This is a genomic window from Methylobacterium sp. DB0501 (genome assembly GCF_011043735.1).
Lineage (GTDB): Bacteria > Pseudomonadota > Alphaproteobacteria > Rhizobiales > Beijerinckiaceae > Methylobacterium > Methylobacterium alsaeris.
In genome coordinates this window covers 56341-100058 of record NZ_JAAKGV010000026.1, presented here as the reverse complement: position 1 = coordinate 100058, position 43718 = coordinate 56341, and the positions used below count along the sequence as shown (strand labels likewise).

General features: G+C 68.4%; 44 protein-coding genes and 1 pseudogene (1 of these 45 running past the window's edge). 28 read left to right on the top strand and 17 right to left on the bottom strand.

Features of this window, described 5'->3' with window-relative positions:
* Positions 1-257: 257 nt before the first annotated feature.
* The 3 genes from G4G93_RS29965 to G4G93_RS29955 form a co-directional block, all read right to left on the bottom strand.
* Positions 258-2141 carry a conjugal transfer protein TraG gene (locus tag G4G93_RS29965; protein WP_246737107.1) on the bottom strand — a complete coding sequence of 628 codons (1884 nt, stop codon included), beginning with the start codon at positions 2139-2141 and terminating at the stop codon, positions 258-260.
* A gap of 113 nt (positions 2142-2254) precedes the next feature.
* On the bottom strand, positions 2255-2452 hold the full coding sequence (locus G4G93_RS29960; RefSeq protein WP_165090301.1) for a conjugal transfer protein TraD: 198 nt from the start codon (positions 2450-2452) through the stop codon (positions 2255-2257).
* The gene (locus G4G93_RS29955; protein WP_165090298.1) at positions 2436-2714 is read right to left on the bottom strand and encodes a TraC family protein; all 279 of its coding nucleotides are present in this window, start codon (positions 2712-2714) and stop codon (positions 2436-2438) included. Before G4G93_RS29955 ends, G4G93_RS29960 begins: the two co-directional genes overlap by 17 nt.
* A 455-nt stretch (positions 2715-3169) precedes the next feature.
* Here G4G93_RS29955 and traA point away from each other — a divergent pair, with 455 nt between their 5' ends.
* The 4 genes from traA (at position 3170) to G4G93_RS29935 (ending at position 9558) form a co-directional block, all read left to right on the top strand.
* Entirely contained in the window at positions 3170-6895 is a 3726-nt protein-coding gene (gene traA / locus G4G93_RS29950) for a Ti-type conjugative transfer relaxase TraA (RefSeq protein WP_165090295.1), read from the top strand.
* Between the two features lie 148 nt (positions 6896-7043).
* Positions 7044-7331: a hypothetical protein gene (locus G4G93_RS29945; RefSeq protein WP_165090292.1), complete on the top strand. Its 288-nt coding sequence runs from the start codon at positions 7044-7046 to the stop codon at positions 7329-7331.
* Positions 7328-8632 (top strand): Fic family protein, encoded by a 1305-nt coding sequence (locus G4G93_RS29940; protein ID WP_165090290.1) that lies wholly within the window; start codon positions 7328-7330, stop codon positions 8630-8632. The genes G4G93_RS29945 and G4G93_RS29940 overlap by 4 nt, the downstream gene beginning before the upstream one ends.
* Before the next feature lie 5 nt (positions 8633-8637).
* On the top strand, positions 8638-9558 hold the full coding sequence (locus G4G93_RS29935; RefSeq protein WP_165090287.1) for a hypothetical protein: 921 nt from the start codon (positions 8638-8640) through the stop codon (positions 9556-9558).
* 100 nt (positions 9559-9658) lie between these two features.
* Here G4G93_RS29935 and G4G93_RS29930 read toward each other — a convergent pair whose 3' ends face one another.
* The 9 genes from G4G93_RS29930 to G4G93_RS36235 all read right to left on the bottom strand — a co-directional run bounded on the left by G4G93_RS29930 (position 9659) and on the right by G4G93_RS36235 (position 17652).
* The gene (locus G4G93_RS29930; protein ID WP_264051533.1) at positions 9659-10054 is read right to left on the bottom strand and encodes a hypothetical protein; all 396 of its coding nucleotides are present in this window, start codon (positions 10052-10054) and stop codon (positions 9659-9661) included.
* Positions 10055-10068: 14 nt separating this feature from the next.
* Positions 10069-13056 (bottom strand): hypothetical protein, encoded by a 2988-nt coding sequence (locus G4G93_RS29925; RefSeq protein WP_165090281.1) that lies wholly within the window; start codon positions 13054-13056, stop codon positions 10069-10071.
* Entirely contained in the window at positions 13053-13538 is a 486-nt protein-coding gene (locus G4G93_RS29920) for a hypothetical protein (RefSeq protein WP_165090278.1), read from the bottom strand. Before G4G93_RS29920 ends, G4G93_RS29925 begins: the two co-directional genes overlap by 4 nt.
* 8 nt (positions 13539-13546) lie before the next feature.
* Positions 13547-13801: a hypothetical protein gene (locus G4G93_RS29915; protein ID WP_165090252.1), complete on the bottom strand. Its 255-nt coding sequence runs from the start codon at positions 13799-13801 to the stop codon at positions 13547-13549.
* On the bottom strand, positions 13798-15090 hold the full coding sequence (locus G4G93_RS29910; RefSeq protein WP_165090249.1) for a DotG/IcmE/VirB10 family protein: 1293 nt from the start codon (positions 15088-15090) through the stop codon (positions 13798-13800). Before G4G93_RS29910 ends, G4G93_RS29915 begins: the two co-directional genes overlap by 4 nt.
* A gap of 9 nt (positions 15091-15099) precedes the next feature.
* The gene (locus G4G93_RS29905; protein ID WP_246737106.1) at positions 15100-15966 is read right to left on the bottom strand and encodes a DotH/IcmK family type IV secretion protein; all 867 of its coding nucleotides are present in this window, start codon (positions 15964-15966) and stop codon (positions 15100-15102) included.
* Positions 15967-16241: 275 nt separating this feature from the next.
* Positions 16242-16898, bottom strand: coding sequence for a DotI/IcmL family type IV secretion protein (locus tag G4G93_RS29900; RefSeq protein ID WP_165090244.1), 657 nt, complete (start codon positions 16896-16898; stop codon positions 16242-16244).
* The gene (locus G4G93_RS29895; protein ID WP_165090242.1) at positions 16895-17182 is read right to left on the bottom strand and encodes a hypothetical protein; all 288 of its coding nucleotides are present in this window, start codon (positions 17180-17182) and stop codon (positions 16895-16897) included. Before G4G93_RS29895 ends, G4G93_RS29900 begins: the two co-directional genes overlap by 4 nt.
* Before the next feature lie 2 nt (positions 17183-17184).
* The gene (locus G4G93_RS36235) at positions 17185-17652 is read right to left on the bottom strand and encodes a hypothetical protein (RefSeq protein ID WP_264051532.1); all 468 of its coding nucleotides are present in this window, start codon (positions 17650-17652) and stop codon (positions 17185-17187) included.
* A 571-nt stretch (positions 17653-18223) separates the two neighbouring features.
* Here G4G93_RS36235 and G4G93_RS29885 point away from each other — a divergent pair.
* Positions 18224-18541: a hypothetical protein gene (locus G4G93_RS29885; RefSeq protein ID WP_165090237.1), complete on the top strand. Its 318-nt coding sequence runs from the start codon at positions 18224-18226 to the stop codon at positions 18539-18541.
* Entirely contained in the window at positions 18541-19107 is a 567-nt protein-coding gene (locus G4G93_RS29880; protein ID WP_246737105.1) for a hypothetical protein, read from the top strand. Before G4G93_RS29885 ends, G4G93_RS29880 begins: the two co-directional genes overlap by 1 nt.
* Before the next feature lie 53 nt (positions 19108-19160).
* Here the strand turns inward: G4G93_RS29880 and G4G93_RS29875 are convergent, their stop codons facing one another.
* Positions 19161-19661 carry a hypothetical protein gene (locus G4G93_RS29875; protein WP_264051530.1) on the bottom strand — a complete coding sequence of 167 codons (501 nt, stop codon included), beginning with the start codon at positions 19659-19661 and terminating at the stop codon, positions 19161-19163.
* A 66-nt stretch (positions 19662-19727) separates the two neighbouring features.
* On the opposite strand from G4G93_RS29875, the gene G4G93_RS29870 reads away from it, so the two are divergent.
* The 17 genes from G4G93_RS29870 to repB all read left to right on the top strand — a co-directional run bounded on the left by G4G93_RS29870 (position 19728) and on the right by repB (position 36716).
* A complete protein-coding gene (locus tag G4G93_RS29870) occupies positions 19728-19919 on the top strand; it encodes a hypothetical protein (RefSeq protein WP_165090231.1) in 192 nt (63 codons plus the stop codon).
* A 4-nt stretch (positions 19920-19923) separates the two neighbouring features.
* Positions 19924-21060: a type IV secretory system conjugative DNA transfer family protein gene (locus tag G4G93_RS29865; RefSeq protein WP_165090228.1), complete on the top strand. Its 1137-nt coding sequence runs from the start codon at positions 19924-19926 to the stop codon at positions 21058-21060.
* A 3-nt stretch (positions 21061-21063) separates the two neighbouring features.
* Entirely contained in the window at positions 21064-22245 is a 1182-nt protein-coding gene (locus G4G93_RS29860) for a type IV pilus twitching motility protein PilT (RefSeq protein ID WP_165090225.1), read from the top strand.
* Positions 22226-22855 (top strand): YcbK family protein, encoded by a 630-nt coding sequence (locus tag G4G93_RS29855; protein ID WP_165090223.1) that lies wholly within the window; start codon positions 22226-22228, stop codon positions 22853-22855. The genes G4G93_RS29860 and G4G93_RS29855 overlap by 20 nt, the downstream gene beginning before the upstream one ends.
* Positions 22852-23097, top strand: coding sequence for a hypothetical protein (locus G4G93_RS29850; protein WP_165090220.1), 246 nt, complete (start codon positions 22852-22854; stop codon positions 23095-23097). Before G4G93_RS29855 ends, G4G93_RS29850 begins: the two co-directional genes overlap by 4 nt.
* Before the next feature lie 35 nt (positions 23098-23132).
* Positions 23133-23759 (top strand): hypothetical protein, encoded by a 627-nt coding sequence (locus tag G4G93_RS29845; RefSeq protein WP_246737104.1) that lies wholly within the window; start codon positions 23133-23135, stop codon positions 23757-23759.
* Entirely contained in the window at positions 23756-24151 is a 396-nt protein-coding gene (locus G4G93_RS29840) for a hypothetical protein (protein ID WP_165090215.1), read from the top strand. Before G4G93_RS29845 ends, G4G93_RS29840 begins: the two co-directional genes overlap by 4 nt.
* The gene (locus G4G93_RS29835; RefSeq protein WP_165090213.1) at positions 24148-25098 is read left to right on the top strand and encodes a M23 family metallopeptidase; all 951 of its coding nucleotides are present in this window, start codon (positions 24148-24150) and stop codon (positions 25096-25098) included. The genes G4G93_RS29840 and G4G93_RS29835 overlap by 4 nt, the downstream gene beginning before the upstream one ends.
* Complete coding sequence (locus G4G93_RS29830) at positions 25098-25862, top strand: hypothetical protein (protein WP_165090211.1); 765 nt, start codon at positions 25098-25100, stop codon at positions 25860-25862. The genes G4G93_RS29835 and G4G93_RS29830 overlap by 1 nt, the downstream gene beginning before the upstream one ends.
* Positions 25859-26881, top strand: coding sequence for a hypothetical protein (locus tag G4G93_RS29825; RefSeq protein WP_165090208.1), 1023 nt, complete (start codon positions 25859-25861; stop codon positions 26879-26881). The genes G4G93_RS29830 and G4G93_RS29825 overlap by 4 nt, the downstream gene beginning before the upstream one ends.
* The gene (locus G4G93_RS29820) at positions 26878-27876 is read left to right on the top strand and encodes a hypothetical protein (protein ID WP_165090206.1); all 999 of its coding nucleotides are present in this window, start codon (positions 26878-26880) and stop codon (positions 27874-27876) included. The genes G4G93_RS29825 and G4G93_RS29820 overlap by 4 nt, the downstream gene beginning before the upstream one ends.
* 8 nt (positions 27877-27884) lie before the next feature.
* The gene (locus G4G93_RS29815) at positions 27885-30176 is read left to right on the top strand and encodes a DotA/TraY family protein (RefSeq protein WP_165090204.1); all 2292 of its coding nucleotides are present in this window, start codon (positions 27885-27887) and stop codon (positions 30174-30176) included.
* Between the two features lie 3 nt (positions 30177-30179).
* Complete coding sequence (locus G4G93_RS29810) at positions 30180-31520, top strand: hypothetical protein (protein WP_165090201.1); 1341 nt, start codon at positions 30180-30182, stop codon at positions 31518-31520.
* 347 nt (positions 31521-31867) lie between these two features.
* Positions 31868-33145, top strand: a complete 1278-nt coding sequence (gene repC / locus G4G93_RS29805) for a plasmid replication protein RepC (protein WP_206290101.1) — start codon at positions 31868-31870, stop codon at positions 33143-33145.
* A 240-nt stretch (positions 33146-33385) separates the two neighbouring features.
* On the top strand, positions 33386-33637 hold the full coding sequence (locus tag G4G93_RS29800) for a hypothetical protein (RefSeq protein WP_165090199.1): 252 nt from the start codon (positions 33386-33388) through the stop codon (positions 33635-33637).
* An 878-nt stretch (positions 33638-34515) separates the two neighbouring features.
* Positions 34516-35679 carry a plasmid partitioning protein RepA gene (repA, locus tag G4G93_RS29795; protein ID WP_246737111.1) on the top strand — a complete coding sequence of 388 codons (1164 nt, stop codon included), beginning with the start codon at positions 34516-34518 and terminating at the stop codon, positions 35677-35679.
* Positions 35676-36716, top strand: coding sequence for a plasmid partitioning protein RepB (gene repB / locus G4G93_RS29790; RefSeq protein ID WP_165090196.1), 1041 nt, complete (start codon positions 35676-35678; stop codon positions 36714-36716). Before repA ends, repB begins: the two co-directional genes overlap by 4 nt.
* A gap of 375 nt (positions 36717-37091) precedes the next feature.
* Here the strand turns inward: repB and G4G93_RS29785 are convergent, their stop codons facing one another.
* On the bottom strand, positions 37092-37574 hold the full coding sequence (locus G4G93_RS29785; protein ID WP_165090194.1) for a hypothetical protein: 483 nt from the start codon (positions 37572-37574) through the stop codon (positions 37092-37094).
* 177 nt (positions 37575-37751) lie between these two features.
* Here G4G93_RS29785 and G4G93_RS29780 point away from each other — a divergent pair, with 177 nt between their 5' ends.
* The 3 genes from G4G93_RS29780 to G4G93_RS29770 all read left to right on the top strand — a co-directional run bounded on the left by G4G93_RS29780 (position 37752) and on the right by G4G93_RS29770 (position 39361).
* Positions 37752-38111, top strand: coding sequence for a hypothetical protein (locus tag G4G93_RS29780; protein ID WP_165090191.1), 360 nt, complete (start codon positions 37752-37754; stop codon positions 38109-38111).
* Between the two features lie 10 nt (positions 38112-38121).
* The gene (locus G4G93_RS29775) at positions 38122-38706 is read left to right on the top strand and encodes a hypothetical protein (RefSeq protein WP_246737103.1); all 585 of its coding nucleotides are present in this window, start codon (positions 38122-38124) and stop codon (positions 38704-38706) included.
* 166 nt (positions 38707-38872) lie between these two features.
* Positions 38873-39361, top strand: coding sequence for a hypothetical protein (locus tag G4G93_RS29770; RefSeq protein WP_165090189.1), 489 nt, complete (start codon positions 38873-38875; stop codon positions 39359-39361).
* A gap of 117 nt (positions 39362-39478) precedes the next feature.
* Here G4G93_RS29770 and G4G93_RS29765 read toward each other — a convergent pair whose 3' ends face one another.
* Genes G4G93_RS29765 through G4G93_RS29755 form a run of 3 tightly spaced genes read right to left on the bottom strand, consistent with a single transcriptional unit; the run spans position 39479 to position 40338 of the window.
* The gene (locus G4G93_RS29765; RefSeq protein ID WP_165090186.1) at positions 39479-39733 is read right to left on the bottom strand and encodes a hypothetical protein; all 255 of its coding nucleotides are present in this window, start codon (positions 39731-39733) and stop codon (positions 39479-39481) included.
* A 6-nt stretch (positions 39734-39739) separates the two neighbouring features.
* A complete protein-coding gene (locus G4G93_RS29760) occupies positions 39740-40129 on the bottom strand; it encodes a type II toxin-antitoxin system VapC family toxin (protein ID WP_165090184.1) in 390 nt (129 codons plus the stop codon).
* A complete protein-coding gene (locus tag G4G93_RS29755; protein WP_165090180.1) occupies positions 40126-40338 on the bottom strand; it encodes an AbrB/MazE/SpoVT family DNA-binding domain-containing protein in 213 nt (70 codons plus the stop codon). The genes G4G93_RS29760 and G4G93_RS29755 overlap by 4 nt, the downstream gene beginning before the upstream one ends.
* 310 nt (positions 40339-40648) lie before the next feature.
* Here G4G93_RS29755 and G4G93_RS29750 point away from each other — a divergent pair, with 310 nt between their 5' ends.
* Both G4G93_RS29750 and G4G93_RS29745 read left to right on the top strand, forming a co-directional pair.
* Positions 40649-41602 (top strand): hypothetical protein, encoded by a 954-nt coding sequence (locus G4G93_RS29750; RefSeq protein ID WP_165090177.1) that lies wholly within the window; start codon positions 40649-40651, stop codon positions 41600-41602.
* Positions 41603-41799: 197 nt separating this feature from the next.
* Positions 41800-43718: pseudogene (locus G4G93_RS29745) on the top strand (HWE histidine kinase domain-containing protein); it runs 628 nt beyond the window's last position.

Sequence of the window (43718 nt, the reverse complement as noted above, 5' to 3'; positions counted from 1 at the left end):
GCCGAGCTGAAGGCCGCCCAGGCCGAGGTCGCCAAGCTCTCCACGGAGGGCTGAGCCCCCTCCCCCAGGGCCGCCACCGGCGGTCCTCGATCCCGTCGATCGGGGCGGGGCATCACCCTGGTTCGTGCCGCGCGGCGCGACCTTCAATTCCAGGTTTCCCGATCGGTCTCCAGCCTGCGGCAACCACCCGTGCGGGCGGCCGCCGAACCTGCGCGACGGACGGGCTTCGCCGCAGCTCACGCGGCGGCGAGCGGCCGTCAGGCCGCCTCCCTTTCTTTCGCCCCGTCCTCGCTTTCGGCATCGGTTTCGTCCTGCGCGTCGCGCGTATGGAAGCGGTTCGCCCCGACCAGCTTCCTCATGTCGGCGCGACGGAAATAGATCGCCCGCCCGCAACGGATCGGCTCGACGCCACCGACCAGCAGGATCTGCTCGTCGCGGCGCATCGTGATGATCTCGTCGGGCATGATCAACGCGCGCCGCTGCAGGCTGGTCGAGGCCGACAGGCTCACCCCGCCCGAGCCCTTGCCCCCGGTACGGGCCTGCTGGCTATAGGAGATGAGTTCCTGCGTGTAGTACCCGCAGCGCTCGGACAGCCATTTGGCGGTATCGACGTCGGTGATCGCGGAGAAGCTCTGCCAAGCGGTCGACTCGAACCAAGCGGACACGGCGTCCTTGTCGCCGCCCCATTGCTGTCGCAGCTGACCGAGCGATTGGTACACCATCACGAGCGTGATGCCGTATTTGCGGCCGGCGTCGCGCGCGACCTCGATCAGGCTCATGTTGCCGAGCCGCGCCGCCTCGTCGAGGAGGAAGGCGACCCGATCCTTGATCTCGCCATTGGCGTGATAGAGCGCGTTCATCAGCCCGCCGATGATGACCCGCGCCAAGCCCGCAAAATTCTGCAGCGTCTGCAGATCGATCGCGATGAACACGTCGATATCGTCGTCGACGAGGTCGAGGCTGGAGAAGTCTCCCTCCGACACGATCGCGGCGTATTCCTTGAACGACAGCCAGTTGGTCAGGTCCGCGGCCGTAGCGTAGACGCCCGAGAACGTCTGCGGCGTCATGCTCTTGAACGGCCCGAGTGCGAGCTTGGCGAACGAGCCGTCGTCCTCGGCCCGCAGGATCTTGCTCAGCCGCTCCAGGAAGTCCGGCTCGGGCTCGGAGATCAGCTCGCGCAGGGTACGCAGGGTGCGCGGCTTCTCGTCGAACGACCGGTTGAGGCAGATGTAGGCGAGGACACCGCGCAGGAGCTGCAAGGCCGAGTTGCGGAAGAAGTCCTTCGGGTCGTCTCTCTTCACCGGTCCGGTGGCGATCCAGCCGACCACGGCCGAGATGTCATTCTCGGCGGAATTCTCGCCCCGGCCGATCCAGTCGAGCACGTTGAACCCGCTCATCGTGTTCTTCGGCGTGATGCAATGAACGCGGCGAATGACATCCGCTCCGCGGAGGTTTTCCCGATACTCCGCGAGCATCGGGTGCAACTCGGTCGAGGGGTCGAGCACCACCGCGTTGCCGGGCCAGGACAGCAGCATCGGGATCACCGTGCCGGTGGTCTTGAAGCCGCCTGATCCGCTGAACACCAGGCCGTGGGTCGAGCCGATATCGCAGTTGAAGCCCATCATCGGCATCCGGCCTCCCGAGCCCCAGGTCCTGGGATCGTTCGGCTTGAACACGCGCGAGGTGCTCTTCGAGTCGAGATCGGGGCGATACCGCTCGCCCAGCACCAGGGCACCATCCTCGGGAAACAGCTCGCCGGCGAGCTTCATCGTCGCCCATTCCGCGTCGCCATAGGCCGCGGACTTCGAGCGGATCGGCCTGTTGTAGCCGCGCGTGGTCCTCTTAACCCGGACAAGCGAAACCAGCGGCGTGATGAACGCCACGAAGCCCGCGAAACACACCGCGCAGAACAATGGAATGTCGGCCTGCCGCAGGAGCCGCTGCGCGTCGGCGCCAGGGTTCTGAGCGACCAGACGGGCGTACTCGTCCCGCACCGTCCAGGCGCACAGGCCGATCAGGAACAGGGATGCGCAGGCGGCGACCACACGGCCGCTGTCGCCCGGCCGCGTCAGGCCGGCGGCGGCAAACAGGACGAGAGCGGGCAACGCCACCGCGGCGACGCGCATGGCGTGGAGCATCATCGAGTGCCCCGGCTCCACGACGTAGACCGCCCCGACGAGCGGCGCGAGGAACAGGCCGATCCCGAGATGCAGCGCGAGCCCGATTGCGACGGTGAAGGCGCCGTAGACCCACTTCATGTCTTGAACTCCTTGTCCCCTCGCCGGGCGAACTGCTCGACGATGTCGGGGTCGCGCATGCGCTCGCGACCCTCGATCAGGAGGCCGAGCAGGACGTTGCTCGGCAGTTCGGCGAGGCCGGCCTTGATCACCAGGCCGCCGAGCTGGATCTTGCGGTAGGCGTCGGCGCGACGCTCCTCATGCCGCTTGGTCACCAGCTCTCTCTGCAGCTTGCCCAGCGCCTCGATGTCCCTTTGCCTTTGGCTCCGCCACCTCCGTCTTTGGCGCACGAAATCGGCCGACGATCGCCTCCAGCTCGCGGATCAGGTCCTCGTCCGAGATCTCGATCGAGCCGATGCCGGCCTTGATCGCGAGGTTTCCGATGCGTTCGGCCTCGGCCTTGTCATGGGCCTTCAGCTTGGATTGCAGAGCCTCGATCTCCTTGAGGATCGTCTCGCGCGACTTGGATCTCGCCATGGATACCGTCTTCCCTCTCCGTTGCGGTGGCGAGGGGTAACACCGGCACGCGGAGGAGAGAACGCCGCGTCAAGGTCGTAGCGCGCCGTTCGAGGACGGGAAGCCTCGTCCGTGGTTCTGGTGTCACACCCCCCGCTGCCGATCCCCGTGTCGGGTGAAGGTTGGTCCCTCCCCCACCAAGCTCTCCCTCCCGGCGTCGGCACCTCCCGGTCCACGGCCTCTCCCTCGGGCGGCGAAGCGCAGGTCCCGCCTCCACGCGGCATGGCGGGAATGCTGCTCGCGCTGGCCGGCTCACGCCGGGCGGAAGGATCAGCCCCGAAGGGGCCTTTTTGAGCCGGAGCTACGGCGCGCAGCGCCTCCGCAAAGTCGCCTGAGTTTCACGAAGGGGCGCACTTATGGGGAAATTGGCATTTCCCTGGAGTTCGTGCTAACGGCCAAGCTCGGGGTTCGCGCGCTTGGCCATCTACCACCTCTCCGCTCAAGTGATCAGCAGCGGCGCCGGCCAGAGCGCCGTCGCCTCGGCCGCCTATCGGCGCGCTACCACCATGACCCGGGAGAGCAATGGCAAGGTCATCTCCTACGAGGGCAAGCAGAATGTCACCCACACCGAACTGAGCCTTCCGCGTGAGGTCCCGGCCTGGTTCCGCACCGCCATCGACGGGCGCAGCGAGAACGGCGCCTCGGCGTATCTGTGGAACGCGGTCGAGCGGAAAGAGGGTCTGAAGGGCACCGGCTTCGCGATGGAGATGAACATCGCGCTGCCGGTCGAGCTGACGCCGGAGCAGAACGTGGCGCTCGCCCGCGACTGGGTCGAGGCCGCGATCACGGCCAACGGCATGGTCGCCGACTGGGCCCTGCACGATGCGCCGGGCAACCCGCACATCCACGTCATGGTCCCGCTGCGCAAGCTGACCGAGGACGGCTTCTCGGCCAAGTTCGACTTCGCCCGCGATCGTGACGGCAACATCCTGTACCGGGACGACGGCAAGCCCCGCTACGAGCGGCTCGCCGGGCCGATGAAGCACCTCGTGGACTGGCGCCGCTCGTGGGGCGAGACGGCGAACCTCCACCTCGCCGCGGCCGGGCTCGACCGTCGGATCGACCACCGCTCGCACGTCGAGGCCGGCATCCGCATCGAGCCGACCGAGCACATCGGCGTCCACGCCGTGAACATGGCCGCGCTCGGCAAGGTGTCCGACCGGGTCGAGGCGGAGAAGCAGAAGCGCATCCGGAATGCCCAAGCCATCATCGACGATCCCTCGACCCTGCTGCCGATCCTGACCCGCGAGAAGAGCGTGTTCGACGAGCGCGACATCGCCAAGGCGGTGTTCCGCTACATCGACGATCCGGTCGCCTTCGACGCGGTCCGTCTCAGGCTCGGCCAATCCCCGGATCTGGTCGCGGTCGCCGAGGAGGTGTTCGACCCGGAGAGCGGCCGGGTGGTGTCGCCGGCCCGCTGGACCACGCGAGCGCTGCTGCGGTCCGAAGTGGCGATGCAGGCCGCCACCGGCCGGCTCTATGCCGATGCAGGCCACCGTGTCCCGGAGCGCGCGATGGAGCGCGCCTTCGCGGCTCGGCCGGAACTGTCCGAGGAGCAGCGCGAGGCGGTCCGCCACGTCACGACGCCGGACCGGATCGCGGCCGTGGTCGGCTTCGCCGGTGCGGGCAAATCGACCATGCTCGGGGTGGCGCGGGCCGCCTGGGTCGGCGCCGGCCACCGCGTCGTCGGCGGAGCCCTGGCCGGCAAGGCGGCGGAGGGACTGGAGCGCAGCGCCGGCATTGCGAGCCGCACGCTGGCCTCGTGGGAACTGGCCTGGAAGAACGACCGCGATCTGCTGAAGCCCGGCGACGTCTTCGTGCTCGACGAGGCCGGCATGGTCGCCTCCGAGCAGCTCTCGCGGATCGTCCAGGAGGTCGAGCGGCGAGGCGCCAAATTGGTGTTGGTGGGCGACGCCATGCAGCTTCAGCCGATCGAGGCCGGCGCCGGCTTCCGGGCGATCACCGAGACGATCGGCTATGCCGAATTGTCCGAGATCTGGCGCCAAGCCAACCCGGCGATGCGGCGGGCAAGCGTGGCCTTAGCCCGCGGCGAGGTGGCAGTGGCGCTTGGGGTCTATCGCGAGGCCGACATGGTCCGCTTCGCCCCCGACCGCGAAGCGGCGCGCGCGGCGCTGATCGCGGCCTGGAAACCGGATTACCTTGGCCGGAAGCCGGACGGGCGGGCGACCGAGACGCTGATCCTGGCCCAGACCAACGCCGACGTTCTTGCCCTCAATGCCATGGCCCGGTCGGTCTTGCAGGCCGACGGGATGCTAGCCGACGAGGCTCGGTTCGTCACAGCCCGCGGCGAGCGGATGTTCGCCCCCGGGGACCGGGTGCTGTTCCTGGAGAACGACCGCTCGCTGGGCGTGAAGAACGGCATGCTGGCCACCGTCGAAGCGGCGTCCAGCGGCCGGCTCATGGTCAGGCTCGATCGGGATGGAGCTGCCGACGGCGAGCGGCTCGAGGTGCGGGCCGAGGCCTACCGCAACCTCGATCACGGCTACGCCGCGACCGTGCACAAAGCCCAAGGCGCGACCCTCGACCGGGTGCATGTTCTGGCCACGCCCGGGATGGACCGGCACCTCGCCTACGTGGCGATGACGCGCCACCGGCATACGGTGGTGCTGCACGGCGCGCACGCCGACTTCGTTCCGGACTGGCGCCGGGCGAAGCTCGGCGTTGCCCCGGCGTCGTCCGCGCTCGACACGGTTGCCCTGGAGGGCTTGGCGCGGCGCCTGTCGCGGGACGGGTCGAAAGCCTCGACGCTGGATCATGCCGGCGAGGCCGCATTCCGCGAGTCCGCGGTGTCGTTGACCCAGCCTCCGGAGGTGATGGACGGCGAGGCGATCCGGGATCGCGCGAGCGCGATGCCGTTGCTCGATGCCGGCCGAGCGGCGGTCGGGATCGCGGCTCTGGCGAACCGGCTCGAGGCTGAAACGTCGGCCAGTGAGACTTCGGGATACGCGGCCGAGCTCGACGAGTCGGCGAACGCGCCCACCATCGACGGGTCCGTATCCCCGGCCCTGGCAGCGATCGAGGCCGCCCTGACGCGGCTGGAACGGGCCGAGACCGAGATCGCCGACCGCGTGCGGCCGGCAGATTTGCGGGCGCTCGCCTCGGCCTTCGCCGAGCGGCGCGGCCTCAATGGTCACGCCGCCCTCGCCCCAGCGCTGGTGCGGCGTGCGCGGTCGATGATCCGCAAGGCGGAAGGTCGCTGGCGCCGGCTGTACGGCCTCGCGGCACGCCTCACCATGGCCTGGAAGACCCTGGCCGCGGCCCGTCCGGCCAGCGCCGTGAATGCCGCATCGGAGGCCACCGCCACCCCGGGCACACCGGCACCGCTCAAACCGTTCCTCGCCTCCGTCCCCCTCGACGAGAAGACCATCCGGCAAGCTCTCTACGACCGCGTCGATCCGAAGACGCATCTGAAGCTGATGCTGGATGCGCTGCGGCGCCGCCTGACGACGGCGGTCGTGAACCCTGGTCCGCTCTACAAGGCGATCTTCACCGAGCTGCGCCAGCCCTGGGAGGTCTATTCCGCGCGGGTCGAGGCCCTGCTGTCCGATCCCGAACCGCATGGGGGCTTGCGCGGGCGCAAGGGCTGGTTCGTCCCGAAGGCGGACAAGGATGAGCGGGCGAAAGCCGAGGCTGCCTTCGCGCAAGCCTTGACGGCGGCCAACAATCTTAAGGGCCAGTTCGAGACTTCGGCCGAGAAGGGCCGCGCGGCGGAGATGCAGTACCGCAAGCGCCTGCTGATCGAGGTGCCGGGCGTGTCCCCGATCGCCGCCGCCGCGCTGGCCAAGGTCGGCCGCATGCCGGCGACGAAAGCGCTCGACGACGCGGTCGTGGACGCCGTCGCGACCCCCGAGCTGCGGGCGGAAGTGCTCGCCTTCGCCGAGGCCGTCGGGCGCCGGTTCGGCGCGAATGGCGCGATCGGCCATTCGCCGGCCGAGGGCCTCGGCCCGGATCAGTGGCTCACGCCCGAGGAGCGCGAGATCCTGAGCGGCGGCGGGTACGTCGCCTCCTACGTCAAGGACGGCACCCTGGACGAACTCGTCCTTCGGGCGCAGCTCCAGCAGCAGACCCTGGACCAGCGCCAGGATCTCGACAGGGGGCAGGATCTCGGCCCCTCGCTGTGATGCGGACGCCACGGTGATCGTATTGGCGCCGCAGCGACGATGGGTAAGGGTAGGAGAGAGGACACCTTGGAGTTGGGCCGTCGCAGGACGGATCGAGAGGATTGCCCGGAGCCGGATGCGGCCGGGCTCATCAGAGGGGACGACACCCATGAGCTATCGCGACCTGCCGGCGCTCGTGACCCGGCGCGAGGAGGCCGTGACCCTGCTCGAGGCCATCGCCGCGGGCGTCGAGGAGAGCGAGTTCGCGCCCTTCGTCGGCGCGATGACGACCGTCGAGGCCGAGCAGGCGCTGGCGATCATGCGTGGATCCGGCAACGAGATGAGCCTGCGCACCCAGTTGGGCGCGTTGCTCGCCGAGGCCGGGCTGGTGACCAACGACGAGGTGTTCGCCGCGCTCGACGCGCGCCGGGCGCTTGGCCGGGGAGAGGCGGCATGAGCGCGGACCCTTACGTCTACGAGGACAGCGACGTCCTGAGGAACCGGGCGCACATCCGGGATCCGGAGGCCCTGGCCGAACGCGAGCAGATCGTCTCGTTCCGGGCGCTGGTCCAGATGCAGAAGGAGCCCGTGCTCGGCCAGTTCGACCAGGCGCACTTCGCCGCCGTGCACAAGCGGCTGTTCGGCCAGATCTACCCGTGGGCGGGCGAGACCCGCACCGTCGAGCTGTGGAAGCCGGAGATCGTCCTCAACGGCCGCAGCGTCGCCTACAGCCCGCCGACCGTGATCGAGCAGCATATGCGGACCGCCCTTGCCAGCCTGAAGCGGGAGGAGCCGGGAAACCTCAAGGAGAGCCGGCCCGCGATCCGTTTCGCCCAGACCATGGCGGCGCTCTGGCAGGCTCACCCGTTCCGGGGGGGCAACACCCGCACCCTTCTGGCGTTCATGGAGCAGTACGCCCGCCACCACAAACAGCCCCTCGACCAGGCCCTCATCAACCGGGTGCCGAGCGAGACCCGCGACGCCCTGGTGCTCGCCACCCGCGGCCAGATCCGGCCCCTCTCCGAGATGGTCCGCAATGCGAGGTACTCGGAGGAGCAGCGCGCCCACCCGGTGCTCGGGCGCCTCTCGGCCGAGGCGTTCGAGGCGACACGCCTGATGGGCGCTCCGCGCATCGTCCTGCCGGAGCCGGGAACCCAGGTCCGCGGGCAGGTGGTCGCGACGAGCTACCACCACGCCCTCGTGCGCGAGGCGCGTCAGATCTCGGCGGTGCCGCTGCACGCCTTCCACGCCATGCCGCAGAACAACCAGCGCGTCGACGTGCGCGTGCTGGCCGAGGGCGAGCGCCTCGATCGCAGTGGGCCGCGCGAGGAAGCGGTGCGCAGCCAGGTCACCGGGCGCGTCCTGATCCCGGCGACCTACCTGCTGCTCGCCGGCCAGGGACCGGAGGATGCGGCGCGCAACCGGATCGAGATCCCCGGTCCGAGCGAGGCCCTGGCCGAAGCCCTGCAGACCCGTGCGCCCAGGGAGATCGCCGCCGAGCCACGGCTGGTCGCCGAGGTGCGCCGGATCGACCAGAGCCTGATCGAGCGGTTCGGCCACCAGGGCTCCGCCCTGCTGGTCGAGGGCAGTGCCGGTGAGGCCAGGACCCTGCTGCCCCCCAACCAGAACCTGGAGGAGATCCGCGCCGTGCTCAAACCGCTGTTCAAGGCGGTGGTCGCGGACGACCGGCTGCAGACGGCGCTCGCCCAGCAGCAGACGCTCGGCCGGGACGAGCCGCAGCTCGGACGCTCGGTATGACCGCTATGACCGCGCTGCATCGCAGGCCGGCCGCGACAGGGAACGCCGGCAAGATCGTCGGCGCCGGCGTGCTCGGCTTCGCCACGCTGGCCATGCTCGGCCTCGTCTGGTGGAGCCTCTCGCCGATCCTCGGGCAGGTCTATGCCGGAATCCGTCTCGCCGAGACCGCCACCCTGTGGCGGTTCACGGGATGGGGCAACTACTTCACCACCATGCCGGCCGGGCAGCCCTTCGCGTTCGTGTCGGTCTACAAATCGAGCGTCGGCTTCGGCCTGGTGGCCACCCTGTTCACGGCGCTCCTCGGCACTCTCGCCTGGCGCAAGCGCAGCCGGGAGCACATCGAGGTCATCATCACCGCGCCACGCGATGGTTTCGCACACGACGCGATCGGCCGGCAGTTCGTCCCGGCTGATCGCCTGGTCAGGCCGCCGGTCACGGAACAGGACCAGCTCAACTCGGTCCTCGCGCCGGCGGCCAATCCGTTCACGGCGCTGCGCGACCTGCGCGACGCCCGCGCGGTGGAGACGGTCGTCGATGACGTCCGCTGGCATCTGGCTGCCGCTCTCTTCCTGACGGTCGACGCGGCGGCGCCACTCAGGGACCGCAAAGCCCGTGATGCCGTCCTCAAGGCCGCCAGGACCGCGGCTGACGGCCATGCCGGAGATCCGGAAGCCGCGATGCCGGCCAGCCTCGTGTCGGTCTTCTCCAGCCACATGCTGGTCGCGCTCACCGATCAGGCCGGACGGGACATGCAGGCGCTCGATCAGGTCCACGGAGTGCTCGGCAGCAAGGAAGATCTGCGGGACGCCATCGAGGCACTGGGCGCCATGGCGCTTGCCGCGAACCGCCTGTTCTTCCCGGACTATGCCTGGCTTCGCCACATCGACCCGAACCTGCAGTCACGGATCACCAGCTACGGGGGATGAGAGAGGTGCGACGAGAGATCTGCGAATAGCTGAGTGCTTCACCAGGGACGCCGAGCGGAGTCTTCGCGATGAAGCCTCCGCTCGGCGCCGGTACTTCGTGTCAGGCATTACCGGTCATGTACGTGGTCACGACCCCGATGATGACACCCAGGATGGTGATGCCCGAGCCGACGATCAGCCCGACCAGCGACCGGCCGGCATCCTCGCGGGCATTGTCGTCCTGCGAGCTCTTGTAGAGCTTCACGCCCGAGATCCCGGCGAGACCGATGCCGACCACCGCGAACAGGATCGTGATGACGATGCCGGCGTTGTTGCCGCCGGTCGCGATGCTCGACGCGTTGAGCTGCGAGCTCTGCGCCTTCTGGCGCGCGGTCTTGAGGATATCCAGCGGTGCCGAGGGATCGCCGGTATTGCCCTGACCCAGGGCCGACATCGCGCTCAGGGTGAGCAGGGTGGCGCTCGCGAGCACCCGGTACTGGATATCCTTGTAACGCACTGGAGCCTCCATCGTCATGCAGCGGTTCTGGATCGGTCGATCGGGGGCCGAGCTTCGCTCATGAGTTCCCCCAGCACTTGATCGACGATCGTCTTGGCGATCCGGTCCTCACCGAACCGCGCCAACGCGGCCACCCGGCCCCACGTCTCGATGGCGGTGCCATCGGGAAAGCGGGCCGCCAGGATGCGCAGCGCCTCGTTGACCGCCATCCGGCGGTACAGCTCGTCCCGCACCAGGCGGTCCTCGGCCTTGGTGGTCAGGGCCCACAGCATCCGGGGGCCCAGAGAATTGTTGAGCACGATCCAGCGCTCGTTATCCCGCACCTTGAACCGGGCGAGCAGGTTGGCGCCGCGCCGGCCCTGCGGGCCGTGCACCTGGCGCTCGAGTGCGGCCTTCACCGCCCCGTCGAAGCCGAAGGTCTTGCGCGCCTGCTCGCGGATCTCGTTCGAGTCGGCGTTCAGCACCAGCACCGTCGAGGCCATGTCGGCGAGCGTGTCGAAATCGGCGAGGAGCTGGCTGACCAGGATCAGCTCCAGGCCCCACTTGCGGCCCTCGCGCGCGTCCGACATCACCTGCTTGGCGATCGTCTCGACGCCGCCGGTCAGGTGATACTCGTCCATGCACAGGCGCTTCGGGGTCTCCGCCACCGCGTGGTAGCGGGCCTCCCAGTAGCGGACGTATTCCGCCCGGAGGCTCGCGTCCGACGGGAAATCCATCTTCGGGATCTCCTCGGCAAACCCGGAGATCTTCGACAGGTAGACGTGCCGCGCGATCATGAACATCAAGGCGTTGGTGCGCTCGGCCTCCGGCGACTTGTGGCGCTGGGCGACGTCCTGCAGGTCGATCGACACCACCCGCGCCTCGCCGAGGTCGAGCTGGGTCCGACGGGCGAAGATCGGGAAGCGCTCGATCGCGGCCTCGAGCGCGCGCTGGACCGCGCGCACCAGCTCGGGCGTGAAGTCCTGCGCCATGATCGGCTCGCCCAGCACCCGGGCGAGATCCTCCAGCACCGGCATGGCGTGACGCTGCGCGCGCTGCGCGTGCGTGTAGAGACGCCTCTCCATCAGCGCGTCGACGATGCGCCACCAGCGCGTCCGCCCGCTCACCTCGATCCGGTGCTCCTTGATCACCCGGTCCAGTTCCGGATCGACGTTCGGCTGGTAGACCGACGGGGAGGACGAGAATTCGAGGTCGCTCTTGAGCTGGTAGAGCCGCGAGATCAGGCGCGGGATCAGCAGCGCGACTTCCGGGCTCGCCACGTTGAGCAGCGTCGTCAGGAAGTTCTCGATGAAGGTGCGTTCTCTTTCGAGCGGCGTGCGCCGGCCGAGACCAAGGTCGAACGGGTTGACGGCGTAGTCGGCGGTGTTGAGCAGCCGCACGTAGTACGCTTCGTGCCGCCGCTCGGGCGGCAGCGCGTTCCTCACAAGCTCGATGAAGCCCGACGAGCTGACGCCGACGTCGATGACCGCGAGGAACGGCAGCGCGGCGCCGGCGCTGAAGGCGGCGAACTCGAAATTCAGCCGGTTCATCAGCACGCTCTTGCCCGAGCCGGGCGTGGCGTAGATGAGCGTCAGCCAGAACAATTGCTCCGCCGACAGCGCCTCGTAGGCGATCGGCTTGCCGTCGGGTGTCAGCAGCAGGGTCTGGCCCTGCTTGAACACCCCCGCCGTGCGGTGGAACGGCAGCATGGCGGCGAGATCGCCGAGCGGTGCGATCGAGCCCGGCGGCACCTCGGCCTGGACCGTCATGCCGGGCACGGTCTCGCACAGGGCGCGCAGCGGGTTGTGGGGCGCGTCGGACATCACCGCCTCGCCCCAGGTCATCAGCCCGCTCATCAGGTAGGAGCGGCGCCGCTCCAGCAGCCCCGGATCCTCGCCCGGCTCGGTCCAGGTGGTGGCGATCACGCGCCCCTTGACGATGGCCTCGCCGTCCTTGTCGACGACGTCCTCCAGCTCGCGCAGAGCCCGGAACAGGTTCCTGTTCGTGGGCGAGGCGAAGGCGAGCAGGCCCGCCAGCACCTTCCTGAGCCGGAAGCCGATATCGGCATCCCGGAGCGCCTCTATGTGGAAACAGACCCGGAACGGCATGTCGGCCGTCTTCGACGCGCTCTCCAGCAGCGTCTCGAGCAGACGGTTGAACGGCAGGATGGTCGACGGGAACATGCGCATGACGGCCAGCGCGTAGCGGCGCCCGCCCATGTCGAGGGCGCGCATGTTGCTGGCGGCCTCGGCGTTCGAGGTCATGATCTGCCGGGCGACCGTCGGGGTGAAGAACTCCGAGACGTCGTCGTCGTGCCGCTCCTTGGCGCCCGGATAGCGCCGTGTGCCCGGCCCGTAGGGCGTCCAGCCGTCGGGGGTCTCGTGGTAGAGCACCGCTGCCCGGATCTGCTCCAGGTCGCGCCGCCGCCCCTGGTCGTCGGGCGAGAGGATCCGTCCCTGCAGGCGCGCCTCGCCGAGCGCCTCCAGGATCCGGCGCACGAAGGCCCCGTGCGGCCCCGCGATCGACCCGAGATGCAGGAACGGGTTCTGCGCGTCGCGGGCCGGGGGCAGCGCCTGCCAGGCCCGGCGGTTCTCGCGCTGCTCGCGGCGGACCTCGTCGGGCGTCCCCGCCGTCGGCCGGGTCCAGGCGGCGAGCAGGATCGTCTCGGCCCGCGCCCGGCCCTCCAGCACGGTCCGGCCCTCCTCGATCAGGGCCTCGACCGACAACGCCTTCTGGCGGGCGCGCCGGCCCTGCTGCGCGACGAACGGATCGAGGATCTTCGTCGTGTTGAGCGAGGACTCGTAGGAGATGGTGATCTGGTGGCCGGGCCGCTTGAGGATCTGCGCGATCCCGCCCGCGAAGCGCTCGACGACGTTGTGGAGGTAATCCTCCCCCGAGATGATCGAGCGGGTGCCGTCGACCTCGATCAGGGTGAGCTGCGAGCCGTCATGGGCGTAGACGACGGCCTCCTCGCGCTCCGGATCGAAGCCGGCGAGATCGCAGAACTTGTCGGCCGTCCTCATGGCGTCCCCCGCAGGATGAGGGCGACCTGGTAGACCGGCACGCTCAGCGCGAAGAGCCAAGCCCCGAGAACCCCCGGGATGGTCGCTCGCAGCAGCGGGGCCGGCCGGACGTGCAGCGCGCAGAAGATCTGGACGCCGGCGAAGGCCATCGCCCCGCACGCGACCACCATGCAGGCGGCGTAGTAGACGTGGACGAGCAGCATGCACGTGATGGCACCGCTCGCGCCCATGAGCAGGCTCTCGTAGAACAGGCCCGTCGTGAACAGGCACGCACCGGCCACGAGGCCGCAAAGGCACAGCGTCGCGGCCAGGTTCCTGTCGGAGGTGACCTGCAGCGCCCAGGCGGGGGCCGCCAGCGCGACGTAGCAGCCGGCGGCGAGCGTGACCGCCACGGCGCCCTGGCTCGCGAGCGGGTGCTCGGCGAGGCAGCGGACCGTGTTGGCGGTCAGGTTGTCGATGAAGACCCAGCTTCCGTCGTTCATCGCGGCGCCTATTCGGCGAAGTAGTAGGAGAGCTGCGCGATCAGGATCGTGCCGCAGGTCATCGCGCTGCCGATGATCGCCGCGACGATCCAGTTCCCCGCCGTGCCGTCGCCGGATGCATTGGCCTGGTAGACCCGCACCAGGGCGTAGCCGGCCAGAAAGGTGCCGGCGACGGCGGCCAGCACGATCAGGAGCCAGGCCAGGACCGGCATGGTGTCGATCAGCCCGCGCAGGACGTCGGCGATCCCCTTCGAGCCGGTCATGGCCGCCTCACGTAGGAGACGGGCAGGGTCTCGGGCCGGTAGCCTGGACCGTAGGCCGGGTCAGGCCCGAACCCGGTGCCGGCGCCGGCCGCGACCCGGGCGGCATCGAGCGGCACCACGACCGGCTGCAGGAAGACGATGCCGATCGGGAAATTCACTGGCGAGGACAAGGTCGGGGGCCGGCTGAACGAGCGCGCCGCCGCGGAGGTCATCGCCTGCCCGACCGGCAGGGTCGCGCCCATGCCGGCGGTGATCCAGTCGATGTTGCGGCCCGACTGCACCGCGAAGCCGTTGCCCAGCACGGTCTGGGTGTTGAGCTGGGTGAGCTGCTGGCCGACCTGGCCGACGCCCTGAAGCAGCCCGGCGACGACGAGGCCGCCGTAGCGTTCGAGCACGTGGTTGTCGACGTCCTCGGCGACGCCCGTGCGGGCCTGGTCGACCGTGATGGCGATCGCCTGCATCGGGCCCTGGCGGCCGTCCTGCAGGATCATGGTGGTGAATCGGATCGAGGCTTGCGTCTGCGAGTAGACGATCTGGCCCATCAGCCGGATGCCGTTGAGCGGACCGGGTTGCTGGCGCTCGTCGAGGTCGACGATGGTGGCGAAGATCGGCGCGCCCGGATCGTCCGAGTTGAATCCCCTGTCGAGCACCGCGTAGGCGACGTCGCCGGCGCGCGCCACGGTCGCGTGCCGCACGCCCGGCCCGAACGGCCCGGTCACCACCGGCGCCGCGGCGGCCCGCGGCTCGGGGGGCTTGGGCCGCTCGCCCTTGGCGAAGGAGCGGACCACGAACCCACCCGGGCTCGGCTTCAGGAGCGCCTTGATCTGCTCGTTGATCGCCGCGACCTGCTCGGGGTCGGCTGTGGGCTGGACCGGCACGTCCTTGTAGACGACCTGCACCACGTCGCGGTCGCGGTAGACGATCCGCTCCTGCACCACGGGCGGGACCGGCTCGACGGGCCTCAGTGCCGGTGGCGGGTTGGCGTCCGGCATCTCGCCGAGCTGCGCGCCCCGGCTCTCGGCGATCACGGTCGGGGCGACGTAGGGCTTGCCGGTGCCGGCCCGCTCGTCCGCGGCCTGCCGGTTCACCCCGGCGCGCCGGTCGGCCTCGGCCTTGCCCACCGGCTGCATCATGTTGTTGACCGGGTTCGGCGTGGTTCCCCGGATCTCGGAGGCGCCCCCGGCCCCCCGGTCGATCCCCGGCGCGTCGGACAGGATGAAGGCGGCCGAGCCGAGCGCGGCCACCAGGACGACGCCACCGAGCGCGGCCGACGTTTTCATGTCGATCATCGCCACCTCCTAGAACTCGATGCTGATGGCGGTCTCGGCGCCGTCGCCCTGCTCGGCGACGAGGCGCGAGGCCGGGCGCAGGAACTCGTAGACCCGGTAGCCGGACGCGGCGTCGGCCGAGGCGACCGGCTGCGGGCTCACCAGCGTGCCCTGGACGCGCACGTACATCCGCTCGCGGTAGAGCCAGGCCTGCGCCCCGTTGGCGACCAGCGCCTGCGCCCCGGCCGGAGGCGTGCCGGCGCCGAACAGGTGCAGCAGCGCCGTCGTGTCGGGCGGGCCAGCGCCCCGGCCCGGGCCAGCCGGCGGCCCGCCGCCCTTGCGCGCCGGGCCGGGGCTCCCCGAGGCCACCTTGACCGGCACGAGCGGCGAGGTGCCGGCCACGCGCACGGTGACCGGGATGTCCACGGTCTCGCTCGACCCGGACAGGATCATCAGGGGGATCGGGTAGGGGACATTCTCCAGCCGGATCAGGATGTTGCCCCAGGTGTCGAACCGGCAGGGCATCAGGTTGATCGAGGTCGGCCGGTCCGATCCGGCCGCCGCCGCGACCTGGCTCGTGCCCATCGCGGCGTCCGTCCCGCAGCCGACGCCGTCCTGCGCGAACAGGCGGGGATCGTAGGCGACCGAGGCGATCGGCCAGGGCGCGCCCTTGGCGTCGACGAAGGTGATCGGGCTCAAGACCCCGTAGGCCAGATGCAGGGTCTCCGGCGCCGCCCGGCCGATCTCCTGCGTCACGCTCAGCAGCCGGGGCTCGGGCCGGGGCATGCGCCCGTCGCGGCCCGGGAAGGTGCCGGCCCCTTGCGCCTCCTGCACCGCGCGGCGGATCTCCGAGATCTCGCCGGGCTTGAGGATCACGCCCTTCGTGCCGCCGAGCATGCGCTGGCGCAGCTCCTCGAGCTCGGCCGGCGTCAGTGGGCGAGGGGCAGGCGGAGGCGCCGACGTTCCCGCCGCACCCACGGGTGGTGTGCCGCCCATGGATGGAGGGCCGGCCGGCGGGACACCCGTCGGGGGCACGCCGGGCGGGCGCCGGACCGCGGCTCCGCCGGCCGACTCGGCCCCTTGCCCAGCCCCTTGCCCCGCCTCATGGGCGCGCGCGGCGGGCGCCGCCCACAGTGCCGCCGCGACCAGGCAGCCCGAGGCCCACACTCGCATCATGGCGCCACCTGACCGGTCAGTTGCTGCGTCGAGATCACCGAGTCGATCGCGATGCCGTTCGGATTGATCGGAGAGGGATCGATCCGCACGATCGTCATCGTCAGGAGACGGCGCTCGACCTTGGTCTCGACGTTGGTGCGATAGAAGATCTGCAAGGGCACTTCGACCCGCCAGTAGTATCGGCCGGATGCCTTGCCTTCCTCGGCAATGTTGGCCGGATCCGTGGTGACGGCTGAGACGGTCTGGTAGCCGAGCACGACTTTCTGGATGATCCCGCTCTCCTGCAGGGCCGCGCGGTAGCGGTCGCGTCCCTTCGGGGTGAACGACTGGCTGAGCGCGTTGTTGATGAGCGCGCGCCAGTTGGCATAGTCGTAGCTGTTCAGCTCGACGGCCGAGGAGACCGCGAATTCTTTCAACCGTGCCTGAGAAATGTTGGGCTCGGAGAGCGGGATCGCCTCGCAGACGGCCTGCGCGTCCGACGTCCAGATGAACTGCTTGATCGGGTAGCGGTAGAAGGCGTTGTAGAACAGCAGCAGGTTGACGACGAGCGAGATGCAGAGAAATACTGCGAGTAGCAGGATCCAGTACCACTGGTTCCGCAGCATCATCCGGCCGGCATCGACCTCGCGGGAGATGAGATCGGCCGACTTCATGGCTCGGACCTTCTGGGTTGCTCCAGCGGCAGGGGCAGTGGGGCGGCCACGGTCCTCACCTCGCAGCCGAACACGCCGCCGTCGGCCACGTAGGGGATCACGTCGGCCCGCGTGAGGCACAGCCAGGTCAGCCACATCATCGCCATGAGCGAGGCGAACACGGCACCCGCGAGGAACGACGCGACCCGCATGTAGCCCACGAGCCGGTCGGCCAGCGCCGAGGGCGACAGGCATCCTTGGGCCGAGGGCATGCTGAACGCCCCGATCGATGCGCGTCGGGCCATCGTCAGCTTCCGGTCAGGACGGCGCGCAGCTTGGCGTCATCGCCCGGCTCGTAGCCGACCATGATCGCCAGCCGCCCGTCCGGGCGCGGCACGAACATGGTGGGAACCCCGGGCCGGAGTTGCGGGGCGGCGGCGAAGATCGAGGCAAAGGCCTCCCGGTTCTCGGCGAGCTTGGCCGCGGTCTCCGGACCGACCGGAGCGGCGGGGGTGAGCTTCGCGTCGAAGGCGCTCTTGAGGGCCGCGACCCGGTCCGGGCTCGCGAGGATCGCTGCCGCCATGCGGTTGCCCGCCTCCGGCTCGCCCAGGACCACGACCGGCACCCAGCGCGCCGCGATCCGGCCGTGCAGGGCGGTGAACGCGGCGTGGCAGTACGGGCAGCGCGGATCGAAGAAGATCGTCGCCACCCGGCCCTCCGGCGTTCCGGCCGGGATGTCGGAGACGGCTTCGAGCTTGGCCAAGGTGTCCGTCACCTGCCGGGCGACCTTCGCGTCCTCGATCGTGGCGTAGGCCGCGGCCGCCGCAGCCGATTGCTGCGACGCAATAGATTGGGGGGCAACCTGAGGGGCGCCGGGGACCAGCCCGGGCGCCGACGGGGTGGTCGGAACGGTCGCCGCGCCTGCCGCAGGGGCCGTCAATGGAAGCGCTGCCACGGACTGATTAGGTGTACCCGCAACGATCTGAACCGAGATCGGAACCCAGTTGTGGGCTGTGGCAAGATAGGCACACGCAACGAGTGATCCGGCCCAGGCCAAGTGTTTGACTGCGTTCTCCATACTGAGTTTGCCTCGTGGAAGTCGCTGAATTCCTGCACGGGGAGCTTATTGCGAAGGTGCGCCCGACGTGTCAAGGAATGGCAAGCATATGAAGAGTCGACCGGCCTAAATCGGGAGTCGTCAGGGTGTCCGTAACACAGTCGCACGCGATGTATATTTTGCATTCAAAAACGATGCATGGGTATATGCTTCATGTCGCTGAGGCTGGTTCGCGTAAGAGCTCCTAGTCAACGCCATGCAGTGCCAACGACAGCGCGGACCACGCAGCGTGGAAACCGGCCCGCAACATTGGGTTCGGTCCGGATCGCGAAACACAACCTTGGCGATTTTACTTAGCGTTGGTTTCGTTTGTGCGGTGCAACACGCTGCTGCCGACCCGGCGCTTCCCGAGGGACAGAAGAAGAGCAGATCGAGATTTGAGTATCATGATGGAAGTGCTGAAGAAAAGCGCCTCTACCGAAGGCCGGATCTCGATATGGACCCGACAAATCTGAAACTGGAGGAGCTGAGGGAGCGTATCAACACGCTGGAAGAGAGATTGGAACGACTGGAATACCAGTCGAATGGTTCTAAAGGGGCGCGGTGATGGCTATTCCGGATCTCGGCAGTCTGCTGGCGTCGCTGGGCGAGGTGTTCCCGCTCTTCGTCAACCTGATCTTTTTGGTCATCGCCCTGCTTGGCATCTGGTATGGCACGTCCGGATTATATGTTCTCTACAATGTGGCTGCGGGAGAATATAAATTCTCCAACCGGCCCGGGACGCTCGATGCCGCCTTCGGCCGGCTCGCGCTGGCGAGCGCCATGATCGTCGCCCCCGTCCTGCTGTGGAAATTCGCCAACTCGTTCGTTCTGGGCGGCGACATCACCTACGGCATGTTCAACTACGGCGCGTCGCCGCGCGGCTCGACCTGCGAGCAGATCCGGCTCGCCGTCACCTATTGCTTCATGTGCCTCGGCGCGCTCGCGTGGCTCGTGGCCGGGACCAAGCTCTACCACGCCACGAGCGGCCAGCCCGGCGGCCCGGGCTCGGCCTTCCTCTACCTCGTCGGCGGCACGCTGGCCTTCTTCATCAACGACGTGGCGCAGCTCGTCGGCAACACGATCAGGATGGACGTGTCGCTCGCGAACGTCTGCACGATGATCGGGGGCTGACGATGCGGTCCCCTGCCCTTCCGACGCTCGCGCCGGACCGCGCGATCCGGCGCTCAACGGTTACGGCGAAACAGGCCGTCGAATTCGGCGGCGAGGTATGCGCCGAGCGGCGCCCGCGCCTCGAACATCCGGCCCTGCTCGAGCTGCCAGGCGCGGTAGCGCGACACCATCGCGGTGGCGCAGACCACGATGCACAGGAGCAGCGCCCCCCACAGCGTGAGCCAGGAATGCGCGTAGACGGCCCACGCGGCGGCCAGCACGCCGATGATCTCGGCCGCCACGAACAGGGTAAAGGCCTGCCGGCGCTCGTGGGCTGCCAGCGCGCGCAGGTCGGCGCCCTCCTGGGCGAAGGTGCGGCCGAGCTCGGCCAGCGCGTATTCCGCGCCGCAGGCGGGGTCGTCGCACCTGCGCCGGTCGAGCGCGTCGGGAACGGCGACGAGCTGGCCGCGCCGGCAATCCGGGCAGGGGGCGTGGGTGCCGCCGAGCACCGTGCCGGTCATGCTCGCGAAGCGTCGGTGCTCCGGCCCGACCCGGCGCGCGAGCCGGTTTCTCACAAACGACCTGATCCCCATGGCTCCCGCTCGTTCAGGATGTTTCTGCGTCCTGTCTTGTGGAACGACATGGACCGCCACGGCAAGGTCAAGACAAACAAAATCTTCAGAGGCATCAGTATGGACAGAAGCCGCGTCGTATCCCTTGTTCAACTGCTTGTCGTGCTGGTCGGGATGTGCGTTCTACTTCCGGCCTGCGTCAGCACGGGCGGCAGCACCTCGGGCCACGTCGATGCCAAGCTGCGCGAGCACGGGATCTAGAGCCATGCGCCTGAAGGGATGGCTCCTCTCCACCGCTCTATGCCTCGCCGGCCATCCGGCCGCGGCCCAGGTCGCCAATATGTACTGCGCCCAGAACCCGGCCGCCTGCGCTCCGGTCTCGACCGGCTACGGCGCGGGCTACGGTGGGGCCTTTGGCGGCTACGCTGCCCCGGGTTACGGTGGCTACGGCGCCGGTTATGGCGGCGGCTACGCCACTCCCGGCTATGGCGGCTACGGCACCGGCTACGGCGGCTACGGCGGGCCCGGCTACGGCGGGTATCCGCCGCCGGGCTATTACGGCCCCGGCGGCATCGCCCAGGCCAACGCCCTCGCCCAGATCGCCAACGGCCCGCGCAGCCTGCCCGGCCAGGACGGCCCGCAGCCCTTCCCGCCCAACCTCGGCGACAACCAGCCGGCGCCCGCGCCGCCGCACCCGGCCAACCCCGATTTCAGCCGCTACTCGGCCGGGGTGTTCGGCGACGCCAACCGCCCGACCAAGGTGGTCCAACGCACGGCACGTTCGACCGGCATCCAGGACGGCTACCGCGAGGAGTCGCGGCGGATCGCCGCCTACCTCGACACGCCCGAGATCAGCGCCCGGCTCGACCAGCGCTACCCGTTCGCGGCGGTGATGGTCGGACCCGACATCGTGGCCCCGGTGGTGTCCGAGCTGCGCGAGGTACGCCAGACCCCGAACCGCACCCTCCTCGTCACCACGCTCGGGAGCTTCGAGATCCTGCGCGACGCGCGGGTCACGGTGCAGCCGCCGAACTGGCGCGACTATCTCACCGTGGCGCCGCCTCCGGAGGCCAAGACGACGTGGACCCCGCCGAAGGGGGATGTGGAGCAGGCCAACTGGGACGTCGGCTACAAGGGCGGCCTGGACGTCGGCGTGGCCCAGGCCAGGGCTGCCTTCGACGACGGCCTGGCGCGGCTCGACCGGGACTTCGCCGGCATGCGCCGCTACCACGACCTCGCCGCGCAGGGCGCGGTCAGCCTGCCGATCGTCAAGACCCGCGCCACCGCCCTCAAGGTCGGCCGGGACGGCCGCTCGGCCGCGGTCGAGCAGCGCCTCCTCAAGATCGTCGTCGCCCCGAAATTCCTCCGCACCGCCTCTGCGGCCGCCGTGGCCGCGGAGTGAGCCATGCTCTGGACCGGCGCCACCCGCTACCCCGAGGAGGACATCGTCGTGCATGGCCGCGACGAGGTCTCCCGCCTCCTCGTCCATGCCGTCGCGATCGACGCCTCGGACGTCATCTTCCAGTCCGGCCGGCCGGTGCTGGCCTCCGTCCACGGCCACCTCTTCGCGCTGACCCGGGTCTGGCTGCAGCCGAGCACGCTCGCGCGCATCGCCACCGAGCTGACCGCGACCGACTCGATCATGTCTAAGCTCTACTCGGGCCAGGACTTTGATCGCGCCATCACGATCGAGGACCGGGCCGGGGCCGTTCGCGAGGTCGCGCCGGTCCGGCACCGGTTCAGGGTCAACGTCACCGCCGGCTACTACGAGGGCGACGTCGGCGTGCAGATCGTCAACCGGTACATCCCGGCCGATCCACCGACCGTCACGACGGTCGGCGTCGAGCCCGAGATCGTCGCGGAATCGACCCCGGCCCAGGGCGCCGTGATCGTGGCCGGCGAGACCGGCTCGGGCAAGACCACGACGCTCGCCGCCCTGATGCGCCGGATCCTCGAGGAGCCGACGCCGATCCACGGCAACATCCTCAGCTACGAGGCGCCGATCGAGTTCGTGTTCGAAGCCGTGGCGTCGGCGACCTGCACCGTCATGCAGCACGAGATCGGCCTGCACCTGCCCTCGTTCGCCGCCGGCGTGCGCAACTCGCTGCGGCGCAAGCCCGCGCTCATCATGGTGGGCGAGCTGCGCGACATGGACACGATCCTGGCCAGCGTCGAGGCGGCCCAGACCGGCCATCCGATCTACACCACGACGCATGCCAACGACGTCGCCCACATCCTGCGCCGGTTGACGCTGAAATTCCCGGCCGACCTCCAGGTCCAAGCCTTCCACGACGTGCTCGCGAGCACGCACCTCCTCGTCTCGCAGCTCTTGGTGCCGCGGGTCGGCGGCGGCCGGGTCTGCCTGCGCGAGTGGCAAGTCCTCACCGACCGGGTCCGGCGCGAGGTGGCCCGGGCCGGCATGGCCGAGGCCGTCGACACCCTGCGGGCGATCATCGGGCGGGGCGAGGACGGCCGCTCGATGAAGGTCACCGTCCTGGCCGCGCTGGAGCAGGGCGCGATCGACGTGAAGACCGCCCGCCGCGTCCTCGACCGCTACGGATACCGCGATGCCCGTCTCGCGGCGTAGCCTGCTCTCCGGCCTCGCGGCGCTCGCCGCCCTGCCCGCCTGCGGGCTCGACCGGGCCTACGCCGCGGCGCTCGCCGGCGCCGTCGCCCTACCCCCGCCCGTGCGGCTGTGGCTACGGCGCGAGGGCACCGGCGAAGAGGTGAGCGCGATCGTCCGGACGCCGGACGGCGACTACGCGCGCGACCTCCTCATGCTGTCCTGGCTCCTGCGCGATGTCCGCGACGCCAGCGCGGCGGTCTGGATCGACCCGCGCCTGTTCGACCTCCTCGCCGCGGTCCAAGGGGCGATGAGCGCGGTCCATGGCGCCGTCGTGCCGCTGATCGTGACCTCCGGCTACCGCACGCCCCGGCACAACGCCGGCCTCGAGGGTGCGGCCCGGGACTCGCTCCACCTCGCCGGCCGGGCGGTCGACCTCAAGGCGGCCGGCTACGCCCCGGACGCCCTGGCGGTCGCCGGCGCGCTCTGCGGCCGCGGCGGGGTCGGGATCTACGCCTCGTTCTGCCACCTCGACATCGGCCAGGCCCGCGCCTGGGCCGGCGGACGCAGGGCGCCGCCGGCCGGGCAGCCGGCGCCCGGCACGCCGATCACGAAGCCGAAGGAGCCCGCATGAGCGATCGCCATCTCCCGTGGCGGTGGTCCGCCGTGCCGCTGCGGTTCTTCGGCCTGCACGGCAGCATCGCGGCCTTCTTCCCCCTGCTGATCGTGACGGGCCTGAGCCGCTACACGTTCATCGCCCTGGCTTTGTACGCGGCGTTCCTGGCCTACTGCAATCATCGCAAGATGGGACCGATGCGGTTCCTCAAATACATCTTTGCGAAATTCATCGAAGGTGGCAAATGGCCCGCGTTCTAGACCCGACTCCGCTCCGGATCCGGATGCGAACTGGCTTGCGCCGCGTCGTCCTCGCCGGCGGGCTCGCGCTCGCCGGCGCCGCTCCGGCCGCGGCCCAGACGAGCGGGAACAACTGCCTGGTGCGCCAGGCGGCCGATGCCGCCGTGCAGCGTCAGATCGCCCTGATCGACGCGGCCAAGGTCAATCCGTCGAGCTTCTTCAACGGCCCGAACTCCTGCATCGCCGGCGATCTCCTGAAGCGCTTCGACCTGTCGAACCTGATCCCGGATCTCAGCGGCTTCCTGACGGGCGCGGCGCAGAACCTGATCTCGTCCGTGATCGACGCGGCCAAGCGGCAGGTCTGCCAGATCCTCGACGATCAGCTCCGGGACACGATCCGCAGCATCAACCAGCAGATGACGAGCTTCCAGAGCTCGATCTCGGGCGACCTGTTCCGGCAGCTCAACGGCTCGATCTCGCCGATCACGCTGCCGAGCATCACCGGGCTCGGCTCCTACAACCACGTCCAGAACTCGGCCTTCGGCTCGGCGCTCAATCTGACCCAGGCCCCGCAAACCCCCGCGCCCGTCGTCGTCCAGCCGGAGGTGGCTCCGTCGGCCTCCACGCCCGGGCTCACGAAACCCGTGCCGTCCAGCGGCGGCTTCGGGGAGATGTTCCAATGATCCGCCGTGTAGCTCTTCTCTCCGCGACCCTGTTCCTGTCAGCCGTTGGCTCTGCGCAGGCCGAGAAGCTCTCCCTGCCAGTGGGTGAATGGGGTCATTCGTCCAATCACGGCCTCGATTGCAGTCCGCCCTTCTTGAAGATCGAGCCTAACCGTGTGGTCAAACGAATCGGAGGCGGGGAGGGACGCTGCCCGGTCAAAAAAATCAAGAAGGACGGTCGATACATTAGAGTCTTCGCTACATGCGAATATGATAAATCAATTCCTGATGAATATCTGATTCAGGGCGATGAAGACGAAGACTCTTTCACTCTGATCGTGAAAGGTCCTACCAAGATCTTGTTTAACAATACCCCTCACGAGCTTTGCGCCTCGGCGGGAGGTGTGAAATGAAACGACATGGTTCGCTTCTTTCAACGATTTTGGCCGCTGTTTTGTCCAGCAGTCAAGCTGTCGCGGGAACCTGCCTTACAGCCGATATTATGAAGCCGGCTGGTCAGCGTGTGTCTTCCCCTTATGGTGTCGACAGGACCGGCCGCCCTGGTGCGTCGGCCGGCTATCACCAGGGCATGGATATCGTAAACAGTGAGGGGGCAGGAACGCCGATCTATTCTGGATCGGCGGGAAGTGTTCGATATCGCCATTTCGGTGGCGGGGGTGTCATTGCCGACGTGGTCTCTGGAGACACACGTTTCTTCTATCTACACATGAACACGACAACGCTCAAAGACGGGCAGTCCGGTCAGCTCGCGGCCGGCGATCAGGTCGGTACGATGGGGTGCAAGGGCATGGATAGCTGTGCCCCACACCTTCATCTCGGCGCGCTCCTCAAGGGTAGTACACTCTCCACCACCGGAACCAATGGTCGGGTCTGGCGCGAGGGTTCACGTAAATCGACGAGCCCATTGACCGGCGACGCGATCAAGGAAGCCCTTCCGCAGGCCTGGTACTTCGTCAACCCGGAACCTTTCCTGCCGCGCCAGATCCCGATCTCAAACAAGTACCCGGACATGGCGGGCGGACCACGCGACACGACGCTGCCGAAGACCTGTGCACCAGGGGCCAACGAGGGCGCTGCCAGCGAGACCGTGTCGCGCTCCGACACCCAGTCGCAGCAGAAAGCGATCGCCAGCGCTGCCGAGAAGGCCAGCGGATCCGAGGACCATGCGGTGAAGGTGGCCAACCAACCCAACCGCAGCCTCTACATCGAGCTCGCCCGCATGAACGCGACCGAGCTGACCGCCAACACCTTCGACTACGACGCGCAGATTGACGCCGCGCTCGCCCAGCTCGTCGCCCTCTACGCCCTCGACGCGCGTCCCGTGGAGGGCCGGCCGTGATGCGCCAGCTCTCCCCCCTCCTTCCGGCATGCGCCGTCCTCGCCACCGCGCTGACAGTCCCGGCCCAGGCGCAGGGGCTCTTCCCGCAATGGGAGATCTCCCTGCAGCGGCTGTTGTCCGGCATGAAGGTGTCCGGGGCGCAGTCGAGCGCCACCGCGCTCCAGACCACCAACGGCCACAAGGCGGCGGCCGAGGCCGCGGCCTCGACTCTGGTGAGCCAGGACAACGCCCTGCGCCTCGCCCGGGCCCAGCACCAGTACGGCTACGATACCGGCACCGGCTACGCCGCCTGCTCGATTGCGCAGGGCCTCTCGGACGAGCGGGACAGCGCGACATCGGCAGCGGCGGTCCGCCAGGCATTCCGCCAGGCCGACCAGCGCTGGCTGACCAGCGGTGGGGACGCCGCCGCGCGCATGGGCGACACGCTCGAGCAGCGTCGGACCTTCTACTGCTCGCCCTCCGAGCAGGCCACGGGCTGGTGCACCGGCGCCAAGCCAGGCGGCTACGGCGCGGGCGACTCCGACGCCGCGCCCTGGCTGTTCAACCGTGATTACGGCGCCGAGGAGGTGATGACGGCGGCCGACTACCTCGACACCGTTGCCCCGCTACCCACGGTGAAACCCACCCCCACCAACGCGGAGGAGGATGCCGCCTTCGTCCAGGCCCGGCGCCAGGGCGCGATCATGAGCGGGGCTCGCGCCAACCTCGTCGGCGTCCTCGTCGGCGGCATGGGCGGTGACAGCCGCCAGGGCAGCACGCCATGACGCGTCGCACCGCCATTGCCCTCACCGGACTCGGCGCCATCGTCGCGGCGATCGGCGGCGTCATCCCGGCCGAGGCCCAGACCTGCTTCGGGGTCGAGTACCGCGTGAACGGCGCGACCACCGCCCTGACCACGGCGATCGCGGGCGCGATCACCACCACCGAGGCCGCCCTGGTCGCACAGGAAATCGCCGAGCGGGCGCGGCTCCTGTCCGCCGTCAAGGTGTTGACGGCCCAGTCTGCTGCCGGCTCCGATCAGGTCAGCAACGGCTTCCGCGCCTCGAGCGAGGCGCTGGCTACCACCGTGGTCACGCAGGAACAGCGCCAGGCCGTGGCGCTCGCCGCCCACCGCTACGGCTCGGTCGGCTACGACCCGTGCGGGTCGAACACCAAGGCCCAGGCGCTCTATACCGCGATGACGGGCTCCCCTGCTGTCCGCCGGCAGATCGTCACGCCGGTCCGGGCCCAGCCCGGCCGCTACGCCGACCCGAAGGATTGGGTCGCCGACGTGAAATCCGGTGACGCGCCGGACGGGGCCTCGCTCTACAGCGGCGACGCCGCGGCCGCCTCGAAGTTCATCAACGCGATCGTCGGTCCGCCCGACCCGCAGCCGCGGATCGGCGCCACGACCGCCACCACCGATCTCGCCAAGCTGGAGAAGACCGGCCGGGACACCTACCGCTCGATGACGGCGGTCGTGCTCGCCGACATCGCCGCCGACTACCGGGCCGACGGCCCGGTCGCGAAGGCCCGGGCCCTCTCCACGCACTGGCAGGGCAACGACGGCGGCGCGGCGTGGGCCGCCGGCGTCGCCGGCCAGCACGACCGCGGCATCATCCAGGACGCGGTGCGGATGGAGGCGGCCAACCTCGCCCTCCTCTCCCACCAGATCAAGCGCGGCATGCGCACCGAGGCCACGGCCGCGGCGCTGCTGCTCGCCATGGTCAACGCCCGCATCACGAACAGCGTCCCCGCGCCCGGCCGCCGGCCCTCCACCCCAGCGAGCTTCCAGACGCCATGATGAAGCCGGCTCTCCTCGCCGCGTCCGTCGCCGCCCTCAGCCTTGCCGTCGCCGCGCCGGCGGTGGCGCAGAGCTGCTTCGTGGCCGATCCGATCTGGATCGCGGGCCACAACAGCGCCACCACCACCCTGACCGCCCGGGTGACCACCATGGGCACCACCGTCGCCACGCAGCGCAGCCTCACCCTGGAGATGCTGCTCTCGGCGATGAAGGTGCAGACGGCCCAGACCTCGACCAACGGCGCGCGCGAGGTCAACCTCGTCAGCAACACCCAGCAGGCCGTGGCCGCCACCCTGTCCCAGGTCGCCCAGCGCCGCGCCCTGGTGGATGCCCGCGAGCAGTATGCGATCGACACCGGCCAGGGGGTGAACGCCTGCGGCTCGATCGACCTGATGAACGCGACCAACCGGGCCATGGGCACCATCACCATGACCGGCCGGGAGACCTATCGTGGCCTCGACGTGGCGCCGGGCAAGAACACCCCCCTCCCCCAGGCGACCCGCGACCGGCTGCAGGATCCGACCAGGACGGACGCGGCGGTACTCCTCGATCCGGCCGCCAGCGACGACGACCGCAAGGCGGTGATCCAGGCCATGGCCGGCCTGCCGATGCCCAAGCCGACGGCGGCGATGCCGGGCGCCGAGGCCGACCTGATGATGCTCAAGGCGCGCCGAGTCGAGGCCCTGCGCTCGCCCGCCCTCGTCTCGCTCAGCGCCGTGCGGGCGATGTCCTCGGCCGAGGGGCACGAGGTCGGAAGTGCCGCCCCCTCCCCGCTCGCCCAGCTCGACGCGCTGATCGGCCAGTACGGCGGCGGTCCGCAATATGAGGCGTGGTCGGCCGGGCTCGCCGGCCAGTCCGAGCACGGGCTGCTCATCGAGCTCACCCGCATGCGCTCGATGGCGCTGGCGCTGCGCCAGCAGCTCATCGAGCAGCAGGCCCGTATCGCGGCCTTGTTCGGCACCATCCTGGCCGTGCAGGCCGGCGGCAACCTGTAGAGGCGCCCATGCTCCGCAGGATCTCGCCCGCCGGCCGCCTCGCCAGGATCCTGGCCGCCGCCGGCAGCCTCGCCCTCCTTGCCGCGACGGCCGCCCAGGCCCAGACCACGGGCAAGGAGATCTTCACGCCGGTCCAGAACGACCTGGCGCTGGTGAACCTGCGCAAATTGCTCGGCTGCGTGGTCGACGGCGTCTGGACCGCCGCCACCTGCACCGACGACCGGCCGCTCACCGTCGCGTTGGGGTATTTCAACGTCGGCTGCCTGATCGTCGCGACGATCCTCGCCTGCTACCTGCTCTACTCGCTCGTCGCCGACACGGCCAACGACGGCGAGGCGTTCGGGCGCGGATCGAGCGCCAGGTACACCCTGCTGCGGGTGATCACCGGCGCCATCCTCAGCCTGCCGATCAAGAGCGGCCTGTCGCTCGTGCAGATCCTGGTGGTGCAGATCGCCGTCTGGGGCTCCGGGTTCGGCGACACCCTCTGGACCCGCGTCGCCGGCACCCAGCTCACCGGCATGTACGGCACGCTCGCCCAGCCGAGCCAGCAACTCGGCGACTTCACGCTGCGCGGCAAGCTCGCCGACGCCCTCCAGGGGCGGCTCTACGGCCATGTCTGCGCCCAGGCGCTGCAGAAGTACGCCACCAACGTGTCGGGTCGCGACGATGCCGCCTCGATCCGCTCGGAGACGACGACGGACAGCGCCCTCTGGGGCCTGTCCAGCGCCCGGTCCACGACCTACCACTTCATCGACGCCAACGGCTATTTCCGCAAGTCGAACAACCTCTGCGGCGGCATCGTCCACGAATACACCAAGATCAGTCCCAACCTGACCGACTCCAACGACGCCAGCACCACCCGTATGCTCCTCGACCTGGCCGAGCAGCAGAGCCAGCGCTCGTTCCAGGCGGCGCTCAACAGCCTCGACGGCGCGGCGAGCGGCATCGCCAGCACCATCACCTCCGGCAGCCGCGACGACGTGGCGATCAAGGGCCGCATCAAGGACGCGCTCGACGCGGCCTACGACACCGCCAGCCAGAGCCTGACCCAGAGCAACAACGCTCAGCTCGACACCGCGCTGCGCAACTACCTCTCGAACACCGCCGACAACGGCTGGCTCTCGGCCGCGCTGTGGCAGCGCTCGATGAGCCTAGTCCAGGTCAAGCTCCTCGTCGCCTCGGCTGGAGCTGCCGGCTCGATCCGGGTCGTGCCCCCCGCCAACATCAACGCCTACATCCCCTACTTCGGGCACAGCGCCTACGCGCCGCTCGCCGAGGAGGCGCAGCGCAACCTCTCCTACGTCGCGAGCTTCGGCGGCTACATCGCCGCCCAGGGCTCGGGCAGCATCGCCCGCGTCACGAGCGACAACCCCGCCGCGCAGAACGACCCGCCGAACCGGTTCGCGAAAGGTCTGGCGGCGATCTACTCGGGCATTCTCTCGATCATCAGCAGACCCGAGAGCACCACGTGGAAAGACCCGGTCCTCGAGGTGCAGGAGGTTGGTCAGACCATCGCCAATTTCGGATTAGTGTCGACGGCTGCAGGAATTTCATTTGACTTGACCGACTGGACGATGGGGTTCTTCAAGGTCGGTGACGACAACGCGGTGAGGCAAGTGATCCAGGGAGCCGCAGGGTTCCTGTATTTCCTCGCCGCGATCCTGTTCGCCGCCGCCTTCATGCTGATCGGCCTCGTGCCGTTCGTGGTGATCGTCCACTTCCTGATGGCGACCTTCAACTGGTTCCTCGTCGTCGCCGAGGCGATGATCGCCGTGCCGATCTGGCTGCTCACCAAGTTCATGCCGGCCCGATCCGACTCCTTCGTCGGCAACAGCGGGCAGGGCTACATGTTCTTCCTCGGCATCCTGCTCCGGCCGCCCCTGATCGTGATCGGCCTGCTCGTCTCACTCCTGCTGATGCGGGTCGGGATCGACATCACCAACATCTTCTTCCGCGGCGCGCTCGCGATGATCGCGCCGGACGGAACCATCGCCTACGCCATGGTCGGCACCGCCGGACTGTTCGTCTACGCCGTCGTCCTGTTCTCGATCGTCATGCTGGCCGCCGGGCAGATCAGCGCCCTGCCCGAGACCGTGCTCTCCTGGATCGGGGCGCAGATCGAGCGCCGCACCGGTAACGCCACCGCGGTGGCTGCGGCCGGCATCGTCATGCCGAACTCGCCCAACCAGATCGCGGGCGGCCGCACGCATCGCACCATGGCGGGGATGATCTCGGGCTCGCGCAAGGGCGCGACCATGCTGTCGCAGATGCGCGGCAAGGATGGCGGCAAGGGGAACTGAGTGATGAACGACGCAACCCCCAAAGAGATCGCGACCCATTTCGGGATCGCGACCGCCCTCTCCTTCTCGGCGATCGCCGCCCCGTTCGTGCCGGAGACGATCCTCGCTTACGCGGGATACCGCTACCTGCGCCACTTCACCTACGGGTGGCGCACCTGGCGAGCGCCGGCACGTGTGCCGCTCCATCTCGGCCGGCGCGGCTACCGCGATGAGACCACGCGCCGGCGCGGCGACGCTTCCTGGCCGATCGGCCTTGCCGCCACCGGCCAAGTCTGGCTTCGGCGCGAGGACCTCGTCCAAGGCCTGTCCATCAACGGCGACGATCCGCGATGGCAGGAGCAGGCAATCTGCAGCCTCGCCCTCGGCGCCTGTATCAATCGCATGGGCGCCATCGTCGTTCAGAGTGTCAAGCAGCCAATGCTGACCGGGCGCCTCGCCGAGGTGGCGAGGCCCTACGGCCGGGACAACGAGATCTATTCCATCGATCTCCAGGCTGTGCCGCGACCGCCGCTGCGGATCGCGCCTTCGACCCTGGCCTCTGCCGTCACGGATCTGGGCCTCGGGCCCGACGCCGGCGCCGTGAATCAGGCGTTGATGCCGATCCTCGAGATGCTCGGCGCCCGCCACCAGATGAACCCGCTCTCGCTCTACGAGGCTTTCATCGACGAAGCCGCGCTCGGCCGTCTGGTCAACGGGGAGTACGAGATCGGCGGCGACGAGGTCAGCGCTGCACGCCTCTCCTCCTCGGATGGCGCCGCCCTCAGGGCGGCCATCAAACCGCTCAAGGAGCTCAAGGACGAGACGCGCGCGAACGGGCGCAAGGCCCTCGCTGTTCATGCCCGGGAGATCGCGGGCCTGACCAGCGTCTCTCTCTCCGAGGGCTTCGAACTGCGCTCCGCCCTGTCCACGGGCGGGCTAGTCTGTATCCGCCCGTCATCGGCTCTCACCACCGCTCTCGTGATCGCGCGCTGCGTCGAGGCTCTCGCGGAGGGCAAATCGGGACACGCCGCGACCGCCCTCATTCACGTCGTCTACCCCGAGGCGCTGTCGGGCGCGTCAGCAAGGCGCTTCCGCGCCGCCGCCATGCAGGCCGGTGCGATCAGCAGCCTCTCTCTCCCCGCGAGATCGGCGAATCACGTCTACAAGGCCACCCGGAACATCGGCGCCGTCAGCATCCAGGAAAAGCCATCGGCCCCCGCCCCTGACGGCACGCCTCTGGGCGGCAAGATCACCTCTGCGATCAAGGAGTGCTTATTCACGCTGGACATCCAGCTTCCTAAAGCGCCGACGCCACAAGCTGTGAATGCTCTCACAGATGCAGATGTGCGCCGAAAATACGCTTGAGTCACATCCAATGGGCGAATCCGGTTGACTCTTTCGAGCGTGGCAACCGAGATGCCAATTCACCGACTCCCTCACGGGAGCCATCGCAACCCCCGGAGAACCCGCCGCCGCAGTCAGACCCTGAAAAGCCATCGGCCCCCACCTCCTTGCCGGGAGATGAGGGCCGAGTGACCGTCATAGAATTTGTGAGGGCTTCAAAACCACTCCTCACAAGCCACAGAACGCCCCCGGGCGTCAAGCGAGAAAGCGCATTTCTCGTGACGGAGAGGCTTTGCCTGGACAGAGCCCGCTCTACGGAGCGGCTCTGAACGACGTGTTGCGGCCCGACCAAGGAGAGGATCGGGCGTATGACCAACACCAGTGGCCGCCTCGGCGAGGTGGTCAGGCGGATCACCGCGCCGTTCGGCGCGCGATCGCTCACGCCTGCGCAGCTTGTCGCGCAGGCCGACGCCAACCGCCGGCCTGCCGGTGTCGTGGCGGAGAAGTGGCGCGTGCTGCACGACCTCACCGCGGCGCGCAAGAGGCTCGGCCTCTCGGCCGCGACCCTCACCGTGCTCGAGGCCCTGCTGACGTTCCATCCCGAGACCGTGCTGGCTCCAGATCCGGACGACGTCGTCGATTTGGTGGTGTTTCCGTCGAATCGGACTCTGGCCACTCGGGCGCGCGGCCTTTCCGAGGCAGCGCTGCGCCGCCACCTCTCGGCGCTGGTCGAGGCGGGCCTCGTCATCCGGCGCGACAGCCCCAACGGCAAGCGCTACGTCCGCCGCGGCGAGGGCGGGCAGATTGAGCGCGCCTTCGGCTTCGACCTGACTCCCCTCGCCCTTCGCGCGGCCGAAATCGCCGGCATGGCGGCGGCCGTCCGGGCCGATGTTCTCGCCCAGCGTCTTGCCCGCGAGAAAGCGAGCCTGCTTCGCCGCGATTGCGCCAAGCTCCTCGATGCCCTCGATCGCGACGACGGCATCGAGCCCGCTTCGGAGCCGCCGGCCGACGAGCTGCGGGCGCAGTTCCTCGCACTCCTGGCAGCCTACCCGCGCCGGCCCGAGCCTGCCGACGTCACGGTACTCGCCGACGGCCTGGAGGTCCTCGCCCTGGCTGTGAGCGCCGCACTGACGGCTCGTGTAGAATCCAAAAAAACGAGCGGCAGTGCCGCTCAGAGCGAGCGGCACATACAGAGTTCAAACCCCGATGACCCTGTTATTGAAAAGGCATCCGGGGATGCGCAGAAGCCGCCCTCAGTCCCTGACTCAAACACCGTGCGTTCACCGGCTGCCGATTCCACGATCCGCTCGACGTATCCCCTCAGATCCGTGCTCGAGGCCTGCTCTCAGGTGCAGGATTTCTCGCCCTCCGGAATCCGATCCTGGCACGACCTGATCGAGACGGCCGATCGAATCCGGCCGATGCTCGGCATCAGCCCCATGGCCTGGAGCGACGCGCAGGATGCGATGGGCGCCGAGGCTGCCGCGATCACGCTGGCGGCCATCCTCGAGCGCCATGAGCGCATCAAGAGCCCAGGCGGCTACCTGCGGACCCTCACGGAGCGAAAACGCTCCGGCACCTACTCCCTCGGGCCCGTCCTGCAGGCCCTGCGCCGGGCGCGACTACAGCCAAGGGAGGAGTCGTGAAGCGAAGGCTGGGTATCCGGTCCGGCGGATCCAGAAACCCCTGAGATTGGACTGTATCCTGTGATTGTTCGTATGGCCCCACATGGTGACACATCGTTGCCGTCGTGCTGGCGGAGAACTCGGCGAACTTGCTTTAAAGACTGCGCGAGTTCGAGTGGCGGGTAGCCGCTGTGCCGGTAGCGGGAGAGATGGCGAGAGGCGATGATGTTGATGATTATATGGCTCCTGGGATGGCCGTGCATGATGATGGGTGCTTGGTTGATCTACATCATGCTGAAGAAAGTCGTCATACCGCACAACAAGTTCGTCTTTGAAAACTCGAATGAGCACGGCGTGGTTGCACTTCCGAATTGGGAGGAGGCGGTGAAGTTTCAGAAATCCGAGGCCAAGAAGGAGATTTTAGAGCTAGTCATTGGCTTTCCAGGCGCGATAATGCTGGCGATCGGGGTAATGATGATTGCATATCCAACTTGCAGTTATCTCTTTGGATAGTTATCCCGGATGGTCTGGAATCGGGCATCCATCATCCGCACACGCGGCAGCACTCGTGCGAGTCATGCCCAAATCGGCCGAAGCCGAACAACACCCCTCAGACGGGTTGGACCTTACCCATAGATGCCTTCCCCGAGATCGTTCTCACGTGGTCCCGCGGCTTTGCCGGCCTCTCCCCTACCGGGCTGCTCTAGGACTTCCGGAAAGGATGTGCCTTGCCGGTCGCGGCTCGCTCACGAGCGGAGCAATCCCGTCTCCAGGCCTCGTCGCTCCTGAGCGCGTCTTCCCGCGGCCGGATGCTGTCGGTTCGTCTACCTTCCATCCTCGCCATTGCCTTCGCTGCATTGCCGCCTCCCCGATCTCAGGATCGGTCCGATACCGTGGCACGGGTACGTGCCGTCCATCCAGGATGGACGGCACCCCCAATTTGCTCACGCAAATCGGCTCCCCCGTCGCCCGCTCCCGCGGTCGCTTCGCGCTCTTGGACCGCCGGCGGCGGAGAGTTCCTCGAACTCGACTCGCAATTCTAGAGACGGGTGCGAGGGATGAGGCAGAAGTCGAGTGACAGGGTGGGGGAATAGCGAAGCGCGCAAGTTGGCCATGGCCAACTTTGAAATTCTTTTTATAATCAATAGCTTGGATGTTGGCGCCACTTCATGTCGCTCCGGCAAGTATGAAGGTTTGGATGCCACGCCGTACCTTGGACAGCGCAGTCGCAAGGCGACGAAATCCATTAACCTTTAAGGTCTTGCACCGCGTCAAAAATTGTGTCTTCCTGAAACGGATCCTGCCCAGTTTGCAGGAAAAATCCGTTTTGAAAGGCAATAAGCGTGGCGATCGCCGAAGCCCGTCCCCGGTCAGCCTCGTCCGACGATCGCATGTCCGGGCATGCACGCCTTCTTTCATCGCAACTACAGACGCTTCGGCAGCAACTCTTCCCGCCTGAAGCGCACAAGGAACTGAGAAGGTTCACCTCGGGCGAGGCCGCCCGGCTCGTGGGCGTGTCCGACAGTTTCCTGCGACAGCTCTCGCTCGACGGGCTTGGCCCAATCCCGAACATGCTCAATGGTCGGCGCCTCTATACCCTCGGGCAGATCAACGAGATGCGTCGCTACCTCTCGGAGTCCCGCCCGAGGGAGTCCCGAACGTTCGTGCCCTGGCGGCGAGACGGTGAGCGGCTCCAAACGCTCGCATGTGTGAACTTCAAGGGCGGTTCAGCGAAGACGACTACGACACTTTATCTCGTGCAGTGGCTCGCCCTCCAGGGCTACCGCGTACTGGCTGTCGATCTCGATCCGCAAGCGTCGCTCAGTGCGATGTTCGGAATACAGCCAGAGTTTGATTTACGATCGGGTGATACCCTCTATGGGGCTATCCGGTACGATGAAAAGCGTCGGCCACTGCGAGAGATTGTTCGGAAAACCTATTTCGACGGCCTCGACTTAATTCCTGGCAACCTCGAACTCACAGAGTTCGAGCATGAGACACCGCGCGTGCTCTCGACCGTTCGTCGGAGCGACGGCGGCATGTTCTTCGAGCGTGTAGGCACTGCGCTCGCCACGATTCAGGACGATTACGACTTGGTCGTGATCGATTGCCCTCCGCAACTGGGCTATCTTACTCTGGGAGCTGTTTGCGCAGCCACGTCGCTCCTCATCACAGTCCATCCGCAGATGGTGGATATCGCGTCCATGTCGCAGTTCCTGCTGATGGCATCTGACCTGATGACAGTGGTGCGCAAAGCGGGTGGTGATCTTTCCCATGATTTCATCCGGTACGTCGTAACCCGGCACGAGCCGCACGATGGCCCGCAAAGTCAGATCGTTGCGCTTCTGCGCAATCTATTCGGTGAGGATGTGCTTGCGGCTTCCGTGTGGAAGTCCACTGCGATCGCAGATGCAGGACTGACCAAGCAAAGCCTGTACGAGCTCGATCGCAGTAGCGTAGGGCGGGGGACTTATGACCGTGCCGTTGAAAGCCTCGAGGCCGTGCATCGGGAGATCCTCGGTCTCGTCCATCAGGTTTGGGGGAGGACGGCGTGAAGCGGCGTGACGCAATCAAGAATCTGTACGCAACGAAGCCAGCAGAAGGCGGAGAGTTGGCCATGGCCAACTCACGTCCTGAGAGCGACCCTGGCTTAGACGAGAGAGTGCTTGCGGGGCCCGTGCGGACGATGGGGCTAGCGCTTGGACGCTTGGAGGAAGAGAGCCGAGCTCTCCACGACGCACTTGCGAGGGGCGCTTCGATCGTCGACCTCGAGCCAGACCTAGTCGATCCATCGTTCGTTCGTGACCGACTCGAGGGGACTGAGGCCGGCTTCGCGGAGTTCAAACGGCTCATCGAGGAGCGCGGCCAGGAAGTACCGATCCTCGTACGCCCACATCCCGATCGGCAGGGACGCTATCAGGTCGCCTACGGTCATCGGCGGTTGCGGGCTGCTGCTGAACTCGGACAACGCGTGCGCGCTGTCGTCCGCACGCTGAGCGACGTCGAACTCGTTGTGGCCCAGGGCGTCGAGAACTCAGCCCGGCAGGACCTCACCTATATCGAGAAGGCCTTGTTCGCACGCAGGCTGGAGGATCGAGGCTTCGAGCGTTCGGTCATCGTTGATGCTCTCTCGACCGATAAGGGGGAACTCTCGAAACTGATCTCGGTCGCTCGCGCAGTTCCTGAACCGATCGTGCAGGCGGTCGGACCTGCTCCCAAGGCGGGTCGCCGCCGCTGGTTAGCCCTTGCCGAACTCCTGGAGAATGCCGGAAGCGTGAAGGTCGTGGAGCGAGTTGTCAGGGAGGAAGCTTTCGCGGCGTTGGACAGCGATGCTCGGTTCCTGCGGGTGTTTGCAGCAGCAACGCCGCGGACGGAGTCTGATCCAAGATCCACGGCGTGGAGAGGGCAGGGGGGGAATGCAACGGCCCGCATCTCGCGGAGCGGTGCAACTGTCACGCTCGCTATCAACCGCGATCCCGCATTTGGGGAGTTCGTGGCCTCGCAGCTTGACGAGCTGTATGCGTCCTTCCGTGATAGAGGCGCAGGCTCCGATCCCGGACAAGCCGGTGCCGAAAATGCTTCTCAAAGCTGAGCGTTCGCCGTCGAGCGGGAAAGGGCAGTGAAAGGGCAGTGAGAGGCGGCCAAGCTCAACGTCGCGGTCCGTCTCTCCTAAGGCCGCACCGCCTCCAGCAGCCTCCGGTAAGGCCAATTTGTCGATCTGTCAGCCTGACATAAGGGGTCGAAGTTTGAAATAACACCGTTCTCTATCGCAGAACGGAAAGATCGAAGACGGAGCATGAGGGCGCGTCCCTGCGGGACCGCGCTCTACTCGCCGCCTAGGGCGCCTCCCCGAACCCACTGCGCGGTTTCGGCCCTGACGGGTTACGATCGCCTCGCGCGAGCCCGCGGATAGGGGAGGGCGGTCGAGCCTGCCGATCCCCGAAAATAGGGAGGCGCGGGTGGTGCCTCAGCGGTACAGCCCCTCTTCCTGAAGCTGGGAGAGAAGCTGGCGGGCCTGCTCCTGGGCCGAGGCGTCGCGCTTCTGCTCCTCGAACCCGTGCGCGAACATCGGCAGCAGCCGGCTCGTCGCCCGATCCATCGCCGAACCCTGCCACAGGATCAGCACCTCGCGGTCGGTCAGTTCCTTCAGGACGTACCAGAGCGTCAGCATCACGCTCAGCGCCGGCCGATCCTTCCAGTCGACGATCACGCCCCGCGCAATCCGCTCGACCCGCCGCAGCAGAGCGCCCTTCTTCCTCTCGGAAACGTCCTCCAGCGGCTCGAAGCAGGCCGCCCTCAGGTCAAAGCGCATCGCCGCGATGTCGGCCTCGGCCCGAGCGGCCAGGGCCGGGTCGGCCGGGACGAACACGCCCGGCGCCGAGGTCAGCGCGTAGAGGAGGTAGGCCGGGATCGCGAGCTCGACGCGCTGGCGATCGGTCAGATTTGGCATCACGGCATCATCTGGCTGAAGGGGCACGTCGCAGGGGGCGCCGATCCGGTGCCCTTGCTGTAGCGCTCCAAAGCGCACCGGAGCCAGGGTGGGCCTGGCCTGGATGACGGCTCCCAGGACCGGAGAGAGGCTCCGATCCGGGCCGGCGAGGAACCTTCCCTCTCGGGAGACGATCCGATGCTCATCCAGCCTATCATCACCTCCGCCACGTCCGACGCCCAGCACGAGGAGGCCGAGCGTGTCGGCCTGCCCTGCTTCGTGCGCGGGTTCGAGGGTTGGCTCGCGACCACCGAGGCGTTCCAGGATCAGGACGATATCGACGGCGCCGCGCTCGCCTCCGGCATCGCCGCGATCCGCGCCCGGGCCGAGGCCGGTTTCGACGCCGGCATCTACCTCGACCTGCAAGGCTCCCGCAGCCCCGGCGGCCTCCCGATCTGGGAGGAGGTCCTGCTGGCGGCGCTCGCGACGCATATCGGCCTCGCCGGCGACGTCGACCCGGGCGAGCTGGAGACCGCCCGCCGCATCGGCCTCGCGTGAGGGCTGCGCCATGCCGAGACGATCCAGGAAGTCCCACCACGTTCGCCAGGACGTGACGCGGCTGCCGGCCGGCAGCGACGCCCGCTGGCGGGCCGAGTACCGCCAGGCGCAGTACGAGCGTGCCCTGATCGGCATCCAGCCCGACCTGCTCGGCGGGCCGGCGATCGAGGTGTTCCGCGCCTCCCCCAAGCAGCCGGCGCCGCAGGCCTGGACGCCCGACTACGAGGTGGAGTTGTTCCACGACTTAAGCCCCGAGGAACAGGCGCGGCGCCTCGCGGCCGACCCCCGGACGCCCTTCGCCCGCACCACGCGGGCGAGCCTCACCGCCGAGGAGATCGCCGCTCTCGTCGCCAGCGCCGCCAACTGGCTGCGCGTGGGCCAGCCGGTGCGGATCACCGGGGCGCCCCTGACCCTGGACGGCAGCGCGGAGCGGCGCGTCGGCCGCACGGGCGTGATCTGGCGCCTGTGCAGCGCCGTCTTCGCCGACCACGTCTACGTCAATCTCCGCCTGATCGGCGCCGAGCGCTCGGAGAAGGTCGCGTTCGTCGAGCTGCGCGACGTCGCGCCGATCGAGCGGCCCACAGAGCCGAGGTGAGGCCGCGATCGCCGCGGCGGAGCGTATCGTGGGAGCGGTCCGCGCCATGACGGACCTGTCGTCGGGACCGGAACCGCGCGAACTGGCAGTCCGGCTTCTCGTTGGGACCGAGGGATGAGCTGCCGCAAGGAGGCACCACAACCCGACGCCGCCGAAGGATCGCCCGATGATCGACCCCATCGCACCCCTCACATCCTGGATGCCGATCGTCTGGTACGGCGGCTTCCTCCCCGGGCTGCCGGACCTCTGCCTCGGGCGTTGGCCGCCCGATATCGCCGCGGAGACACCCTGGAAGCTCTGGGCCGTCGAGACCCCGGCGGAACGCGAGGCTCTGCTCGCGGCCCTGGCCCGGCCCGTGCCGCGCCGGGCCGGTGCCTTCGACTTCTCCGCAGGCCCGGACGCCGCCGTGAGCCGGCCGGGCAGCGGCGGCGACCCGGTCCTGGCGCTCTACGAGCCACCAGCGCCTGGCTGGCCCTGGATCACCCTCGGCCGCTGGCCGCGGGAGATCGGTCGTCAGGTCGGGGCTCATCGGGACGTCTACACCTGGGACCCCGATGTGACCGAGGCCGCAGCCCACGATCGGATCGCCCAGGGGATCGGCGATGGCTTGGCGCGCGCCGACCTCTACAGCAGGCCGCCCGCCGGGACCGCATGATGGGAGAGGATGTCGGCCCGGGCGGGCTGAGGAGCGCCCGCTGCCTCGTGCGGCCCAAGGGCGGCCCTACGTCGTCGCGGAGATGGTCGAGCCGTGGGCGATGTCGGGCGAGAGCAGCTACGGCAGGCGTTCGCTCGCGATGGCGAGGGCGTGTTCCGCGTCCTTCATATCAGCCTCGGCCACCAGCACTGCCCGCTCGGCCGCGCCGTAGGCATTCATCAGATCGACGGGGAGGCCGATGCCGTCCGTCGCCTCGACGGTCGCAATTTGGCGGGCGAGGACATCGCGGCGCTCGTAAGCCTCAGCCAGAAGCCGGCGGGCTGCGTGCAGTCGTTCATGAAGCGGTGAGAAATCGTCATTGTCGCCAGTCATGGTCGTTCACCGGATCAATTCAATCCTAACACCAGCAACACTCGCAATCTCCGGCCAGCGCCGCTCGGCAGTCAGCGCTGGCACGCCTTCACGGTTTGCCAGTGCCAAGCAATAGCGGTCCCCCAATGACAGTCCGCCTTCGAGAGTGACTGAACGCAATAGGCCAGCGTCATAGGACAACATCGTGTCGACCGGGATCAACTGGATTGGCAGAGGCCGAAGCAGTGCCTCGATATCGTGGCGCTCGGCGCCGAGCTTTGCGTAGTGACTCACCACTTCGGCCAGGTTGACGGCCGTCATGACGCACTGGTCGAGCACATCTTTGACCTTGTCGGCTCCAGGCTCTTCAAGCAGAAGTGCTAGGAGTGCAGACGCATCCAAGACGAAACGTGTCATTCGCCTCGAGCCTCACGGGCCCGGTCAGCCAGGAAGTCCTCGACGGTGGCGCCAGCTTTGCCGGCGATCAGCTTGCGGCTCAGTGCCTGTGCCCGCGCCACCACCTGATCGAGCGTCCGGAGCACGATGGCGTCCCCGGTATCCTCGACGATGACTTCGCCGCCGTTGCCGAGCCCGTGCCGTTTCCGGAGATCGGCTGGCAGGCTCATCCGCCCGTCCGGCATCACTTTAGCTTTCATGGGGCATATCCATCGTTCGCCACAGAAAGTCATATACGCCATGTGAAGCCGAGATAGCCATAAAATGCGGAGACGGTGGCCATATGGATCCACGGCGCTCCTTCGCAGGCACGGTGTCGTCCTCACTGTTGCAAAGCGTACCTTTTCCCGCCGCTGAATGAGATATGCGCCATGACGGATGGCGCATACAGGCGCCACGGGCTCCTCTAGACTCAGCCTTGGCCAGGCCTGCGAGACGTCGGCCGTGATCGGAGAGGCTCCGATCGAAGGGGCGACCTCCATGATGACGACGATCGGCGGCTTCGCCATCACGGCCCTCCCGGACGGCGCCCTCGTGCAACTCTCCGACGCCGATCCGACGATGCTGCCCCGGTTCAAGCAGACCTTCCCAAGGGCCCGCTTCCGCCTCGCAACGAGATCGTGGCACGTCCCGGGCGTGCTCGCGGTCAACCGGGTGACCCGGTTCGCGGAAGCCGTCGCGCAGGAACAGCGCGAGGTGCAGGCCAGGATCGAGCGGATCCTGCGCGATGCCGAGTTCGAGGGGCACGCGATCCCCCTCGACACTCCCGGCCTCGAGGGACGCTCGTACCTCGCCGCGCTCGCCCACAACGGCCAGCAGCTCTCGACGCGCCACATCCTCGTGAGCGTGAGGGACGACCATGTGAGGGTCGGCTTTGCCTACAACGAGGAAGCGGTGGCTCTCGTCCGCACGGTCCCGGGCGCTCGCTTCCTGCCGGATCTGAAGGCGTGGTCCGTTTCCCTCGCGAACGTCCGTGCCCTGCACGGCGTGGTCGACCGGATGGAGGAATCCCTCGCGAGGGCGGCCGCGGCCGCGGCACGGGAGCGGGGCGTTGACGAGGAGGCTCGCGAGGCGGCCGCGCGGGCGCGCCGGGCCGGCCGGGTCTTGATGCTGCTCGCCCTCCGGCCGGTCTCCGGATCATTGGTGCGGATCGGCGCCGAAGCCCGCGTGATCGATGGTTTCGGCCGCACGTTTCTCCTCGACCCGAAGACCGCGAGCGTGTGGGGCCCCCACCTCCACGGGCAGGAGGGGCGGCCCTGCTGCTACGCCTACACCCGCGCGGCCTCGCCCAGGGAAGCCGCAGTCCTCAAGACGCAGGAGGCTGCCCACGAAGCCGTGAGGGCCCGCCTGCAACTCCTTGGCCGAGCCAGGCTGGCCGGGCGTGGACAGGCCGCGGCTCACCTTCACCCGTCGGCCCACCGACACCGGAGTTGAGGCTGGCGACGGCTCGACCTCGCCGCACCACCAGCTCGTGGCGTTCGCCTCGGGATCCACCTCACCCGGTGAACCGAGATGACGGAGACCGGCGCGGGGCGTAGAACGGGGATGGGGACGTCGGCGGCAAGTGCCTCGCCCGGCGGAACCTTTTCAAGCGGTCGCGCATCCAGCCGGTCGTTCACGGGCGGCAGGCCATGATCTCTGGACCACGCGTCGACCTCACCAATTGCGATCGGGAACCGATCCAGATCCCGGGAAGCATCCAGCCCCACGGCGGCCTGCTCGCCTGCGACACCGCGGCGAACGTCGTGCTCCGCCATTCCGCGAACGCGCCGGCCATGCTCGGGATGGCCGGCAACCCGAACGGCCTGCGGCTGGAGGCGGTCCTCGGGGACGAGGCCGCCCATGCCGTCCGGAACGCTCTGGCCCGCGCGAAGGAGGCGTCCCGGCCGGCGCTGACGTTCGGCCTGACGCTTCCGTCCGGACGAGCGTTCGACGTCGCCGCCCACCGCTTCAAGGGCACGGTCGTCGTCGAGTTCGAGCCGGCCGGCGACAACGTCGCCGAACCCCTCGAACTCGCGCGCACGGTCGTCGCCCACGTCCGGGACGTCGACAGGACGGACCGGCTGTTTCGCGACACCGCACGGCTCGTCCGGGCCATGCTCGGCTACGACCGGGTGATGATCTACCAGCTCGGCGCGGACGGCGCCGGCAAGGTGATCGCCGAGGCCAAGCGCGGCGACCTCGAAAGCTTCATGGGGCAGAATTTCCCCGGCTCCGACATCCCGCAGCAGGCGCGGGCCCTCTACCTGCGCAACCCGATCCGCGTCATCTCCGACGCCGACTTCAAGACCGTTCCGATCGAGCCGGTCCTCGACCTGTCGGGCGAGCCCCTCGACCTGTCTCACGCGCACCTGCGCAGCGTCTCGCCGATCCATTGCGAGTACCTGCGCAACATGGGCGTCGGCGCCTCGATGTCGATCTCGATCATCGTCGGCGGCGCTCTGTGGGGACTGATCGCCTGCCACCACTACGCGCCGCGGACCCTGACGCTGGGCCAGCGGGTCGCCGCCGAGATGTTCGGCGAGTTCTTCTCGCTGCACATCGAGACCATGCGCGCGAGGCAGACGCTGGAGGCCGCGACCCGCGCGCGCCAGTTCCTCGACGACCTGCTGAGGGACGCGAACCGGTCCGCCGACGTCGAGGAGCTGCTCCGTTCCCGCATGACCGTCTTCAAGGCGCTGATCCCCTGCGACGGCATCGGCATGTCGCTCGGGGGGCGGTGGTCCTCGGAGGGCACCACGCCACCCAAGCCCGCTCTCCCGGCCCTGCTGCGCTTCGCCGAGGGGGTGGCGGAAGGCCGGACCTGGGCCTCCAACCGGCTGTCGGCCGCGCATGCGCCCGCGCAGGACTACGCCGGCGACGTCTCCGGCGCGCTGGTCATCCCGATGTCGCAGCGCCCGCAGGACTATCTGATGCTGTTCCGCAGGGAGGTGGTCGAGACCCTCGAATGGGCCGGCGACCCGAACAAGAGCTACGAGAGCGGCCCGTTCGGCGATCGCCTGACCCCACGCAAGAGCTTCGCCGTCTGGAAGGAGACGGTCCACTGCCAGTCGCAGCCCTGGACCGAGCAGGACCGGCAGTTCGGCGAGGCCATCCGCGCCGCCGTGGTCGAGGTCGTGCTCCACAACAGCGAGCTGCTGGCCGACGAGCGGTCGAAGGCGGACGTCCGCCAGCGCATGCTCAACGAGGAGCTCAACCATCGGGTCAAGAACATCCTCGCGCTGATCGGGGCCCTCGTCGCCCACCCGACCGAGGAAGGCCAGAGCCTCGCAGGCTACGTCGCGACGCTGAAGGGCCGGATCCAGGCGCTGTCCCTGGCGCACGACTAGGTCGTGCGGGGCGACGGTGGCGGCAGTCTCGCCGCGCTCCTCGACGCGGAACTGACCCCCTACCGCACCGCCGCCGATGCCATCGAGACGGCGGGGCCTTCCCTCGTGCTCGACGCGCGGGCCTACTCCGTCATGGCCCTGGTGTTGCACGAACTGGCGACGAACGCCGCCAAGTACGGCGCGCTGTCCCGCCCGGGCGGCAAGCTCGCGGTCGCCTGGAC

Excerpts from the sequence above, each read along its gene's own strand:
- G4G93_RS29965 (WP_246737107.1), bottom strand. The coding sequence starts at position 2,141 with ATGATGCTCCACGCCATGCGCGTCGCCGCGGTGGCGTTGCCCGCTCTC.
- G4G93_RS29955 (WP_165090298.1), bottom strand. The coding sequence starts at position 2,714 with ATGGCGAGATCCAAGTCGCGCGAGACGATCCTCAAGGAGATCGAGGCT.
- G4G93_RS29945 (WP_165090292.1), top strand. The coding sequence starts at position 7,044 with ATGAGCTATCGCGACCTGCCGGCGCTCGTGACCCGGCGCGAGGAGGCC.
- G4G93_RS29940 (WP_165090290.1), top strand. The coding sequence starts at position 7,328 with ATGAGCGCGGACCCTTACGTCTACGAGGACAGCGACGTCCTGAGGAAC.
- G4G93_RS29935 (WP_165090287.1), top strand. The coding sequence starts at position 8,638 with ATGACCGCGCTGCATCGCAGGCCGGCCGCGACAGGGAACGCCGGCAAG.
- G4G93_RS29925 (WP_165090281.1), bottom strand. The coding sequence starts at position 13,056 with ATGAGGACGGCCGACAAGTTCTGCGATCTCGCCGGCTTCGATCCGGAG.
- G4G93_RS29920 (WP_165090278.1), bottom strand. The coding sequence starts at position 13,538 with ATGAACGACGGAAGCTGGGTCTTCATCGACAACCTGACCGCCAACACG.
- G4G93_RS29915 (WP_165090252.1), bottom strand. The coding sequence starts at position 13,801 with ATGACCGGCTCGAAGGGGATCGCCGACGTCCTGCGCGGGCTGATCGAC.
- G4G93_RS29910 (WP_165090249.1), bottom strand. The coding sequence starts at position 15,090 with ATGATCGACATGAAAACGTCGGCCGCGCTCGGTGGCGTCGTCCTGGTG.
- G4G93_RS29905 (WP_246737106.1), bottom strand. The coding sequence starts at position 15,966 with ATGCTCGGCGGCACGAAGGGCGTGATCCTCAAGCCCGGCGAGATCTCG.
- G4G93_RS29900 (WP_165090244.1), bottom strand. The coding sequence starts at position 16,898 with ATGAAGTCGGCCGATCTCATCTCCCGCGAGGTCGATGCCGGCCGGATG.
- G4G93_RS29895 (WP_165090242.1), bottom strand. The coding sequence starts at position 17,182 with ATGGCCCGACGCGCATCGATCGGGGCGTTCAGCATGCCCTCGGCCCAA.
- G4G93_RS29880 (WP_246737105.1), top strand. The coding sequence starts at position 18,541 with ATGGCTATTCCGGATCTCGGCAGTCTGCTGGCGTCGCTGGGCGAGGTG.
- G4G93_RS29870 (WP_165090231.1), top strand. The coding sequence starts at position 19,728 with ATGGACCGCCACGGCAAGGTCAAGACAAACAAAATCTTCAGAGGCATC.
- G4G93_RS29865 (WP_165090228.1), top strand. The coding sequence starts at position 19,924 with ATGCGCCTGAAGGGATGGCTCCTCTCCACCGCTCTATGCCTCGCCGGC.
- G4G93_RS29860 (WP_165090225.1), top strand. The coding sequence starts at position 21,064 with ATGCTCTGGACCGGCGCCACCCGCTACCCCGAGGAGGACATCGTCGTG.
- G4G93_RS29855 (WP_165090223.1), top strand. The coding sequence starts at position 22,226 with ATGCCCGTCTCGCGGCGTAGCCTGCTCTCCGGCCTCGCGGCGCTCGCC.
- G4G93_RS29850 (WP_165090220.1), top strand. The coding sequence starts at position 22,852 with ATGAGCGATCGCCATCTCCCGTGGCGGTGGTCCGCCGTGCCGCTGCGG.
- G4G93_RS29840 (WP_165090215.1), top strand. The coding sequence starts at position 23,756 with ATGATCCGCCGTGTAGCTCTTCTCTCCGCGACCCTGTTCCTGTCAGCC.
- G4G93_RS29835 (WP_165090213.1), top strand. The coding sequence starts at position 24,148 with ATGAAACGACATGGTTCGCTTCTTTCAACGATTTTGGCCGCTGTTTTG.
- G4G93_RS29830 (WP_165090211.1), top strand. The coding sequence starts at position 25,098 with ATGCGCCAGCTCTCCCCCCTCCTTCCGGCATGCGCCGTCCTCGCCACC.
- G4G93_RS29825 (WP_165090208.1), top strand. The coding sequence starts at position 25,859 with ATGACGCGTCGCACCGCCATTGCCCTCACCGGACTCGGCGCCATCGTC.
- G4G93_RS29820 (WP_165090206.1), top strand. The coding sequence starts at position 26,878 with ATGATGAAGCCGGCTCTCCTCGCCGCGTCCGTCGCCGCCCTCAGCCTT.
- G4G93_RS29815 (WP_165090204.1), top strand. The coding sequence starts at position 27,885 with ATGCTCCGCAGGATCTCGCCCGCCGGCCGCCTCGCCAGGATCCTGGCC.
- G4G93_RS29810 (WP_165090201.1), top strand. The coding sequence starts at position 30,180 with ATGAACGACGCAACCCCCAAAGAGATCGCGACCCATTTCGGGATCGCG.
- repC (WP_206290101.1), top strand. The coding sequence starts at position 31,868 with ATGACCAACACCAGTGGCCGCCTCGGCGAGGTGGTCAGGCGGATCACC.
- G4G93_RS29800 (WP_165090199.1), top strand. The coding sequence starts at position 33,386 with ATGATGATGGGTGCTTGGTTGATCTACATCATGCTGAAGAAAGTCGTC.
- repA (WP_246737111.1), top strand. The coding sequence starts at position 34,516 with ATGTCCGGGCATGCACGCCTTCTTTCATCGCAACTACAGACGCTTCGG.
- G4G93_RS29785 (WP_165090194.1), bottom strand. The coding sequence starts at position 37,574 with ATGCCAAATCTGACCGATCGCCAGCGCGTCGAGCTCGCGATCCCGGCC.
- G4G93_RS29780 (WP_165090191.1), top strand. The coding sequence starts at position 37,752 with ATGCTCATCCAGCCTATCATCACCTCCGCCACGTCCGACGCCCAGCAC.
- G4G93_RS29775 (WP_246737103.1), top strand. The coding sequence starts at position 38,122 with ATGCCGAGACGATCCAGGAAGTCCCACCACGTTCGCCAGGACGTGACG.
- G4G93_RS29770 (WP_165090189.1), top strand. The coding sequence starts at position 38,873 with ATGATCGACCCCATCGCACCCCTCACATCCTGGATGCCGATCGTCTGG.
- G4G93_RS29765 (WP_165090186.1), bottom strand. The coding sequence starts at position 39,733 with ATGACTGGCGACAATGACGATTTCTCACCGCTTCATGAACGACTGCAC.
- G4G93_RS29760 (WP_165090184.1), bottom strand. The coding sequence starts at position 40,129 with ATGACACGTTTCGTCTTGGATGCGTCTGCACTCCTAGCACTTCTGCTT.
- G4G93_RS29755 (WP_165090180.1), bottom strand. The coding sequence starts at position 40,338 with ATGAGCCTGCCAGCCGATCTCCGGAAACGGCACGGGCTCGGCAACGGC.
- G4G93_RS29750 (WP_165090177.1), top strand. The coding sequence starts at position 40,649 with ATGATGACGACGATCGGCGGCTTCGCCATCACGGCCCTCCCGGACGGC.